We start from the raw sequence: 54,962 nt of genomic DNA on the forward strand, positions 1-54,962 counted from the left end.
AGCGGCAATCCGATCAGCCTTCGACAGCCTCTCCCCAAAGCAATGCCGCAACTGCCTCGCAGCGGCCGGCTACGACGCATACGATCCAGATTGATCGGCAACAGCTCTAGCAACAATCAAGCATTGCGAGCAGGTTGCCCCCACCATCGCCCACCTGACGACGACAGAGATCCTGCAACGAACGATCGCCACCCCGGCAACGGCGCGACACCGTCCAGCCAGGGTGGACAGACACTCTGGCCTTCCTCCTCGTCAGCCCTCGATGCGCGAGAAGTCGGCCACCTCGCGGGTGGCCGCGCGCAGGGCATTGAGCAGGAGCAGACGATTCCTGCGCAGAGCCGGGTCGTCGGCGTTGACGGTGACGGTCTCGAAGAACGCGTCCACCGGCGCCCGCAGGTGCGACAGCGCCCGCATCGCACCCGAAAAGTCCTCGGCCGCGATCGCCGCGGACGCCTCTTGGCGGGCCGCCGCGAGCGCCTCGGCCAGCGCCTGCTCCTCCGGCTGACCGGAGGCAGCCAGCGCCGCATCGGGCGCGGCGTCGTAGGCCTGGCCGTCCTTCTTCTCCTCGATGCGCAGGATGTTGGCCGCACGCTTGTAGCCGGCAAGCAGGTTCTTGCCGTCGTCGGTGCTCAGGAACACGCCCAGTGCCTCGACGCGGCGGACGACGAGCAGAAGGTCATCCTGACCGGGCAGGGCGAAGACGGCATCGATCAGGTCGTGGCGGGCGCCCTGGTCGCGCAGGTAGACTTTCAGGCGGTCGGCAAAAAACGCCAACAAATCTTTCGTCCTTGCAATTTCCCATTCCTGTGGCGGGATTTGCATACCCATCTTAGACTGCATCATCGATGCGGCCTTTTGTGAGACCGTCAACAATTTAGAAATCGTACCGTCGTCCGAAAGATCTCCAGACATTTTTAAAAAGCTCAAGCGAGCATCGATTGGCTTGCCCGCATTCACTAGCATGTTGGCCATTATTCTTCGACCAATCACAACTAGACCAAAAAACAACGCAATACGCAATTCGTTACTTAGAATTATACGAATCACACCTAGCGCTGAGCGCCGAAGCGCGTAAGGATCCTTACTTCCCGTAGGCTTCTCATCGATCGCCCAAAAACCAACCAAGGTATCGAGCTTGTCCGCCAACGCCACGGCCAGGGAGACCGGATCGGTCGGCACGCGGTCGCTCGGACCCACCGGCTTGTAGTGCTCCTCGATGGCGGCGGCGATGCTCGGGTGCTCGCCCTGGAGCGCTGCGTATTTGCGGCCCATCAGGCCCTGCAGTTCCGGGAACTCGCCGACCATCTCGGTGACGAGGTCGGCCTTGGCGAGCCGGGCCGCGCGTTCGGCCAGGGCCGGGTCGGCGCCCACCAGCGGCGCGATCTCCTTGGCCAGCGCGGCGATGCGGGCGACGCGCTCGCCTTGCGTGCCGAGCTTCTCGTGGAAGACGATGGTGTCGAGCTTCGGCAACCGATCTTCCAACTTCGTTGCCTTGTCGGTCTCCCAGAAGAATCTCGCGTCCGAGAGCCGGGCGCGCACCACGCGCTCGTTGCCGGCGGTGATCGCCGCGCCGCCATCGGAGGCGACGAGGTTCGAGACCAGCACGAAGGCCGGCGCCAGCTCCTCGGAGCCGGATTTGCGCAGCACGAAGCACTTCTGATTGGCGCGGATGGTGGCCCGGATCGCCTCGGCCGGGATCTCGAGGAAGCGCTCCTCGAACGAGCCCATCAGCACCACCGGCCGCTCCACCAGTCCGGCCACCTCCTCCAGCAGGCCCTCATCCTCCACGAGGTCGAGGCCGCGGGCGAAGGCGAGATCCTTGGCGTCGTGCAGGATGATGTCCTTGCGCCGGTCGGCATCGAGGATCACGTCGGCGCGCTCCAGCGCCTGGACGTAGTCGTCGAAGCGGCGCACCTCGAAGGGCGAAGGCGCGAGGAAGCGGTGGCCGCTCGTGACCGAGCCGGCGGTGATGCCGTCGACCGAGAACGGCACGACGTCCGGCGTCTCGGTCTCGGGGCCGAAGGTGGCGACGATCGATTGCAGCGGGCGCACCCAGCGCAGGGAGCCGGGCTGGGCCGAGGCGGCGCCCCAGCGCATGGATTTCGGCCAGGGGAAGTTCCGGATGATGCCCGGCAGGATCTCGGCCAGCACGTCCAGCGTCTCGCGGCCGGCCCGCTCGATCACCGCGAGGTAGAACTCGCCCTTCTTCGGATCGGTGACGGTGGTGGCCTGATCGAGGCTCGCCAGCCCCGCGCTCTTCAGGAAGCCCTGAACGGCGGCCTCCGGCGCGCCGACGCGCGGCCCGCGCCGCTCCTCACGCACCGCCTCGCCGCGGGCGGGCAGCCCGGCGATGTGCAGCGCCAGCCGCCGCGGCGTCGCGAAGGCCTTGGCGCCCTCGTAGAGGAAACCGCGCTCGACCAGCGCGTCGGTGACGAGCTTCTTCAGATCCTCGGCCGCACGCCGCTGCATGCGCGCGGGGATCTCTTCGGAGCGGAGTTCGAGCAGAAGGTCAGGCATGCGCGCGGGAATAGCCGCCCGCTCGGGCCGCGTCGAGACGGGAGATGCGCCCGGTCTGTCACCGCCGGCGCTTCGTCATCGCCAGCCTCAATGAAGCGAGCCGGCACTCGGCTTTTCGCGAACGGGCGCGCCCTGGATCGTTTCGGCTTTGTCTCGCGAGGACGGGGGAGATGTCGACCGGTCGGCCTCACCCGATCCGTCCACCCCCCGTCCGCCGCACCGCCACCACGGACGGTCGCGGCGGCATGTCCGGCGAAAAGTCCGGCCAGCGGGTCGAAGGCTTCTCGTAGGAGCCGAGCGCCCCGTCCTCGTCGGGTTCGCCGGGATGTTGGACGGCGACGAAGAAGGTCTCGTCGTCGGGGGTGAAGCAGGGGCCGCACATCTCGGCGCCCACCGGCACCCGCAGGAAGTGGCGCGCGGTGCCCCGACGCGGCCCCTCCGTCTCCACCGCCCAGATGCCGTCGGCCCGGCCGGTGGCACGGCGATTGTTGCCGTCGGTGGCGATCCAGAGGCGGCCCCGCCCGTCGAAGGCACAGTTGTCGGGCATGCCGAACCAGCCGTTCTCGGTGGTCAGTGCGGAGAAGCTCGCCTTCACCTCGGGCTTGGCCGGATCGCCGCAGCGCACCAGCACCTCCCAGCGGAAGGTCTCGGCGCCGTGGTCGGTGCCGTCGGGGGCGATCTCGATGACGTGGCCGAAGGCGTTAGGGCCGCGCGGATTGGCCGGCTCCTCCTGATCGGCGGTGCGCTTCGTGTTGTTGGTCAGCATCACGTAGACGCGGCCGGTGCGTGGGTTGGCCTCGATGTCCTCGGGCCGGTCCATCGGCGTGGCACCGAGCCGTTTGGCGGCGCGCCGCGTCTCGATCAGCACGTCGGCTTGGGATCCGAAGCCGTTGCCCGCGTCGAGCCCGTTTGCCCCGTGGACCAGCGGCAGCCAGCGGCCGGTGCCGTCCGGCTCGAACCGGGCGACGCTGAGCGTGCCGGAATCGAGAAGGTCGACGTTGGCGCCGCGCTCCGCTTGCACCCTGCCATTGCTGACGAAGCGGTAGACGTGCTGGAAGCGCTCGTCGTCACCGAGATAGACGACGTAGCGCCCGTCGATCGCGCGCGCCCCCGCCGCGCCCTCGTGCTTGAACCGGCCGAGCGCCGTGCGCTTCTTCGGGGTCGCGCCCGGATCGAACGGATCGATCTCGACCACCCAGCCGAACCGATTCGGCTCGTTCGGCGTCCGTGCGAGGTCGAAGCGCGGATGGAAGCGGCTCCAGGCATATTGCAGGCTGCCGATGCCCATCGCCTTGGCGTTGCCGGCCTCCGGATGCCCGGCGGGGAGGGCGCCGCCGAAATAGTAGTTGATGTTCTCCTCCCCCGAGAGCCACGTCCCCCAGGGCGTGACGCCGCCCGAGCAGTTGTTGATCATGCCGAGCACGCGCCGGCCGCTCGGATCGGCCTCGGTGACGAGGCGGGGATCGCCGGCCGCCGGACCGGTGAGATCCATCGGCGTCAGCGCCGTGATACGCCGGGTGTAGGGTGAGCCGACGACCGGGCGCCACCCATCCGCCTCACGGACGATCTCGACCACCGAACCGCCATGGGCGGCCATCTCGACCGCGACCTGAGCGGGGTTCAAGGCCGCGATCACGCCCTTGCGGTCGGCCGCATCGAGGCCGGGAAACATCAGCTCGGCATTGGTGTATTCGTGGTTGACCACGAGCAGGCCGCGGCGGCCCTCGGTATCGAGCGGGATGAATCCGACGAAGTCGTTGTTGTAGCCGAACTGGCGCTCTTGGGCCGCGGCACTCTGCTTCTTCGGGTCGAAGGCGGGGGCGTCGGCAAACAGCGGGTCGCCCCAGCGCAGCAGGGGCTTCGCCTCGTAGCCCTCGGCCACGTGCAGGTGCTCATCGACGCCGGCCGCGAGTTCCGGGAAGTCGAAGGAGGGACGGTCCGCGGGGGCGGCGGCGGCCTGCGGCGCGACTCCGGCGGCGAGCGCGGCGGCAAGCGAGCCGCGCATCAGGTCGCGCCGGGAGAAGCGGTGCGCGATCACCGCGTCGAGGGTCGGGGCGTCGGGCAGGTCGGACATCGTTGCGCGTCTCGTCAGCCAGTGAGAGGCGGCGCGACTATCCCCCTCAGATGTCGCTTCGATGACGCCACAGCCGTTGGATGTGTGGGGCTCTAACGAAGCGGCGCCGACAGGAGAGCAATGAGATCCCAGGTCTCACCCTTCAGCGAGCGGACATTGGCGATCTTCCACGCGCCGGCCTCACGCACGAGGCTGTAGCGCAGCTCCTGCGGGCCGCCATTGCGGAAGCTCGCCCGCACCTCGGCCCGGTCACCCTCGTTCGAGAGCGGTGCGAGCGCCAGCGACTTTGCAAAGTCCGGCTCGGTGTCCTGACCGTTGACGTAAAAGGCGAAGCCGAGCCGCCCAACCTCGCCCTTGGCCTCGCGCTGGTCGCGCTCGTAGAGGGTCCGCAGACGCTTGGCGTAGAAGCGCACCGCGTTGATGTCGTCGGCCGCGTAGAAGGCCCGTACCGTCTCCACCGGGTCGGCCGCGGATTGCGCGAGCGCCGGTTCGGCGAGGAGCCCGAAGGCGAGGGTGAGGACGGCCCGGCGGTGCATCTCAGGCCGCGGCGGCTTGGTTGCCGGCAGGGGCGCCGGCAGGGTCACCGGAATGCCCGCCGGCCTCGGTCTGGAGCCACGCGGCGCCGCAGGCCTTGGCCAGCTCGCGCACCCGCAGGATGTAGCTCTGTCGCTCGGTGACCGAGATCACGCCACGGGCATCGAGCAGGTTGAAGACGTGGCTCGCCTTGATGCACTGGTCGTAGGCCGGCTGGACGATGCGGTGACGCGCGCCCTCGCTCTCGGGAGCGCCGGCCTCGAGGTAGAGGCGGCAGGCCTTCTCCGCGTCGGCGAAGTGACGAAACAGCATCGCCGTATCGGCGGCCTCGAAGTTGTGGCGCGAATATTCCTGTTCGGCCTGGAGGAAGACGTCGCCGTAGGTGACCTTGTCCTCGCCCTCGCCGCCGTTGAAGTTGAGATCGTACACGTTCTCGACGCCCTGCACGTACATGGCGAGGCGTTCGAGGCCATACGTCAGCTCGCCGGCCACCGGCGCGCACTCGAAACCGGCGACCTGCTGGAAGTAGGTGAACTGGCTCACCTCCATCCCGTCGCACCAGCATTCCCAGCCGAGCCCCCAGGCGCCGAGCGTCGGGCTCTCCCAATCGTCCTCGACGAAGCGGATGTCGTGGAGCTTGAGATCGACGCCGATCGCCGCCAGCGAGGCGAGGTAGAGTTCCTGAAGGTTCGGCGGGTTCGGCTTCAGGATCACCTGGAACTGGTAGTAGTGCTGCAGGCGGTTCGGGTTCTCGCCGTAGCGCCCGTCCTTGGGGCGCCGCGAGGGCTGCACGTAAGCCGCCTTCCAAGGCTTGGGTCCCAGCGCCCGCAGCGTCGTGGCCGGGTGGAAGGTGCCGGCGCCGACCTCCATGTCGTAGGGCTGGAGGATCACACAGCCCCTGGCTGCCCAGAAGCGCTGCAGGGTCAGGATCAGGCCCTGGAACGAGCGTGTGGGCGAGAGGTCGGCGTCGCTCGACATGGCAGATCCGGCAGGAGGGAAGCTGCCGGACCGTTTAAGAGCGGGGGGCGGGGTGTCAAGCGAACCGACTCCCCAGCCAAGGCGATCGCTTGAAAGCGATCACCCCGATTTTTTTTGCCGACCTCAATCGCCGGCGCCCGCATCCGCGGGCTCAGGCATTCGCTCCGCTCGATGCCTCGGCAAGGGCCGAGGCCCGCTGCGCGCGGCACTCTTCGTGCCGCGAAGCCGCTCAAGCGACTTCGCGCTACGTGCGCGGGGTGGACCGTGTGAAGTTCCGCTTGGCCGTCCGTTCCTTCGGCACGGCCTCGATCGCCGGCTTGGCCGCCAGGAGACGCTTCACGCGCTCGTTGAAGTCGGACGAGGTGACGGGGCGAGCGCCCCCTTTTTCCGGAGCAAGAGCCATCGTGGCCTCCGCATGTACGCCCAAAGCACGGGATTGCGCGGAGGGTAAACAGGATATGGGGCGCCGGCCGGAATTTGCGAGGCGGAGGTCGCGCCGCACGGCGGCCACGCTCCCGTGCGTGCCGGCACATCTTTTTCAGTGTCGGCGGCTCAGAGCGGGAACGGCAAAGGTTGCTGCCAAGTTAATGCGGCAAAGGAACAGCTCCGCTCCCCTACGAGGTCGAGCGGCCACCATTTTCGGATAGATCATGCGCAAGGGATTGACTGTTTTCGCCGCTCTCACCGCGGCCTCACTCGCCACCACCGCGCTGGTGATGGGCGCTTCCAATGCGCTCGCGACCCCCGATCACACGATGGCGGTCGAGGAGATTGTGGCGGTCACGCCCATCGAGGTCGCCCCGGTCGCCGCGATGCCGGCGGCCGAGACCTGCGCTCGCAAGGTTCGGGTGGTTTATTCCGGCTACGCGACCCCGGCCGGCTGCGCGCGCTGACGCGGAGCGCCGTCAGGCGTCGCCGAGACAGCGCGCCGCCAAGCCCGCCAGGATCCGCTCGAACACCTCCGGCCGGTCGAGGGCGCGGGCCAGGACCACCGCTCCCTGGATACCACCCACGGCCTCCTCGGCGAGGACGCCGGCCGCCTCCGGACCATGACCGTCGCGCGCGAGGGCCGCGGCGAGCGCCTCGACCCAGCGGGCGAAATAGTCCCGCAGCCGGCCGGCGAAGCGGTCGCGGGCGTCGCTCAGGCTCAGCGCGCCGACGAGGCAGACCCGGCGGCCGGAGCGGAAATACGCTGCTGTCGTCGCGAACATCGTCGCCACGGCCGCCTTCGGATCATCCGCTTCCCGCAAGGGACGGTAGACGTTGGTCTCGAACCAGCCGTCGATCTCGGCAAGCACAGCGGTCGCCATCTCCTCCTTCCCGCCGGGAAAGAAGTGATAGAGGCTGCCCTTGCCGAGTCCCGTCGCCTTCGAGATCAGCGACAGGCTCGCCCCCTCGTAGCCATGCTCGCGAAACACCTCCGCGAGCAGCGGCAGCACGTCGGACCGCTCGGCGACGGTGCGGGCCACGCCCTAGAGCCCCAGATCGCTCAAGGACGGATGGTCATCCGGCCGGCGGCCGAGGGGCCAGTGATACTTCCGGTCGCTCTCGGCAATCGGCAGGTCATTGATGGAGGCGATGCGGTGGCGCATCAGCCCCGCCTCGTCGAATTCCCAATTCTCGTTGCCGTAGGAACGGAACCACTGCCCGCTATCGTCGCGCCACTCGTAGGCGAAGCGAACGGCGATGCGGTTCCCCTGGTGCGCCCAGACCTCCTTTATCAGCCGGTACTCCAACTCGCGTGACCACTTGCGCCGCAAGAAGGCGGCGATCTCTTCGCGTCCCTTCACGAACTCGGCGCGGTTCCGCCAGACGCTGTCGGGCGTGTAGGCGAGGGCGACCCGTTCCGGGTCGCGGCTGTTCCAGGCATCTTCCGCCATGCGCGCCTTCTGCGCGGCGGTCTCGTCGGTGAAGGGCGGAAGCGGGGGGCGCGACATGGCAGGGTCTTTCTGTACTGATCGGTACGAACAAGACCGATCGGTACAGAAATCGACGTCGCTCCGCAAGCCGGCTTGAAGGCTGCTGACAATGATCGCGGCTCGGGGGTGGACTGCCGCAAAGCCAGCCATCCTCCGCGAAGCCGCGGCGGATCGGAAGCCGCCGGCGCGAGGGTTAGGAATGCACTTCGCCTACAATCCCAACCGCGCCCAGGCGGCGCGCTCCTCAACCGCCGCGATCACCGCATCGGGAATCCCGGCCGCCGCCTGGCCGGGGCCGGCGCGGCGCAGCAGGCGGGCGAGCCAGGAGCCGCGGGTCTCGGCCACGAGCCGCAACTCGACCTTGTCACCGTAGTGGGCGCGCAGCGTGCCGCGCAGGTCGCCGAGCTCGTCGACGAGGCCGAGGTCGAGTGCCTGCCGCCCGGTCCAGACCGCACCGGTGAACAGGTCGCGGCTCGCATCGAGCTTCGGCCGGCGCTCGCGCACGAGACCGGTGAACAGGGTCTGCACGTCGGCCTGGATCTCCTTCAGCCGGGCGACGTCCTGCGGGTTCTCGGGCCGGAACGGATCAAGCATCGCCTTCGCCTCACCCTGGGTGTGGACGCGGCGCTCGACGCCGAGGCGCTCGATCAGCCGGTCGAAGCCGAACCCGGCCGAGACCACCCCGATGGAGCCGACGAGCGAAGCGGGATCGGCGACGATCTCGTCGGCGGCGCAGGCGATCATGTAGCCGCCCGAGGCCGCGGCATCCTCCACGAAGGCGAAGACCTTGATCTCCTTCTCCGCGGCCAGCGCCCGGATGCGCCGGTAGATCAGGTGCGACTGCACCGGCGAGCCGCCGGGCGAGTTGACGACGAGCGCCACCGCCGAGAGGCCCGGCATCGTGAAGGCGCGCTCCAGGCTCGGCGCCACCGTACTGACCGAGAGGCCCGGCCGGAACGGCGAGCCGGTGCCGATCACCCCGCTCAGGCGCACCACCGCGACCCGGGGAGGGGTCTGGCGGAAGCGGCGGGGCAGGAGGAAGCGCATCCAGGTCGGGACGGTCAGCGGCATGGTGGCTTCTTTTCGCGGCTTCTTTTCGCGGTCGCACGGGGCACCGCCCTCCGAGGCGGGCGGATCACACCTCCGTTAGCAGGACGCCGCCGGCCGATCCATCACGGCGGCCTACGGATCGAGAGTCACGAGCGGGCGCCCCGCGTTCACGGGGCCGGCCAGGGATCGCCCCGGTGCAGGGCCTCGGCCTCCGGCGTGAAGCGCCCGGCTTCGTCCTGAAGCACCAGGGGCGGCAGCAGCCGAAACGGCGCGCGGCTGCCCTTCACCGCCGCAATCAGCACGCGGATCGCCGGCCGCCCGGCCCGTCCGTGAACGGGGCGGACGGCGCAGTCGCCGAAACGCCCGCGCATGGCGTCGAGGCAAGCGGGCAGGGCGTCGGCCCGGTGAATCAGGCCGAGCCGTCCGCCGGGGCGGAGCAGGTCGGAGCAGGTTCTGAGCCAGAGGTCGAGCCCGCCGGTGGCGAAGGTATGCGCCGCCGCCTTGAGCGGAACCGGGGAGGCGCGGTGCGTGCCGGCCTCGAAGAAGGGCGGGTTGGTCAGCACGATATCGGCGCTCTCCGGCGCCAGACCGGCGGCCCGGCGCTGCGCCCCCGGCGCGAGGAGATCCGCCTCGATCACCACGACACGCCCGTCGAGCTCATTCGCCGACACATTTTCCCGAGCCAGAGCGGCAAGGCCGGGGTCGCGCTCGACCAGCACCACGCGGGCCTCCTCGGAGAGCCGCGCCGCCGCCAGCCCCACCACACCGGTCGCCGCGCCGAGATCGTAGAGCGTCGCGCCCGGCGCGGGGGTGAGAAGCCGGGCGAGCAACACGGCATCGGTGCCGGCGCGATGGGCGCCGCGGGCCGGCTGGCGCAGCCTCAGGCGGCCGCCGAGGAAGGCATCCGGCTCCGTATCCACCGGGCGTCCGCTCAGCGCTCGTCGCGCAATTCAGCAGACAGGCCGGCATCGGCCAGGATGCGGCGGGCCTGTCGCGCGTGGTCATCGGGCACCAGCAGGCGCCGGCCGAACGCGCCGATCGATCCTTCGAGCGCGCTCATGTGCTCGTCGGCAACGAAAAGCGGGACGCCCGCTTCTTCGAGAAGCGAGCGCGCGAATCCGATCAGGACGATGTCGTTGCTGCGGATCAGTTCCGTCACGGCCTCAAACCCTTCCTGCCGCCGCCCGGCAAGCGGGCCGGCGGTCTGCGGCTGGTAACATTGTCCACGTTCTTGCGCAGCCATGCGGCACGACCGCGTGTTGCCCTGCCGCCGGCCCCGTGCGACAGGGGCAGCCGCGGGGCAGGGGTTCCGGCAGGGTGCCGGTCGAGAGTTTTCCGGAGGCATCGCGCTTGGGCGTCGTCGTTACCCTCGATGAAGGCCGCTCCGATCCGGAGGCCAGCCTCACCGACCTCGTGAGCCTCGTCGCGGCCGGGATGGAGCGGGTGAACGCGACGATCCTGTCGCGCACGGGCTCCGACGTGGCGATGATCCCCGAGGTCGCCAACCACCTGATCGCCTCGGGCGGCAAGCGCCTGCGCCCGATCCTGACGCTCGCCTGCGCCGATCTGTGCGGGTACGGAAGCGGCGACGGTGCGGTGAAGCTCGCCGCCGCGGTCGAGTTCATGCACACCGCGACCCTCCTCCACGACGACGTCGTCGACGAGAGCGACATGCGCCGCGGGCGGGTCGCCGCCCGCATCAAGTGGGGCAACGAGGCGAGCGTGCTCGTCGGCGACTTCCTGCTCGGGCAGGCCTTCCGCATGATGGTCGAGGTCGGCAGCCTTCGTGCCCTCGACATCCTGTCGGCGGCGGCCACCGTCATTGCCGAGGGCGAGGTGATGCAGCTCACCGCCGCCAAGAATACCGAGACGAGTGAGGACGAGTATCTCGCGGTGATCCGCGGCAAGACCGCGGAGCTGTTCGCGGCGGCCTGCGAGGTCGGTCCGGTGCTGAGCCAGCGGCCGGACGCGGAGCAGGCGGCCTGCCGCGCGTACGGCATGAATCTCGGCATCGCCTTCCAGCTCATCGACGACGTGCTCGATTACGGCGGCACCAGCGCGGCGCTCGGAAAGAACGTCGGCGACGATTTCCGCGAGGGCAAGATCACCCTGCCGATCGTGCTGGCGCTGCGCCGCGGCTCGGACGAGGAGCGGGCCTTCTGGCGCCGCACCCTCGAACGGGAGGATCTGGAGGAGGGCGATCTGCAGCAGGCGCTGGCGATCCTGCGCCGCCACCGCGCCCTCGACGACACGATCGAGCGCGCCCGCCATTACGGCGATCAGGCCCGCGCGGCTTTGGACCCGTTCCCGAACGGGCCGATGAAGTCGGCTCTGTTGCAGGTGGTGGATTTCTGCATCGCCCGGGCGCACTGACGCTCGCCCACGGCACCGCCTTCAGGCGAGGCGCGTCGGCTCCACCCACCAGCCCGGCTGAGCGGCGCGGATCGCTCCAGCCGCCGTCTGCGCCGCTCCGTCATCGGAAAAAATCGCGAACACGGTCGCGCCCGAGCCGGACATCCGCGCCAGACGACACCCACCCTGCGCCCGCAGCAGCGCCAGCGCCTCGCCGATCACCGGGGCAACGGTGAGGGCCGGCGCCTCCAGATCGTTGCGGGCGGGCGCGATGGCACCGAGCACCGCATCCGCGCCGAGACCGCTGGCGATGGCCGGATGCGCGGCCCCGTCGAGCACCTGCCCGACGGCGAGGCCGAGGGCCTTGAAGACAGGCGCCGTCGCGACCGGTACGCCGGGATTGACCAGCACCGCCGGCAAAGCCGCAAGGCCGAGCACGGGCCCGATCTCCTCGCCCGCCCCGCGCATCATCCGCGCCCGCGGATCGAGGCAGACCGGCACGTCGGCCCCCGTGGCGCGGGCGGCCGCGACCACGGCCGGGTGATCGACGGGCAATTCGTTCAGTTTAGCCAGCAACCGCAGAGCGGCGGCTGCGTCCGACGAGCCGCCGCCGATTCCGGCCGCCACGGGCAGTTGCTTGTGCAGTCGGAACGCGCCGAACCTCAGGCCGTCGACGCCCGCGGCCAAGTGGCGGGCGGCACGCAGGACGAGGTTGTCGTCGAGAGGTCCCGCTGGACCGGCCGTGGGACCCGCGACATCGAGCGAAAGATCAGGGCCCGGCGCCAGTTCCAGCGTGTCGGCCACCTCGGCGAAGGCGACGAGGCTCTCCAGCGCATGGTAGCCGTCCTTCGGCCGGCGGCCGAGAACGTGCAGGGTCAGGTTGATCTTGGCCGGAGCGCGGGTGGTGAGGACGGACACGAAGGCTCTCGGCCGGAGGGGCAGGGGATAAACCCTGCCTTAGGGGTCACATTCGGAACGGGCAAGGCTAGCGCCATCGACGATGACCCACTCCGAGCCGCGACCTCATCCTGAGGTGATGCAGCGAAGCGGAGGCCTTGAAGGATCTTCCAGAAGCCGCGCGGGAACTGGAGGATCCTTCGAGGCCCGCTGTCGCGGTCACCTCAGGATGAGGGCGTGAGTGGGATATCGCCGGAGCGGGGAAGCCTTACTTCCCCGGCTTCTTGTCCGCCGCGCCCGGCGGCTCGCTCGGCGCGGGTGCGCCCTTCGGCAGTTCCGGGTTCTCCGGGTTGTGCGGCGCCGCCACGGGCGCGGGCGCGGCCTGGGCCGGATCCTGGGTCGGCGGGTTCTCGGCGGTCGCCGTCGGCTTGTCCGGCTCGGGCAGGCCATCCTTGAGCTTGGCGTTGATCTTGACGAGATCGTCGGGCTCGGGGTTCAGGTCCTTGGCGTGCTGCCACTGGAACTTGCCCTCCAGCCGACGGCCGGTGCGCCAGTAAGCGTCGCCGAGGTGGTCATTGATGGTGGGATCGCCCGGCTTTAGCTCGACCGCCTTCTCCAGCTCGCGCACCGCATCGTCCCAGCGACCGAGGCGGAAATAGGCCCAGCCGAGGCTGTCGATGATCATGCCGTCGCGGGGTGAGAGATCGACGGCCTGCTTCAGCATGGTGAAGCTCTCGTCGATGTTCATGTTCCGATCGACCCAGGAATAGGCGAGGTAGTTGAGCACCTGCGCCTTGGCGTTCGGCTGGGTCGGCGGCACGAGGGCGAGCGCCTTCTTGAGGTCGGCCTCCGCCTTCTGCCACTCGCCGGCCCGCTCGTAGGCGGTGCCGCGGAAGTAGAACAGCGTCCAGTTGTTGGCCTCCCGGCCCGGCTGGATCAGATTGATCGCACGGGTATAGGTCTCGGTCGCCTCGGTGAACTTCTTGCGCGAGCGCTGCACGTTGCCGAGCGCCGAGATCACGTCGATGTTGTCGGGATGCGCCTTGAGCACAGTGTCGAGGTGCTGCAGCGCCTCGTCGCCACGGCCCATCTGCTCGAGGTTGAGGCCGATCTGAATGTCGGCATTGAGCTTGAGCGGCGAGGACGCCGGGATCTGCGCGTAGGCCTCGTTCGAGCGCTCGGCCTGCTTCATGCGGTCGAGCGTGTCGGCGAGGGTCAGCCGGGCGACGGCGTGCTCGGGGGCGAGGTAGAGGGCAAGCCGCAGGTAGACCACCGCCGGAAGCTCGTCGCCCTGCGTCGAGCCGGCCGAACCGAGTCCGTAGAGCACCTCGGCCGCGCCTTCCTGGGCCGACGAGATCAGGGGCGTGAGCGGCTTGCCGGCCTTGAGCTTGTCGAGGGCGTCCACCACGAGGGGGTGGCGCGGCATCACCTTCTCGAACTCGCTGTAGGCGTCGATGGCGAGATCGGTGCGGCCGATCCCGGCCTCGAAGCGGGCATAGCCGTCGACGATGCGCAGGGTGTTGTGGTCGGCGTCGTAGGCCGCCTTCAGCTTGCGCTCGGCCTCGGCCCGGTCGCCGATCACCGAGGCGATCAGCCCGGCATGGTAGTCGCGGAAGACGTTGAAGTAGCGCTCGCCGCGCAGGCGGTTCAGCGTCTCGTAGGCGCGCTTGCCATCGCCCGCGCCGGCATAGGCCCAGGCGGTGAGCAGCGTCCCGGTGAGGTCGGCCGCCGCCCCCCTTCCGCTGCGGCCGAAGCTCTGGCGGGCGGGGCCGTACTGGCCGGCCTTGAGCTGGCGCACGCCCAGAGCGAGCTGGGCGAGGCCGTTCGAGCTTTCGCGGGTGGCGAGCCGCTCGGCGGCGCGGAAGGCGTCGGTCATGGCGCCGTCGGCGAGCAGCGACACGAAGGCGCGCTCCAGAAGCTCGGCGTTGCGCGGGTCGCCCTTCACCGCCTCGCGGTAGAAGCTCGCGGCGGCGGCCGTGTCCTTCGAGGCGCCGGCGATGTAGGCCGAGAGGAAGTTGCCTTCGAGCGACTCCGCCGGCTCGTATTCGGAGAGCGGTGAGGATTCCCGCGGCTGCATGGCCGCGGCCGGCAGAGTGCCGAGACCGGTCGAAGCAAGCAGCAGGGCGAGCGCGGTGGCGCTCCGGCGGGCGGCGTATCCGAACATGGGCACCAGTCACGGCTCCTTCGCGGGACCGGCGGACGGGGTTTCCTCCGGCCGGCTCCGGTTTGGCGGGGGACACTGGACTCTTCCCGCCATGACCGCAAGGCGAAAGGATGGCGCGGGGAGGGACCCGTTCAGCCCCCGGTTCAGGGGCCGTCGCCGATCTCCGCGCGGGCATCCTCCACGAGTTGAGCCAGCCCGGCATCGACCTCCGCCCCGAGCATGGCGCGCTCGGCCGCGGTCAGATCCTTGGCCCAGGCGCCGCTGCCGAAGCCTTCCTCGCAGCGCGCCCGCTCGGCTTCGATGTAGGCGCGCGTCTCTTCGGGGCGGTCCCGCATCGCCTGCACGAAGCCGAACCACGCCGCGCGCTCGACCACGGCGAGGCGGGCGCGCAGCCGCACTTCCACGGCGCGGACGGGATCGACGGTCTCATCGTCTGCCACGGCCCACTCCTCCCGTTCCTGTCTAATCGTTCCTCGCCTACCGTTCCTTGCGCTGCTCGCAGCGGGTCTTCACGTAGGTGTTGGCAGCGCCGCCATGGCCGGCGCTGGCGGCCAGGACCGGCCCTTGGATCAGGCATTCCTGAAGCGTGTGAGCCGGCCCGATGATCACGTCGAGGGCGGTCTCGCGGGAGCAATCGGGCATCTGAACGCTGGACGCGCAGACGAGCGCAACGACGAGGATGGAATTCATGGGGCCGGCCTCCCTGCCGTGGATGTTTCTTGACGGTCGGAGCCTGTCGACACTCCGGCGGCCGGTGACGTTTGACGGACGAGCGTAATCCGCCCGCTCCGCCGGTTGGAACCGAAAAACACCTCGAAAGGCTGCCCTGAGCCGATGCGTCACAGCAGCCCGGTCTGCGCTGTGCCGCCGAGCGGGCTCTCCTCAAGCCTGATCCTGATCTCGCCGGCCGCCGCCTCGGGGGCCTCACGCCTGTCCCGACGGGGTCCAGGCCACAGGTCGGGGCCGACGGCGGGTTGCAGGCGTTTACCAAGGGATTGATCTGCCTTGCGATTTTTCCAGCGCGCGGTGGCTGCCCCAAAAAAGTCGCAAGAGGGTCCTGTCTTCGCGCGGATCGGACAAGGTCGTGACCGGCGTCGTAACAGGGAGGCGGCAATGTCTTTCGAGATCGTTCTGACGCAATCCGCGCAGGAAATCGCCGAGAGGAGCGGTGTTCTTCCGGTTCTCCAAGAGCGTGCGCGCGATGAGATCGCGGAACTACCGGGCGAAGGCCTCGAAGAACTCGAGCGTCGTCTGTTCCATGCCTTCGCACTCGACGACGGCACCGAGGTGATCTGCTCGCTCACCGCCGACGGCGTCGTGCGGGTCGATGCCTGCGAGGCGGAAGCGGTCGCCTGATCCTTCTCGCGGAACCGTGAACGGCAGGACTGGATTGCTCCTCCCGCTTGGAGTGCCTCACGAAGCGCCGGGCCATCGGTCATCGCCTCCCGCGGGCGGCGACGGTGGCGTGGTCTCGCGTGAGCGGCACATCCCCAAATCGGTCGAGGAGGAGACATGGCCCAGGACACCGTCGGCGTCGAAGCCGATTTCACGAGCCTTGAGGCGGCCCGCGCCGCCAAGGACCGCCTGGTACGGGCGGGGTTTGCCCGCAACAGCATCGATATCGACCGCGAGGGCGACACCTTCATCGTCCATCTGCCGACCCAGGAGGCGAACCGGCAGAGGGCCGCGCGCATCCTCAGGGGCCGCGCCATGATCGAGAGTGCCAAGAGCACAGGCTGGGCCGCCGCCGACACCGTCGGCAGCAACCGCCTGCTCACCCTCGGCCTCGCGGCGCTGGCCGGCTTCGCCCTCTACGGCCTGACCAGCCGGCGCTGACGCGCCGACGCTCCCTGCGGAACCGCATGCCGGTTCGGCGGGGAGCCTACCGCGTCTCGAAGAAGCGGTTGTCCGGTCGCGCGAGACCGAGATGGTCGCGTAGGGTCGTGCCCTCGTACTCGGTGCGGAACAGGCCGCGTCGCTGCAGTTCCGGCACCACGCCGGCACAGACATCGTCGAGCCCTTCCGGCACGAAGGGAAACATCACGTTGAAGCCGTCGCAGGCTTGCCCTTCGAGCCACTCGCCCATCCGGTCGGCGATCTGCTCGGGCGTGCCGACGAAGGTGAGCCCGCCATAGCCGCCGACGCGGCGAGCAAGCTCCCGCACCGTCGCCCCGGTGCGGCGGGCATAGTCGACGATCTGCGCCTGCCCGCTCTTGCTGGCATTCGTCTCCGGGATCTCGGGCAGCGGCGCATCGAGATCGAAGACGCTGGCATCGGTGCCCAGGCGGACCGAGAGGTTGGCAAGTCCGCTCTCGACCGGCGCCAGCGCATCAAGCCGCGCCTTCTTCGCCTTCGCCTCCTCCTCCGTGCCGCCGACCACGACGAAGGCACCGGGCAGGATCTTCAGGGCGTCGCGAGAACGCCCCGCCGCGTCCATCCGGCCTTTCACGTCGGCGTAGAATTTTTGTCCCGCTTCCAGGGACGAGGCCGAGCCGAACACCATCTCGGCGGTCTCCGCTGCGATCTGGCGCCCGGCCTCGGAGGCGCCCGCCTGCACGATCACGGGCCAGCCCTGAACCGGGCGTGCGACGTTGAGCGGCCCCTTCACCTTCAGGAATTCGCCCCGGTGGTTCAGGGTGTGGAGCTTGTCGGGATCGAAGAAAAGCCCCTGCTCGACGTCGCGGACGAAGGCGTCGTCGGCCCAGGAATCCCACAGACCGGTGACGACCTCGAAGAATTCGCGGGCGCGAGCGTAGCGGGTCGCGTGGTCGAGATGGGCGTCGCGGCCGAAGTTCAGCGCCTCGTCCGGATTGCCGGAGGTGACGAGGTTCCAGCCGGCTCGGCCCCGCGAGATGTGGTCGAGGGAGGCGAACTTGCGGGCCACATGGTAGGGCTCGTTATAGGTGGTCGAGGCGGTGGCGATCAGCCCGATCCGCTCCGTCACCATGGCGAGTGCGGGCAGCAGCGTCAGCGGGTCGAACGAGGTGACGGTGGCCGAGCGCTTCAGCGCCTCCATCGGCATGTTCATCACCGCGAGATGGTCGGCCATGAAGAAGGCGTCGAACTTGGCCGCTTCCAGGGTGCGGGCGAAGCGCACGAGATGGTCGAGGTTGAAGTTCGCGTCCGGAAATCCGCCGGGATAGCGCCACCACGCGGTATGGATGCCGATGGGACGCATGAAGGCGCCGAGATGGAGCTGTTTACGCGGTTCGCTCAACGAAGGCCTCCGGCCGCATCAACCCGTCGATGCTGCCGATCGCGTGCACCGCACACCAAGGGCATCACCGCTCCGGAGGATGCCGGTATCTCACTAGGATTGCACGCGCCACGTCCTTAAGCTTCGGACCGAGCGAAGCTGAGAGGGATGCAGGCATGGCCGGAGCGAGCGTGACGCAGGACGTGCCCTATCGCGCCCTGAACGGCTGGCTGGCGCTCGCCATCGCCATTCCCTGCCTCGCGCTGGCCGCCCTGACCTTCATCGGCGGCGGCGTGCTGGTCTTCGGCCGTGGCAGCGTCGGCCCGGCCTTCCTGCTCGTCTCCGTGGCGGCGCTGGTCGTCGGGATCGTGCTGCTCGCCGGGCTCATCACGCTCAAGCCGCGGCAGGCGGCGGTGCTGACCCTGTTCGGGCGCTATCACGGTACCATCGCCCGCGACGGCTTCTGGTGGCGCAATCCACTGACGGCGGTCGCCAAGGTCTCGCTCGCGACCGAGGCGCAGGAGACCAAGATCATCACGGTCAACGACCTGATGGGCAACCCGATCACCATTGCGGCGGCGGCGATCTGGCGGGTGCAGGACGCGGCGCGCGCGACCTTCGACGTCGGCAGCTACCACGAATTCGTCTCGCTCCAGGCGGAGGCGGCCCTGCGCAACATCGCCTCGACCCGTCCCTACGACCATGACGAGGCGGAGAATGTCGGCGAGGAGGCGGGCAATGCCAAGCGCCGTCTCGCCGAGAAGGCCACCCGCGTCGCCTCGCTCCGGGCCGACCGCGACGCGATCCACGCCGACCTGATCGCGGAACTGGGCCAGCGCGTCGCGCTCGCGGGCGTCGTCGTCGAGGACGTGCGGATCACGCATCTCGCCTACGCGCCGGAGATCGCGGGCGCGATGCTCAAGCGCCAGCAGGCCGGCGCGATCATCGCCGCCCGCCGCCAAATCGTGGAGGGCGCGGTCGCCATCGTGCGCGACACCATCGCGCGGCTGGAGCAGCCGGAGGACGGACATGCCGGCATCGTCTTCGACGACCAGGGCCGCGCCAGTATGGCGCAGAACATGCTCATCATGATCGTAGGGGATCGGGAGGCGACGCCGGTGGTGAGCGTGGGCGCCAAACCGTAGATCGCTGCACGACCGCGCGAACGCGAAGCCGGTCGAGTCAGTGAACCGTGTCTGCCATCGAAATATCGCCGTAGCGAGAATTTGTAGAACCCATTCCGGTGGTGGGTGACCCGTACCGGATCGGCCGTTCACCTCCACCAAACCTGTCATTAGGACCAGTGCCCGGCCACCGCAGCAGGCGGCGACCTCGGCTCGGAGGAATCTGCAGGCATGGGGCAGGACGGCGCAATCCTTCGTCACTTCAGGCATGACGCGATCCGGCTGATGCGGCCGGTCTGGCCGCTGGTCGCCGTAGCAACGGTGCTGGGGTCGGTCGGCGGGCTCGCCACCGCCGCGGCGCTCGCCAAGATCAACGAGGCCTTCTACGGCGAGGGCGGACTGGCCGACGGCGTGTTGCTGGCGTTTGCCGGGTTCGCGGCCCTGAGCGTCATCGGCACCTTCGCGGCCAGCCTCGGCAACGCCTATGCCGGCGGGCGCATCCAGGCGGCGCTCAGCCGCGATCTCACCGACAAGATCCTGACCGCGCCGATCGAGCGGATCGAGCGCCTCGGCAAGCACAAGCTGCTCGCCTCGCTCCAGGGCGACGTGACCACCATCTTCACGGCCATCGCGTTCCTTTCGCCGATCGTGGTTGCGGCCGGGACTCTGATCGGTTGCGGTGTCTACATGATCGTCCTGTCACCCGCCCTGTCGGCGGTGACGGCGGTGGTCCTGACGGTCGAGAGCCTCGGCGCGAACGCTCTTCGCCGAACCATGCTCCGATCCTTCGAAGAGATCCGGAAGAACCGGGAGGCGACCCAGAAGCACTATCTGACTTTGACGGAGGCAGCGAAGGAGTTGCGCATCGGCCGCGAACGCCGGCTTCACCTGCGTGATGTCGCCCTCCACGCCTGCATCGAGCAGGCGCGTCGTCTGATGACGCGGATCGCCGTCATTCAGCAATCGCTGTCGATGCTGAGCCAGTCGACCAACTTCCTGCTGTTCGCCGGCCTCATCGCCTACAAGGTCCTGGCCGGGATCAGCGGCGCCGAACTCTCCGGCTTCGTGCTCGTGCTGCTCTACATCCAGGCGCCGATCGCGCAGCTCATCCACTTCGTGCCGATGATCGGGCAGGCCCAGGTCGCCTACCGGCGCATCGCCGAATTCGAGGAAGACGGAGCGGAGGCGGAAGCCGGCCTGCTCGCCGCCACGCCGTCGGAGGCGGGCCGCCGCATCGGCGAGATCACCCTGCGCGGCGTGAGCCACGGCTTCCCGGCGGCCGGGGACAAGGCACCCTTCACGCTCGGCCCGATCGACCTGACGATCCGCGCCGGCGAGATCCTGTTCGTCGTCGGCGAGAACGGCTCGGGCAAGACGACGCTGATCAAGCTGCTGCTCGGGCTCTACCCGCCGCAAGCCGGAGACATCCTGCTCGACGGCGTGCCGGTGACGGCGGGGACGCGCGACGCGTATCGCCAGCATTTCTCGGCGATCTTCTTCGACTACCATCTGTTCGATGAACTGATACCGGTCGAAGGCGCTGGCCCCGAGTCCGCCCGGTCGCTGCTGGAGCGGCTCGATCTCGCCGAGAAGGTCGATGTCAGCGAGGGGCGGTGCTCCACCACCGATCTCTCGACAGGCCAACGCAAGCGCCTCGCTTTGGTGCAGGTCGCCCTTGAAGGACGTCCGGTCCTCGTTCTGGACGAGTGGGCGGCGGAGCAGGATCCGACCTTCCGCCGCCGCTTCTACGAAGAGCTTCTGCCGGACCTGCGCCGTGGAGGACGAACGCTCGTCGTCATCAGCCACGACGACCGCTACTTCGGCGCGGCCGACCGGGTGCTGCACTTGGCGGACGGGCGGATCGTGGAGATCACCGCTAAGGAAATGGTCGAGCCGGCCTGACGGACCGCTGCCAAAAGAGAAGCACCGATTCGACCCGGCACATCGACGAACCGCCCCAGACGGCTTTCGTGGCGGAAGGGCGAAGCGTCTCAGATATCCAGTTCCGTCCCGTCCGCGAACGCCGCCCGTTCGGTAATGAAGGCAAACCGCGCCTCCGGCTTGTTGCCCATCAGGCGCTCCACCGTGTCGCCGGTGGATTCCCGCGCCTCGTCGAGGACCGCGACCCGCAGCAGTGTGCGTTTCCTCGGGTCCATCGTGGTCTCCTTGAGCTGCGCCGGCATCATCTCGCCCAGCCCCTTGAAGCGTCCGATCTCGACCTTGCCGTTCTTGAACACGGTCTTGATGATCCGCTCCTTGTCCGCGTCGTCGCGGGCATAGGCCGACTTCGCGCCCTGGCTGATCCGGTAGAGTGGCGGGATCGCCAGGTAGAGATGGCCCTTGTCGATGAGCTTCGGCATCTGCCGGTAGAAGAAGGTGATCAGCAGCGAGGCGATGTGGGCGCCGTCCACGTCCGCGTCGGTCATGATGATGACCTTGTCGTAGCGAAGGTCCCCCTCGCGGAAATTGGCGCCGGTGCCGCAGCCGAGCGCCAGCGTCAGGTCCGAGATGAGCTGGTTGGCGCCGAGCTTGTCCCGGCTGGCCGAGGCCACGTTCAGGATTTTTCCACGCAGCGGCAGGACCGCTTGGGTGGCGCGGTCGCGGGCCTGCTTGGCTGAGCCGCCGGCCGAGTCGCCCTCGACGATGAAGATCTCCGAGCCCGCGGTGCCGGCAGCCGAGCAATCGGCGAGCTTGCCGGGAAGGCGCAGCTTGCGCGTCGCGCTCTTGCGGGCGACCTCCTTCTCCTGGCGGCGGCGCAGACGCTCCTCGGCCCGGTCGATCACCCAGTCGAGCAGCTTGTTGGCCTGAGCCGGCGAGGCGGCGAGCCAGTGGTCGAAGGCGTCGCGCACCGCCGTCTCGACGATGCGGGAGGCTTCGACCGTGGCGAGCTTGTCCTTGGTCTGACCCTGGAACTCGGGCTCGCGGATGAAGACCGAGAGCATCGAGGCGCAGGTCGCCATCACGTCGTCGGTCGTCACCGCCGTCATGCGCTTGGCCTGATTCACCCGCTCCGCGTGCTCGCGCAAGGCGCGCAGCAGCGCGACGCGCAGTCCAGATTCGTGGGTGCCGCCCTCCGGCGTCGGAATCGTGTTGCAGTAGGAATGCGAGACGCCGTCGTCAGCGACCGTCCAGGCCACCGCCCATTCGAGCGACCCGTGCGAGCCGGGTTTCGTGATCTTCCCCGAGAAGATGGAGTCGAGGACGAGCTCCTTCCCCTCGATGTCGCGGGCGAGGTAGTCCGAGAGGCCACCGGGGAAACGGTGCACGGCCTCGGCCGGCACGTCGTCGAGCCCTTCGAGCAGGGCCGGAGCACAGCGCCAGCGGATCTCGACGCCGCCGAACAGGTAGGCCTTGGAGCGGGCCATCTTGAACAGGCGGCGCGGGTCGAACTTCAGCGAACCGAAGATCTGCGCGTCGGGATGGAAGCGCACCCGCGTGCCGCGCCGGTTCTGCACCCGGCCGACCGTCTCCAGGCTTCCCTGCGCATGGCCGCGGGAAAAGGTCTGGCGGTAGAGGGTCTGGTTGCGGGCGACCTCGACCTCCAGCACGTCCGAGAGCGCGTTGACGACCGAGATGCCGACGCCGTGCAGGCCGCCGGACGTCTCGTAGACCTTCGAGTCGAACTTACCGCCCGCGTGCAGCGTGGTCATGATGACTTCGAGCGCGGACTTGCCCGGAAATTTCGGATGGGGATCGACGGGAATGCCGCGGCCGTTGTCGGTGACGACCAGCGCGCCACTCTCCTCCAGCTCCACCTCGATGAAGCTCGCATGGCCCGCGACCGCCTCGTCCATGGAGTTGTCGATCACCTCGGCGAAGAGGTGGTGCAGCGCCCGCTCGTCGGTGCCGCCGATATACATGCCCGGCCGGCGCCGCACCGGCTCCAGCCCCTCCAGCACCTCGATGGTCGAGGCGTCGTAACCGGCTTCCGCCGTCTCCGGCGCGGGGGCCGGAGGCGGTGCCACGGGGGTGAGACGACGGCGGCGCTCGGCCTCCGCGGCGGGCGGCTTGCTTCCCGGCCCGAACAAGTCGCGTGCCGGATCGCTCACGCGACGGCTCCTCGAATCGGGTCGGAGACGGGCTGCATGGCTCTTCATACCCTCGTTGTATAGGAACAAACAGGAAACAAAAAGCCTCCCGTCCGCTTCCGCAGGTCGCAGTATCACAGGGGCCGGCCGTGTTCGAAGTCCGACCGTTCCGGTTCGGTCCGCGCGCTGTCATCTCAGTGATGCGTGCGGATGGTTAAGACGCTCTCACGAAGCCTGCGGCGGCCAGCGATCCTGCAGCGAGACGTTGAGGAGCGCGGCCCAGGATGCCTGCGGGAACAGAGAATGGTTTCCGGACGTTAACTCAGCAAGGTCAGCTTGACCGTAAGGGAGCCACGCCGATGACCCCCGCCACCGCCCAAGCGCGTCACCTCTCCCTCATGCGCCTGGAACAGGCGGCAGGCCAAGCGTTCGGCTATTCCGATGAGCCCGAGCCGGCGACTGCCCGCTCGACGCTTCTGCTCTCATCATCGGGCTTTGCCATCGCCACCGTGGCGACGGCTCTGGCGGCCACCATCACTTATCTCGTCTGATCGACCTCTCCCGCGAAGCCGCGATCACGCCGCCGCGGGCATCGCGCAGAGACGGATGTCGCGCGCCAGCGCGTCCACCCGCGCTGGGTCCGAATCCCAGGCGAACATGAAGCGGGACGCCCCGCCGATGAAGCCGTAGAACTGCCAGCCGCGGGCACGCAGCCCCTCCTGAACCGGGACGGGCAAATTCAGGAACACGCCGTTGGCCTCCACCGGGGCCGCGAGCGTGATGCTCGGCACCTCGGCAATCCCCCGCACGAGGCGCTGGGCGCAGTCGTTGGCGTGGCGGGCATTGTCGAGCCACGCGCCGCTCTCCAGCATGCCGACCCAGGGCGCCGAAAGGTAGCGCATCTTCGAGGCGAGCTGGCCCGCCTGCTTGCAGCGATAATCGAAATCCTCCGCGAGCCCGCGATCGAAGAAGATCACGGCTTCGCCCACCGCCATGCCGTTCTTGGTCCCGCCGAAGCAGAGCACGTCGACGCCGGCCTTCCAGGTCAGCGCGGCCGGACTCGTATCGAGAGAGGCGCAGGCATTGGCGAAGCGGGCACCGTCCATGTGCAGGCGCAGGCCCGAGGCGCGGCAGAGTTCGGCGATCGCCGCGATCTCGTCCCCGGTGTAGACCCGCCCGGTCTCGGTCGCCTGGGTCAGCGTTACCGCCCTCGGCTTCGGGAAATGGATGTCGCTGCGCTTGCCCGCGATCGTCCGCACGAGTTCTGGCGTCAGCTTGCCGTCCTCGGTAGCAGTGGTGAGCAGCTTCGAGCCGTTGGAGAAGAATTCCGGCGCGCCGCACTCGTCGGTCTCGACATGCGCCGAGTCGGCGCAGATCACGCTGTGATAGGATTGGCAGAGCGAGGCCAGGGCGAGCGAGTTCGCCGCCGTGCCGTTGAAGACGAAGAAGACCTCGCAATCGGTCTCGAACAACTGGCGAAACCCGTCGGCTGCCGCCTGCGTCCAGGAATCGGCGCCGTAGGCCGGTGCGTGGCCGGCATTGGCCGCCTGCATCGCATCCCATGCCTCGGGGCAGATCCCGGCATAGTTGTCGCTGGCGAATTGCTGCTCGGCCACGGGGGGGCTCCGGCTCTGTTGCGTGAAAAGCGAAAGGCCGGACAGTGAACGCACCGCCCGGCCTCACGATAGGATTGTGTACTCGCCGATCGATGTTGGCACCCCGTCCCGCCGATCCGGCGAACGGGATGCCCGGTGCGTCAGGCCGCGGCTAGCGCCATCGACATCGATTCCTTCTTCATCAGCTCGCGATAGAAGCCGTCGAGGTGGGTGAGTTTCTCCGGCGAGCCGTCCTGGATGATCTTGCCGCCTTCCAGCACGACGATCCGGTCGAAATCCTTCAGCGTCGACAGGCGGTGGGCGATGGCGATGACCGTGCGGCCCTTCATCAGGTTGGCGAGAGCGGCACGGATCGCCTCCTCGGACTCGGCGTCGAGCGCCGAGGTGGCCTCGTCGAGGAGCAGGATCGGCGAATCCTTCAGGATCGCGCGGGCAATAGCGATACGCTGGCGCTGGCCGCCCGAGAGCTTCACGCCGCGATCGCCGACGATGGTGTCGAAGCCCTCCGGCAGGGCCTGGATGAAGTCGGTGCAGTGGGCTGCCTCGGCCGCCTGCCACACCTCCTCGTCGGTCGCATCCGGCCGGCCGTAGCGGATGTTCTCACGCAGGGAGCGGTGGAACATCGACACGTCCTGCGGCACCACCGTGATCGCCTCGCGCAAGCTCTCCTGCGTGACGCGGTTGATGTCTTGTCCGTTGATGAGGATGCGCCCGCCCTGCACCTCGTAGAAGCGCTGGATCAGCGAGAACAGGGTCGACTTGCCGCCGCCCGACTTGCCGACGAGCCCAACGGTCTGACCCGGCGGGATCAGCAGGTCGAAGTCGGAGAACACGGTGCGCCCATCGGGATAGCTGAAGGCGACGTGGTCGAAATGCATCTCGGCGCCGGTCTGGCCGACGAGCGTCTCGGCCTCCGGGTGATCGACCAGTTCGTGCGGCTGGAGCAGGGTGTGCAGCGCCTCCGAAAGGCGGGCGGTGTGCTGGGTCGCGTCCACCAGCGCCACGGCGAGGTCGCGGGTCGCGGCGAGGATACGGATGCCCAGCGTGCAGACCAGAACCACTTGACCGGTCGTAGCCTGCCCGGCCTCCCACATCTTGATCGACCAGTAGAGCAGGCCGAGGATCGAGAGCACGGTGAGGATGGCGTGGGTGATGCGCAGCTTCTCGAGGTAGAGCAGCGAGGAGCGGCGCGCCCGCATCTCCGAGCCGATCGTGCCGTCGAAGCGGACGATCTCGCGGTTGAAGGCCGAGAAGGCGCGCACGAGCGGCATGTTGCCGACGAGATCGACCATCTCGCCGTCGACGCTGGCAGCTTTTGCCGCGAAGTCGTGATGCAGCGGCTTGCCGGCCGAGGCCATCTTGAACATCAGGAGCACGACCGCGGCGAAGATGCCGGCGAGCACGAGCGCCATCGTCATGTTCACGGTGCCGATGTAGATGATCGACAGCGTGGCCGCCACGCAGGGCGGCATCACGTTGAACGTGAACATGTTCTCGACGGTGAAGATCGCGTTCGAGGTCGCGGTGATACGCGAGGCGAGCGTGCCCGGCTGCCGGTCGGCGAAGAACGAGGGCGCGTGGCCCGTCATGTGGCGGAAGAGGTCGCGGCGGATGTCGCCCGTGACGCCGACGAAGGTGAAGGCGCCGACCAGCGCCGCCACGCGCCAGAGCATGTTATCGGCGGCGATGAAGGCGATCAGCAGCGCGAGCGCCGACCAGACCTGACCGGTGCTCGGCCCCTTGCCGAGGGCATCGACCACCCCCTTCAGCGCGTAATCGGTCGAGACCGAGAAGGTCACGGCACCGAGCACGGAGAACAGGATCACGAGGTGTGGGATGATCCGGCGCTTGAGGTAGCGCCCGACAAAGGCCCCCGGTCTGTTGGCGTATTGGCAGAGATCTTCCATCGCGATCGTCAGTCCCGATTCGATCAGACCCGCTGGGCGCCGAGTGTGGCTGGAGGGCGCACGCACCGCCCTTTAACCGCAACGCGAAGCGTCGCCTTATGTTTCAAGCGCGCGCAGCTTTCCGCCGCATAGCGGAACGAAGCTGAACCGAACTTGATCGGATGTGCGACGCGCAAACGATTCCAACCGCGTCGGCCGCCGCAGGTCAAGACGGCTCGCCCACATCCTCCCCATCCCGGCGCCGCGTCTCTGGCATGATCAACAGCACCAGCACCAGTCCGACCGCGCCGACGACGGCGAGTCCCATGAAGGCCGTCTGGCTGCCGAGTTCGTCGGCCATGAAGCCGGCGAGCGCCGTCGAGAGCGCCGCGCCGATGCCCATGCCGGTGCCGACCGCGCCGAGCGCGGTGTTGAAGCGGCCGGTGCCGCGGGTGACGTCGGAAACGATCAGCGGAACCATGACGCCGAGAACGGAGGCCGAGATGCCGTCGAAAACCTGGATCGCGACCATCCAATAGGGATCGTTCACGAAGGCGAAGAGGAGGCCGCGCACGGGCAAGGCCGCGAAGCCAATCACGAGGAGCGGTTTGCGCCCCCAGCTCTGGGCGAGGCGTCCGACGAAGGGAGCGGTGAGGGCGAGCACCGCCTGCGGGACCATGATGCAGGCGGCGACCAGGGCCGTGGCGGTCTCGCTAGCGCGCAGCGTCATGACGCTGCCGACAAGCGGAAGCATCGCGGCGTTGGCGAGGAAGAACAGCACCATGCAGGCGGCAAAGCACAGGAGCGCCCGGTTCTTCAGAAGTACCGCGACCCCGCCGGCCTCGCGCACCTCCGGTTCGCGGACCGTTGGCCGGGGCTTACCCGCGTCTGCGGCGCGCCCGGACGGGATGAATGAGAGCGACACCAGGGCCGGAATCACGAGGAGGCCGGCGAGATAGAACACCGCGTTGTTCGAGAGGTAGTAGCCGATCGCGCCCATCCCGGCGGCGCCGAGCGCGTTGCCGATGGCCGAGAAGCTCGCATTGCGCCCCAGCCGCTCCCCCGCCCGCGCATGGCCGACGAGGCCGATGGAGATGGCGGCGATGGCCGGCGTCAGCACGCAGCTCGCCGCCGAGTGGATCGCCATGGCGAGCATCACGACGAGATAGGTGGGAAGGGCGGCCAGCATCACCGCGCTCGCCCCGACCCAGAAGGCCGAGAAGCCGGCGGCGAAGCGCTTCGAGCGGGAGGCATCGACGAAGGCGCCGCCGGGCATCTGCCCAAGCAGGCTCACGAGGCTGCCGACGGTGAGCGCGAGGCCGATATCCGACTGCGTCCACTTCTGTTGGGTGAAGTAGACGGCGAGGAACGGCCCGAACCCGGTCTGCAGGTTGGCGATGAAGAACGTGAAGGCGTCGAGGCCGTAGGTGGCGCGGCGCGACGGCTCGGTGGGAGCGGCCGCCGGCTCGCTCGCGCGGCCCGCGCGGCGGCCCGGGCGGGAACCGCCCCGCTCACGCAGGTCGCTGCGATGCGTGTCGCGCTCGCGCGCCGGATACGCGCGCCGTTCCGTCACCGGGTATGCCGTCATCGGTCCGGCGTCTTCTCCTGCGGCCGGTCAGGGGCTTTTTCGGACGGGACGGCAGCCTTCTCGGCAGCGGCGGTGGCATCGCCCTCCGCCGGCTGGACGGCGGCACCGGGACTCGTGGCCCCGAGCACCACAATGGGTTCGCCGGCCTTGTACTCGGGCGAGACCCGGACCTGATTGCGGTTGAGCTGGAGCGTCAGGCGTCCGACCTTGCCCTCGGTGGTGAACTTCAGGACCCGCCAGTCCACCGCGATCTTGCGCGAGCCGACGCCGAGGAAGCCGCCGAAATCGATCACCGCGGCGCGGGGGCGGCCGTCGCGATCGATGATGACGTCGATGATCCGGCCGAGGTCGTCGCCGTTCATGGCGCGCACGCTCTTGCCGAGCAGGCTCTCGTAATCTTGGGTGTCGAGCACCACCGCCGGGGTGCCGCCGCCCTGCGACGGCGCGGCGCCTCCGTTGGCGGGCGCGGCCGGCGTCGTGGCCGGCGCGACCACCGGCGGCGCGGCGGATGCGGGCGGCGGCGATGCCTCGCCCGAGGCGCCCGTCGAACCGTCCGCGGCCATGGCCGCCGTGGCGAGGAGGACGATCGCCGGTGTCACGATCGGCCGGATCAGTCTGAGCACTCCTATACCCCTCGACAGTCTGGAAAGATCCGCATGGCGGCTGCGACGAGCCGGCCGCTCACCGGACGGTATGGGGCGGGCGGACGCATCGTCCATGCCCGCCAACCACGGCGAAGTTGTGGATGAGCCGACGAGGGCGCCGACGAATGGGCCGGTCGAATCGCCTCCATCACTCAGGGTCCCGTTCCACGAGGCCCGGACCAGGCCGGTTGGCTCGATTCGCAGGCTCGATGCCAGTCCACCGTAACCGGTCAGGCATCCGCAACCTCCGTCTGGTTTTCGCCCGAACCCTGCCTTAGACGGATGCAGGAAATCTCAAGGTTGCCGGCCCCTGGCCACGGTCTCAGTTGGGCTTCGTCCGAGTCTGAGCCCGCCGAGTCTGCGGTCCGGGGCGGCCGATACGAGGACGAGACACCCATGTTACATCCGTCGAGACTGTGCGCCGCGGCGCTTCTTGCGGCGAGCCTCGGCGGCTGCCAGGCCCTGGGCGGCGGCGGCGGCGTCATGCCGGATACCGATCTCGGTCCCCCGCCCTCCGCTCGCGGCACGTTGCCCGGCCGCCCCCTGCGCAGCGCCCAGGTCGACGACGAGGGCCGCCCCCTCGCCGCCGCGCCGACCCGCCCCCTGGAGCTGCCGAAGACCATCCGCGGCCAGACCCGCACCGCCGAGGAAGGCCCACGCCGGATCCGACGCGAGGAGATCGACGGCGAGCCGACGACGCGGACCAGTTCCGGCGGCCTCGCCCCGCAGATGGGCTCCAGCGGAAGCGTGGGCCTCGGCGGCAAGTTCTGAGACCCTGCCCGACCTGATCGCATCGGGGGGGGCGCCGCAATCCAGCTCGGCTCCGACGGCTCAGGCCGTCGGAGCCTTCCGGCCGCCCCAGTGGTCGTTGAGGCGCCCGCCGAAGCGCGGATCGGAGAACGGATCCTCGCCGGGCCCCTGCGTCGGTGCGCCTTCGAGATCGGCCGGGTCGATGTCGACCACGTATCCGCCAAGTTCGACCGAGTAGGTCAGCGCGTTCCACGGCAGCGGGTGGTAGGCCTCGCCGAAGCCGAGAAATCCGCCGAAGGACAGAACGGCGTAGGCGACTTGTCCCGAGACCTTGTCGACCATGAAGTTGTGGACACTGCCGAGGTGGCGGCCGGTCCCATCGTAGACCGGCGTGCCCTCGACCTTGTCCGAGGCGATCAGCCGAGGGGTCTCGTCGGTCGCCACGCCCTCGCCTGAGGCCGGGTCCAGTTCGAGCGTCCCGGGCTTTCGATAGGCCCGCTCTTCGGGCAGATCCGTCGGCATCCAAGTCTCCGAATTGTCCAGACCGCCCCCGACAGGCGCCTGACGCGGCCGTGATCCGGGGTGTTGCTTGAATGCGGCGCGGCGGGCACGGTTCCCCCCACGGTTCGGGCAGAGGCGGCGCGGGCCCGGCTTTCGCCCACGGGATCGGCCCGATCGGTGTGAACGACGGTGCGAAAAATCGCTCGGTCGGCGGATTGCGTTGCGGAAAGGTCCGCTGATCTGTGGATGGACGGCATAGCGGTGCCGTTCTCCACTTGGAACGGGCGCGGCACCGCTTAGTTGTTGCTCCTCAGTGCCCCCATGCCTCTCGGGGACCCCCTTGGGCTCGTGGCACGAATCTGCCGGTCCGCAGGACGGAGGGAAACCATGGCTACCAAGACGACGGAGAAGAAGGCGGCTGCGCCCAAGAGTGCCCCGAAAAAGGAGACCGCCACCAAGGCCGCCTCCGGCACCAAGCCCAACGCACTTCAGCAGCCCCTGAAGCCGTCTCCCGAACTCGCCGCCATTGTCGGCGACAAGCCCCTGCCGCGCGGCGAAGTCGTCAGCAAGGTGTGGGAGCACATCAAGAAGCACAACCTCCAGAACCCGGAGAACAAGCGCGAGATCGTCGCCGACGACAAGCTCAAGAAGATCTTCGGCAAGGACAAGTGCTCGATGTTCGAGATGAACAAGCATCTCGCCGCACACCTGAAGTCCTGATCGAACAGAGCCGTTCGCGGACCGTCCCTCGGAGTACGGAACCGGTCAGGCCGGTCCGTACGTCCGATGGGTTCGGGTGCGGCGGATCTCAGGCGATTCCGCGCAGCACGCCGCCATCGACCCTAAGGGCCGCCCCCGTGGTGGCGCTCGCGGCGGGGGTGCAGAGATAGGCCACCATGTTGGCCACTTCCTCCGGCTGCGCGAGGCGCTTCAGGAGCGAGGTCGGTCGGTTCTCGGCGATGAAGGCGCGGCCCCTGGCCTCCAAGTCGCCTTCGCCCGCGCCCATCGATTCCAGGAAATCGACCACGCCCTCGGTCATGGTCGGGCCGGGCAGGACGCTGTTGACGGTGACGCCGCTGCCGCCGACGGTCTCGGCCAGACCGCGGGAGACCGCGAGCTGCGCCGTCTTCGTCATGCCGTAATGGACCATCTCCGGCGGGATGTTGACGCCCGACTCGCTGGCGATGAAGACGATCCGGCCACAGCCGCGCTCGACCATGCCGGGTCCGTAGGCGCGCGCGAGGCGGATGCCGCTCATCACGTTCACCTCGAAGAACCGGCGCCACTCGGCATCGGCGATCTCGAAGAACGGCTTCGGCTCGAAGATGCCGGCATTGTTGACGAGGATGTCGACCCGCGGCAGCGCCGATAGGAGTTCGGCGGCGCCCTCCTCGGTGCCGACATCGCCGATGCCGGCGATGAACTCCCCGCCGGGCACCTCGCCGCGCAGACGCACGATCGCCGCGTCCACCCGCTCAGCGGTGCGGCCGTTGACGGCGACATAGGCGCCGAGCCGGCCGAGTTCGCGCGCGACGGCGTAGCCGATGCCGCCGGTCGAGCCGGTGACGAGGGCGCTGCGTCCCTTCAGGTCGATGTCCATCAGCCGCCTCCGCTCGCCGCAATCATCCGTACCGGTGACAACGCATGAGTCAGGGGCTGGTGCTCGCACATCCGCCGATCAGCGGTCGCGGGTCACGGCCCCGTCCGTCGCAGGCCGCTGGCGACGGCGCCGGTGAGCGCCAGGGCGACGGCGCACCAGAGGGTGACGGCGAAGGCCCCCACCGGTCCGCCAGGGATCACGCCAAACAGCACGGCGACCAGCGCCGCCCCGACCGATTGGCCGACGAGCCGGGCGCTCGCCTGCATGCCGCTGGCGCCGCCGCTGCGTTCACGCGGGGCGCTGGTGATGATGACCTTGTTGTTGGGCGACTGGAACAGCCCGAAGCCGATGCCCGAGAGGGTCAGGCGCCAGACCACGTCGAGGGTCGAGGGCGTCTCCGGCAGGAGCGCGAGGGAGGCCATGCCGGCCGCCAGCAGGACGAGGCCGAGGCTGCCGAGCAGTCCCGGCGGGAAGTGGTCGGCGAGCCGGCCGGCGAAGGGTGACATCGCCGCGATGGCGAGCGGCCAGGGTGTCATCAGGAAACCGGTACGTGTCTCCGAGAACCCCAGCCCGTCGTGGAAGTAGAAGGGCAGGGCGACGTAGGCGATCATCTGCGCTGCAAACGAGCAAACCGAGGCCACCATCGAGAGGGCGAAGGCCGGGATCCGCAGCAGGTCGAGGGGCAGTAGCGGCGCCGCGAGCCGGATCTGGCTGCGCACGAAGACGACGCCGACCGCGACCGACGCCCCTATCGCCGCCACGGCGAGCCCGCGCGTGCCCGGATCGGCGAGGCCGTCGAGGCCGACGATCAGCAGACCGATGGTGAGGGCGTTGAGACCGGCGCTCCGGAGATCGAAGCGGCGGGCGGAGCGGGGCGTGTACGGCAGGGTGCGGGCCCCGACGACGAGCGCGACGAGCCCGACCGGCAGGTTGACGAGGAACAGCCAGGGCCAGGTCGCGACCGAGAGGATCGCGGCAGCGACCGTCGGCCCGGCGGCGGCGGCCACTGCAACGATGAGCGCCACGTTGCCGACCCCGCGCCCGATCAGCCGATGCGGGTAGATGAAGCGCACCAGCGCGATGTTGACGCTCATGATCCCGGCCGCGCCGAGCCCTTGCGCGACCCGCGCGGCGGTGAGGCTGGCGAGGCCGGGCGCGAGGGCGCAGGCGAGCGAGGCGGCGGTGAAGACGGCCAGACCGCTCAGGTAGACCCGGCGATAGCCCCAGATCTCGCCGAGCGTCGCCAGGGGCAGCAGGGCGGCGGTGACGGCGATCTGGTACGCGCTGACGATGAAGATCGCGTCGGAGGCCGGCACGTCGAGGTCGCGGGCGATTACCGGCAGGGCGACGTTGACGATCGCGCCATCGAGCACCGCCATCGCGATGGCGAGCGCCATGGCGGAGAGCGCCAGCATCCGGTCCCGCAGCGGCAGCCCGTCGCCGCCGGCCTCTCCCGTCTTCCGTCCTGTCACCGTTCACCATCCGGAGCTTGCAGGCGGCCGATCCGCCCTATCTGTCCCTCACCGGACGATGCGCCGCGCTTCGGAACGTGCGTGCCGCCGGGGCAGAGCCCGAGCCGAGCGCGCGCCGTCCTCGGGCGATCCGAGCCCTGGACGCGGCGCTCAGGTTCTGTGTCTGTATCGTCTTTTCCTGACAGCCGGCCACCGGAGACCAAGCGTCCATGCGTGCCTATCCGCTCCTTGCCTCCTGCCTCGCGCTCTGCCTCGCTCCTCTGCCGGCCCTGTCACCGGCGGTCGCCCTGGCCCAGGAGCAGACGCCGCTCGGCATCGGCCTCGAAGGCTTCACCTATCCCTTCCCGGTACGCTTCCTGCCGCTGACGCGCGACGGCGAGGCGCAGCGCCTCGCCTACATGGATGTGCCGGCGGCCGAGAACGCCAATGGCCGCACGGTGCTGCTGCTGCACGGGCGCAACTTCCCTTCGAGCTACTGGGACCCGGTGATCCGCGCTCTCTCGAATGCGGGCTACCGCGTGGTGGTCCCCGACCAGCTCGGCTTCGGCAAATCCTCGAAGCCGGTCGGCGCCTTCACCTTCGATCGGATGGCCGCCGACACGATCGCGCTCGCCGACAGCCTAAAAATTCCGCGCTTCGATGTGGTGGCCCATTCCATGGGTGGCATGCTCGCGGTGCGGCTCGCGCGCAGCTACCCGCAGCGGGTCAACAGCCTCGTGCTGGAAGCCCCGATCGGGCTGGAGGATTACCGCTACGCCGTCCCGCCGGTCTCCGACGAGACGCTCATCGCCCGCGAGGGCGATCTCAGCGCCGACGCCTACCGCAAGCAGTTGATGACGAGCTACGCGCTCTCGATCCCCGCCTCGGCGATCGAGCCGTTCGTGTCGATCCGCGAGCGGGTGAAGGGCTCGGGCGAGTATCCGCGCTGGCTCCGCTCCTTCGTGAACTCCTACCAGATGATCTGGGGCCAGCCCGTCGTCCACGAGATCCCGCTCGTGAAGGCGCCGACCCTGTTCATCATGGGCGCCAACGACCACAACGCCCCCGGCAAGGGCTTCGCCCCGGCGGAGATGCGCTCCGGCATGGGCGACAACACCGGCCACGCCCGCGCGCTCGCCGGCCGGATGCCGAACGGCAAGGCGGAGGTGATCAACAATGTCGGCCACCTCGTCCACATGGAGGCGACCGAGATGTTCAACACGCTGACGCTGGAATTCCTCAACACGCACTGAGTCCCAGAGCACACCCCTTCAGGGGCCGGGGCAGCAATCCGGAGTTGATCCATGGATGTCGGTTTCATCGGGCTCGGCCGCATGGGCCGGGCGATGGCGGCGCGGCTCGTCGCGGCGGGACACCGGGTGCGGGTGTGGAACCGCTCGCCCGAGGCGGCGAAGGCAGTCGAGGGCGCCGAGCCCGTCGCCAGCGCCGCGGAGGCTTTCTCCGGGGACGCGGCGATCACCATGCTCGCCGACGATGCCGCCCTGCGCTCGGTGATCGTCGAGGGCGGGTTGCTCGATTCCGGCCGGCGTCCGGGCGTCCATGTCGGCATGTCCACGATCTCGGTGGCGCTCGCCAAGGAACTGGCGGCAGTCCACGGCCGCGCGGGCGTGGCTTACGTCTCCGCCCCGGTCTTCGGCCGGCCGGATGCGGCCTCGAACGGTGCGCTCAACATTATCGCCGCCGGCGATGACGCGGTGATCGCACGGGTGCAGCCGCTGTTCGATGCCATGGGCAGCAAGACCTGGCGCTTCGGCGCGGAGCCGGAGCGGGCCAACGCCGTCAAGCTCGCGGGCAATTTCATGCTGGTCTCGGCCATCGAGGCGATGGGGGAGGCGGCCGCCTTCGCGGAGGGACACGGCATCGCCGGGGCCGACGTGCTGGAGATGCTCACCAGCACCCTGTTCGCCTCGCCGGTCTACAAGAATTACGGCGCGATGATCATGGCGGGCCGCTACGAGCCGCCGGGCTTCACGATCCGGCTCGGCCTCAAAGATGTCCGCCTCGCGCTGGCCGCGGGCGAGGCGGTCAACGTGCCGATGCCGTTCGCCAGCGTGCTGCGCGACAACCTCCTCGATGCCATCGCCCACGGCGACGGCGACAAGGACTTCGCCGGCCTCGCCACGGTGGCCGCCCGACGCAGCGGGCGGTAGCCGCGCCCTATTTCTTGGTGTTCACGGCGGTCTGGCCGAACATCACCCGCTTGGCGTCCTCGCTCATCGGCTGGCCGTAGTTCGGATTGACCTCGGCCGCGCGCGCATAGGCGGCCTTGGTAGCGGGCCGCTCGGCGATCGTCTCGAACCAGCGCTTCAGGTTGGGATGGTCGTCGAGGCGCTGACCCTGCTTCTCCCACGGCACGATCCAGGGATAGGCGGCCATGTCGGCGATGGTGTAGTCGGCGCCGGCAACGAAGGCCCGGTCGGCGAGCCGGCGGTCGAGCACGCCGTAGAGCCGGTTCGTCTCCTTCACGTAGCGGTCGATGGCGTAGGGGATCTTCTCCGGCGCATATTGCGAGAAATGGTGGTTCTGGCCGAGCATCGGCCCGAGCCCGCCCATCTGCCAGAACAACCATTGCAGGGTCTCGGCCCGCCCGCGCAGGTCGGCGGGAACGAAGCGTCCGGTCTTCTCCGCGAGGTAGAGCAGGATCGCCCCCGACTCGAACAGCGAGACCGGCTCACCGCCATCGGCCGGCGCCTGATCGATGATGGCCGGCATGCGGTTGTTCGGCGCAATCTTCAGGAAGGACGGCTCGAACTGCGCGCCCTTGCCGATATCCACCGGATGGATCGTGTAGGGGAGGCCGGCCTCCTCCAGGAACATCGTCACCTTGTGACCGTTCGGGGTCGGCCAGTAGTACAGATCGATCATCGCTGCGCCTTGTCTCCGAGCCTGCGAGGGTGAGGCCTCCGGCCTGCGGCGAAGTGGGATCGCTCGGCGATCCGATCAAGTCGCGGCCGGCGCGCGGGCTTTGCACCGAATCCCTGAGCACGTCCTTTACCTTTCCGTGCTGTGCTGGGCGGGACGAAAGGCGGACGGTTCATGGTCTCGGCAGTCTCGACGAGTTCGGCGGGCGTGAGCGCCGCCCTGCAGCGCTTCGACGGGGCGGCCGCCCGCGTCGCCTCGCCCCGATCCGCCGCCGAACCCGTCACGGCCGTGACCGAGCTGGCCTCGGCCTCGTTCGGCGTCTCCGTGAACACTGCGGTGCTGAAATCCACGATCGAGGCCGAGAAACGCGTCCTCGACATCCTCGTGTGACGAGCGGCGCCTTGCCGGCCGAGAGCCGAGGCGGTATCTCCCTGACAGCGTCGGGGTGTAGCGCAGTCTGGTAGCGCATCTGCTTTGGGAGCAGAGGGTCGTAGGTTCGAATCCTATCGCCCCGACCATACCTTCCCCGGAGACGACAGCCGTCCGATGCCGAGCGCCCGCATCTACCGTCCCGCCAAGGATCCCACGCAGTCCGGGCTCGCCCGCACCAAACAATGGGTGCTGGAGTTCGACCAGACCGAACCGCGCGAGACCGATCCGCTGATGGGCTGGACCGGCTCCTCCGACATGCTGCAGCAGGTCCGGCTCGAATTCGACACGGCGGAGGAGGCGGTGGCCTATGCCCAGTCGACGGGCATCGCCTACCGGGTCGAGGAGACGCCGCCGCCGATCGCGCGCAAGGGCCTGTCCTACTCCGACAATTTCAAGTTCAACCGCACGGCGCCCTGGACGCACTGAGTCAGGTCCTCAGCGCCCCTTCCGCTCCGCCCAGGCGCGGTAGGGGCTGGGCTCGCCCGGCACCGGGTGGTGGCGCACCTGCATCGGCTGCTCTTCTAGCGGCCGACACAGCTCGGCATAGATCCCTGCGCTGATGAGCCCCTCGGCCTCCGCCTCCTCGGCGGTGAAGGCGAAGTAGCCTCGGCTGATCCCGGCGAGCCGCATCGCCGCGTGGCACATTGGGCAGGGCCGCCCGCTGGCATAGACGATGCAGTCGTCGAGCTTGGGCCGACCGAGCCGCTGGCTCGCCTCCCGCAACGCCACCATCTCGGCGTGATCGCTCGGGTCGTTGGTGCGGTGGATGCGGTTGGCCGCCCGCGCCACGACCGCGCCCTCCCGCACGATCACCGCCCCGTAGGGGCTGCCGCCCTCGGCGACGTTGGCCAGCGCCAGTTCGGTCGCTTCGCGCAGATAGGTCTCGTGATCCGGCATTCGTTTTCTCCTCAGAACGCGTAGCGCACCCGGCAATAGGGCATCCGCTCGGCGAGCAGCGTCTTGAACCGGGCGAGCCATTTTCCCTTCCAGCCAGTGCGGTAGCGCAGGTTCTCGCCGCCGCCCTCGGAGCGCTTGGTCTCCTGAATGTCCGGCCGCCAGAGCAGGTCCTCGGCCTTCGGGTGCCAGCCGAGATTGACCGCGTGCAGCCCGGCATTGTGGGTCAGCATGATGATTTCGCAGGCGAGCTGGTCCTTGGCCGCGCCCGAGATCGTCCTGTCGATCGCGTCGAACAGCGCCGCCCAATCCGCCTCCCAGCCCTCGTAGAGGATGACGGGCGAGAAATTGACGTGGACCTCGTAGCCGGCCCTCACGAAATCGTCGATCGCGGCGATCCGCTCGGGGATCGGCGTTGTGCGGACATCAACGATGCGGGCGATCCGCGCCGGCATCAACGAGAAGCGGATGCGGGTGCGCCCCTGCGGGTCGTAGGCGAGGAGGTCTCGGTTCACCGCCTTGGTGGCGAAGGACCCCTTGGCGTTGGGCAGCCCGCGAAACAGCGCGACGAGATCGCGGACGTTGTCGCAGATCATCGCATCCACCGAGAGATCGCCGTTCTCGCCGAGATCGTAGACCCAGGCCTGCCCGTCGATCTGGTCGGGCTCAGGCAGCGGACCCTGCTGGCCCGCATGGCGCGCGATCGCGGCGCAGACCGCCTCGGCATTCACGAACAGCGAGATCGGGTTGGAAAAACCCTTGCGGCGCGGCACGTAGCAATAGGCGCATGACATCGCGCAGCCGTTCGAGGTGGAGGGCGCGATGAAATGGGCGGAGCGGCCGTTGGGCCGCATCGTGAGCCCCTTCTTCACGCCGAGCACCAGCGTCGAACGCTTGATCCGAACCCAATCCTCGACGGAGCCGGCATTGCCGTGCAGGTCCGGGATGTTCCAGTGCGAGGGGACCTCGATCCGCTCGGCGTTGGGATAACGGGCCAGGATCTCGCGACCGCGCGGGTAATCGGCAACCGCGGGCTCGTGGAAGATGCGGTCGATATCGATGAGGTCGCGCGGGGCCATGGGCCGGATCTAGGGCGCGCGCGGCGATCCACTGGCCCCTGCGGCGACAGGCCATCGCCTGAACGGCCGGCAGCCGGGCCGGAGCCCATCATCGCGAGCGGATGCGAAGCGATGCAGCAGCGTGCGTTGTCCGGATCGGACGGAGCCCTGGACGACTTCGGCTTTGCGTCGGCAAGACGGAGAGAGCGTCAGAGCCGTGCCAGCAGCTCCGCCTTTTTCCCCGAAAACTCCGCGTCGGTCAGAACGCCCTTCTTGTGCAGCTCCGCCAGCCGTTCGAGGATCGAGAGCACATCGGCGGAGTCTGCGCCCGCAGCAGCCGAACCCTGCCGATGCAAGGCGGGTGCGGCCGGACGAGCCGTGGACGCCGAAGATGATCCCGTCGAGAACGTGGAGGCCGTCGCAGCCGTGGGGGCCGACGCTTTGTCCGACGCGTCCCGCTCGACCGCCGACAGATCCTCCAGCGAAAAACTTCCCTGCGGGCCGCTGAAGCGCAGCGACGAGGTTCCGCCCTGCTGCTGGCTCGCACCGGTGACGATGCGCTCACCCGTGTCGTAGAGGGCGAGCCGGCCGTCGGTCTCGACGGCAAGCCGCCGCCTCTCGGGGAAGAACGCGTAGCGCGTGCCGTTCTGCGCCCCCGCGCTCGACGGGAGACCAAGTTCCTCCGGCCACCAATTGCCCGAGGCTGCCTCCTCGCGGAAACCGGAGAGCGGCAGGGCCGCGGCGAGTTCGGTGCAGAGAGCATCGACCCGCGCCTTCAGGGCGTGGTCGTTCATCGAACCGACCATCACCATGCCGCCGCGCGACCACTGGCCGAAGCCGCCGAGATCGGGATGGTCGAACTGGGCCATGTTACCCTGGCCCGATTGAAGCGCCCGCAGCAGGTGGCGCACCGCCTCCAGGCTCACGCCGTGCCGCTCGGCCAGGGTCTGGAGGCCGTTGGGCCGGTGTTCCGGGTCTTCGATCATCGGCGCGTGTTCTCCACGGACGTCTCCGTTCCGATCGATGGAGAGCGGTGCAACGCGAGCCTCCACCGCGAGTTTCGTCCAAGGCTAACACATCGCTCCCCCACATCCGCGCCGGCGTGCGGCGGATCGGGAAAAATTTGCTGCGCCGCATCAGCCGAGACGGAGCTTCGCGGTTCCGTGAACGTTCAGAGTCCGGCCGGACCCGAGGGGGCCGCCACCAACGAGAATGGGACGACGATGGCCGATACCGAGAGGAATGGGATGCCGAAGCCGCGCACCTCGCGCACGCGAATTCGCGAAGGCTCGCCGCATCCCCGCGGTGCGACCTGGGACGGGCGCGGCGTCAACTTCGCCTTGTTCTCCGCCCACGCGACAAAGGTCGAGCTGTGCCTGTTCGACGATGCGGGCGTGAAGGAAGTCGAGCGCATCGAGCTGCCCGAGTACACCGACGAGGTCTGGCACGGCTACCTGCCGGATGCACGGCCCGGCACGATCTACGGCTACCGCGTCCATGGCCCCTACGAGCCGGAGGCCGGCCATCGCTTCAACCCGAACAAGCTCCTGATCGACCCCTACGCCAAGGGGCTGGTGGGCACCATCGAGTGGAACCCGGCCCTGTTCGGCTACCAGATGGAGACCGGCGACGACCTCACCTTCGATGAGCGCGACTCCGCCCCCTACACCCGCCGCTCCCGCGTGATCGACCCGGCCTTCACCTGGGGCCGCGATGCCAAGCCGCGCGTGCCGTGGGAACGCACCATCGTCTACGAGACCCACGTCAAGGGCTTCACCAAGCTTCACCCGGCCGTGCCGGAGAAGCTGCGCGGCACCTATGCCGGCATGGGCCACCCGGCGGTGCTCGACTACATCAAGAGCCTCGGCATCACGTCGGTCGAACTCTTGCCGGTGCATTCCTTCGTGCAGGACGATTACCTGCAGCAGAAGGGCCTGATCAATTACTGGGGCTACAACACCATCTCGTTCTTCACGCCGGCCCGGCGCTACGCCGCGGTGCCGGACTTCGCCTTCTCCGAGTTCAAGGAGATGGTGGCGCGCATGCACGGCGCCGGCCTCGAGGTGATCCTCGACGTCGTCTACAACCACACGGCGGAGGGCAACGAGAAAGGTCCGACCCTTTCCTTCAAGGGCGTCGACAACGCCTCCTACTATCGGCTGCTGCCGAACCAGCCGCGCTACTACATCAACGACACCGGCACGGGGAACACCTTCAACCTCTCGCATCCGCGGGTGCTGCAACTCGTCACCGACTCGCTTCGCTACTGGGCGACGGAGATGCGGGTCGACGGCTTCCGCTTCGATCTGGCCACCATCCTCGGCCGCGAGCCCTACGGCTTCGACGAGGGCGGCGGCTTCCTCGACACCTGCCGCCAGGATCCGGTGCTCAACGACGTGAAGCTCATCGCCGAGCCGTGGGATTGCGGCCCCGGCGGCTATCAGGTCGGCGGCTTCCCGCCGGGCTGGGCCGAGTGGAACGACCGCTTCCGCGACGACGTGCGCGGCTACTGGAAGGGCGATGCCGGTCTGCTGCCGGGGCTGGCCTCGCGCATCACCGCGTCCGCCGACAAGTTCAACAAGCGCGGACGTCGCCCCTGGGCCTCGGTGAACTTCATCACCGCGCACGATGGCTTCACGCTCAACGACACGGTTTCCTACAACGAGAAGCACAACGAGGCGAACGGCGAGGGCAACCGCGACGGCCACGGCCACAACCTGTCCTACAATTACGGCGTCGAGGGCCCGACGGACGATCCGGAGATCCGCACGGTACGCCTGCGCCAGATGCGCAACATGCTCGCCACGCTGTTCCTGTCGAAGGGCACGCCGATGCTGCTGGCCGGTGACGAGTTCGCCCGGACCCAGCAGGGCAACAACAACGCCTATTGCCAGGATAACGAGGTCTCCTGGGTCGACTGGGGCGCCATCGGCGAGGAGGAGAGGGATCTCGCCGAATTCACGCAGCGCCTGATCCTGCTGCGCAATTCGCTGCCGATGCTCTCGCGCGGCCGCTTCGTGACGGGCGCCTACGACGAGGAATTCGGTGTCAAGGACGTGACCTGGCTCACGGCCGCCGGCACCGAGATGAGCCCGGAGAACTGGAACGACGGCAATTCGCGAACCCTAGCCGTGCTGCTCGACGGGCGCGCCCAGGCGAGCGGCATCCACAAGCGCGGCGGCGATGCCACCCTGCTGCTGTTCTACAACGCCTATCACGACGTGGTGGACTTCACCTTCCCCGAGGCCGCTGGCGGCACCGCGTGGACGCGGCTGCTCGACACCAACCTGCCCGACAGCCAGGAGGTGGAGAGCTTCGCCGTGGGCGAGAGCTACTCGGTCACCGGCCGCTCGATGCTGATGTTCGTACTCAAGCCGATCGAGAGCGAGGGCGAGGAGCACAGCGACATGGAACGCTCCTACCAGTACGTGATGCAGGCCTTCGAGCGGGCGAATGTCGAGAACGTCAGCTTCGGCATCGACGAGGAGGTCTGACGCTCTGGGGAAGGGCCGCCCTGCCGGGGTGGTCCTTCCCGCCGGGGCGGTCGCGCGGACGCGACCGTTCCCGTGCGCTCCATTGCGCATCGTCTTTCTGCCCAGCGTTTTTCTACAAAGTTCGTGCCCCACCTTTCGAGACGACGCTCTACACTCCAACAGTGAGGAAGCGGCGGCAACGCCGGTGGCCTCACCATCACGCCACGCCGCGGGTCCGCATGACCGACATCCCTGAGAAGAGACCCCACGGCGTCCACACGAGCGTCGAAGCCGGCGCGGCCGGCCATGAGTTCGAAGCGGGCAACGACATCTTCTTCGCCGCCGTCTCGATGACCCGCATGCCGATGGTGGTGGTCGACCCGAACCGGGACGACCATCCGATTGTCTTCGTGAACCAAGCCTTCCTGGAAATGACGGGCTACGCCCGCGACGAGGTCATCGGCCGCAACTGCCGCTTCCTCCAGGGCCCAGAGACCGATCCGGAGACGCGGGCGCAGGTGCGCGACGCCGTCGCCGCCCGGCGCGATGTCGCCACCGAGATCCTGAACTATCGCAAGGACGGCTCGTCCTTCTGGAACGCGCTGTTCGTCAGCCCGGTCTACAACGCGGCCGGCGACCTCGTGTATTTCTTCGGCTCGCAGCTCGACATCACCCGCCGCCGCCTCGCCGAGGATTCGCTGCATCAGGCGCAGAAGATGGAGGCGATCGGCCAGCTCACCGGCGGGATCGCCCATGACTTCAACAATCTGCTCCAGGTCATCCTCGGCTACGCCGACTCGCTCGCGACCAATCTCGAACGGCCGGACGCCGATCCCGGCCGCATGGGCCGTGCCGTCGGCAACATCCGCGAGGCGGCCGAACGCGCCTCGACGCTGACGCAGCAACTGCTGGCCTTCGCCCGCAAGCAGCGCCTCGTTGGCCGCACCCTCAATCTCAACGACCTCGTCACCGAGACCAAGGAGCTGGCGGCGCGCACGCTGGGCGATGCAGTGACGATCGAGACCGATCTCGCCCCCGATCTGCGCGCCTGCCGGATCGACCGGACCCAGGCCGAGGTCGCCCTGCTCAACGTTCTCATCAATGCCCGCGACGCAATGCCGGAGGGGGGGCACGTCACCATCACGACCCGCAACGAGGAAGCCAGCCGCCCCGACGGCACCGGCGGCCTCGTCAGCGTCGCGGTGACGGATACAGGCTCCGGCATCCCCTCGGACGTGCTGGCGCGGGTGATGGACCCGTTCTTCACGACGAAGGAGGAGGGCAAGGGCACCGGACTCGGCCTGTCGATGGTCTACGGCTTTGCCAAGCAGTCGGGGGGCTTCGCGCAGATCGAGTCGGTGATGGGGGAGGGGACGACCGTGCGTCTGTCCTTCCCGGCCACCGAGGAGGAGGGCGAACTGAGCGAGCCGCCGCCGTCGGTCGAGGAGCGGCCGGGCACGGAGACGATCCTGATCGTCGACGACCGCGCCGACGTTGCCGAGCTCGCCCGGGCGATCCTGCGCGATTACGGCTACGGCACCCTGATGGCCCGCCACGGCCGCGAGGCCCTGGAGATCCTGGGCGACCATCCGGAGATCGACTTGCTCTTCTCCGACCTGATCATGCCCGGTGGGATGGACGGCTTGTCCCTCGCCCGCGAGGCGCGTCGCCGCAACCCCGCTCTCAAGATTCTGCTCACCACCGGCTACGCCGAAGCCAGCCTCGAGCGAACCGGCATCGAGCGTCCGGAGTTCGATATCCTGAACAAGCCGTATCGCCGCGCCGAGTTGATCCGGCGGGTGCGCGCGGCCCTCGACGCGCCGGTCCGAAACTGACCGCCGCGGCCAATCGGGAGAGCATCATGGCTCAGGGTGACAAGTCGAAATACACGGACAAGCAGATCCGCAAGGCGGAGCATATCGCCGAATCCTACGAGTCCCGCGGCGTCCCCGAGAAGGAAGCGGAATCCCGCGCCTGGGCGACCGTCAACAAGGATGACGGCGGCGGCAAGAAGCCCGGCGGCTCGGGCCGCGGCAAGGCGACGGGCCATCCCGCCGCGCACAAAGGCGGGCGCAGCGGCGGCACGGCCTCGGCCTCGCGCACCAAGGAAGAGCGCTCGGCCTCGGCCAAGAAGGCGGCCGAGACGCGTAAGCGGAACGCGGCGAAGAAGGCGGGGTGACTCCCCAACTCTCCCCCTCTGCGGGGGAGGGCGGCCCTCGCGTGAGCGAGGGTCGGGAGAGGGGAGCGCCGCGTCCGAAAAGACCTGAGCCGGCCCCTCACCCGCCCGCTTCGCGGTCCCCCTCTCTCGCGAAGGGGAGAGGGTTCCGCACAGCACTCCGATTTCAGACAGCCATCGCCGCCTTCAGGTTCTCATCGACCTTGTCGAGGAAGCCGTTAGTGGTGAGCCACTTCTGGTCCGGACCGACAAGGAGGGCGAGATCCTTCGTCATGTGACCGGCCTCGACGGTGTCGACGCAGACCTTCTCCAGGGTCGCGGCGAACTTGGCGAGGTCGGCATTACCGTCGAGCTTGGCCCGGTGGGCGAGGCCGCGGGTCCAGGCGAAGATCGAGGCGATCGAGTTGGTCGAGGTCGCCTTGCCCTTCTGGTGCTCGCGATAGTGGCGTGTCACCGTGCCGTGGGCGGCCTCGGCCTCCACCGTCTGGCCGTCCGGCGTCATCAGCACCGAGGTCATCAGCCCGAGCGAGCCGAAGCCCTGCGCTGCCGTATCCGACTGCACGTCGCCGTCGTAGTTCTTGCAGGCCCAGACATAGCCGCCCGACCACTTGAGGCAGGAGGCGACCATGTCGTCGATCAGGCGGTGCTCGTAAGTCAGGCCGAGCGACTGGAACTTCGACTTGAACTCCTCGTCGAACACCTTCTGGAACAGATCCTTGAAGCGCCCGTCATAGGTCTTCAGGATGGTGTTCTTGGTCGACAGATAGACCGGGTACTTACGGGCGAGGCCGTAGTTGAACGAGGCGCGGGCGAAATCGATGATCGACTGGTCGAGGTTGTACATCGACATCGCGACGCCGGCATCGGGGAACTTGAAGACTTCCTTCTCGATGACGGTGCCGTCGTCGCCTTCGAACTTGATGGTGAGGCGGCCCTTGCCCGGCACCTTGAAGTCGGTGGCGCGATACTGGTCGCCGTAGGCGTGGCGGCCGATCACGAAGGGCTGGGTCCAGCCCGGCACGAGGCGCGGCACGTTCGAGCAGATGATCGGCTCGCGAAAGATGACGCCGCCGAGGATGTTGCGGATCGTACCGTTGGGCGAGCGCCACATCTCCTTAAGCTTGAACTCCTCGACGCGCGCCTCGTCCGGCGTGATCGTAGCGCATTTCACGCCGACGCCGTGGCGCTTGATTGCCTCGGCCGCATCGATCGTCACCTGATCGTTGGTCGCATCGCGATGCTCGACGCCGAGGTCGTAATAGTCGAGGTCGAGATCGAGGTAGGGGTGGATGAGCTTGTTCTTGATCTCAGCCCAGATGATCCGGGTCATCTCGTCGCCGTCGAGCTCGACGACCGGATTGGCCACCTTGATCTTCGCCATGTCGGTCCCTCGATTACCCGGTGCCGCGCATTCGGCCGATTGCCCTTTGCGCGTCGTCCCGGAACCCCGTTGCCGCCCCTATAACGCAGCGCAGCAAGCCGACAAAGCCGGGCTCCGGGCACCGGTTTCGGATATGCGGATCTGTTACCGACGCAAGAGCAGCCGGCCGCCGCCATTCGCTGCGACATCCGTTATCGGTCGAGATAGGTCCCGAGGCTCGCGCTTCCGACAGAGAAGCGCCGGCTCGGGCATCTCGGGTGCATGCTCCACGGCCAAAGCAAGTGTCGCTCCGGCACAAGAGCGCACACCACGGCCGCGCTAAGCGGCCTGGACAAACCCGGCCGCCGCTGCGACGACCCCGACCGTCCATCGCATGGCCGATCACGAGGAAGGACACACCATGAGCGACCGCATCATCCTGCGCGCCGGCGAGGCCCTCGTCGCGGGCGGCCCGCCCAACACCGCGTCCGAGCCCGAAGTCATCATCGGCGAGCTTGACGGCCCCGTCGGCACCGCGCTCGCCACGCTGACCGGCGATCAGGTCGTCGGCCATAGCCGCGTCTTCGCGCTCCTGAACACCGACATCATGGTCCGGCCGGTGACGCTGTGCGTCTCCAAGGTGAGCGTGACCGAGAACAAGTACACCTCGATCCTGATGGGCACGGTGCAGTACGCCATCGCCAACGGCGTGCTCGACGCCGTGCGGGCCGGCTACATCCCCAAGGAGAAGGCCAACGATCTCGGCATCATCTGCTCGGTCTGGCTCAGCCCCGGCGTGATCCAGGACGAGAACATCGACCACAAGGCGCTGTTCGAGATCCAGCGCAAGGGCATGACCGAGGCGATCCGCAAGGCCATGACCAACGAGCCGTCGATCGACTGGCTGCTCGAGAACCAGGACAAGATCGTCCACAAGTACTACCAGATGGGCCTCGACGGTAAGATCTGACTCTTTTTGCATTTGGCGCCGCCGGCTTCGCTGGCGGCGCAGGACCGTTCGCGCACCGTCCGTAATTTGCGGATTGAGGCCGTGCCCGCAGCATGCGAGAGGGCGGCCATGAGCGCCCCCGTCGTCATCCTGGTCGAGCCGCAATTGGCCGAGAATATCGGCATGGCCGCCCGCGCCATGGCGAATTTCGGGCTGTCGGAGCTGCGCCTCGTGGCGCCGAAGAACGGCTGGCCGAAGAAGGGCGTGCGGGAGGCGGCCTCCGGCGCGACGCACGTGCTCGACGGCGCGAAGATCTACGCCACCCTGGCCGAGGCCATCGCCGACCTGCACCACGTTCTCGCCACCACCGCCCGCGAGCGCGGGCAGATGAAGCGGGTCTTCGCGCCCGACGAGGCGATGACGGCGGTCGCCGAGCGGGTCGGGCGCGGCGAGCGGATCGGGCTGATGTTCGGGCGCGAGCGGGTGGGCCTCAGCAACGACGAGGTGTCGCTGGCCGACGCCATCGTTACCTTCCCGGTGACGGCGGAATTCCCCTCGCTCAACCTCGCCCAGGCCGTGCTGCTAATGGGCTACGAATGGCGACGTGCCGCAGGCCTCGCGACCCTACGCTTTTCCGGCGAATTGCTCTCGCCACCCGCCACCCGCGAGGCGCTGCTGTCGCTGTTTGCCAGCCTGGAGGAGACGCTGGCGGGCGCCGGGTTCTACCCACCGGAGAAGCGCGAGATCATCGCCCGCAACATGCGCGACATGCTCCACCGCATGGCGATGACCGAGCAGGACGTGCGCACCTTCCGCGGCGCACTGCGGACGCTGAGCCGCCGCGGCTCGGGGAGCGAGGAGTCGTAGCCCTACCGTCGCGCGAGGCCGAACCGCGTCAGGCAGACATGCTTGGCGAGCGAGGCGGACGCGATCGGCACCGCCGGCGTCGTCCCGTAGGGCTCGCCGGTCGCCGTATCCTCGGGTGCTCGGAAGGCACCGGGGACATAAGTCGTCTCGCACTTGTTGAACTTGTTGCAGACGGCGAGCTTGGTGCAGATCGTCCGGCCCGACCGTTCGTAGACATAGTAGGTCGCGCCGGAATAGGGCGGCCGAGGAAAGGACTCGGTCCGCACCGTCGTCACATCCGCAGCGCTCGCCGCCATCGGCAGCAACAGCGCTGAGAGCAGCGCCGAGAAAACGCTCCACCACGCCACGCGCATCGATCGTAACTCCCCCCGAAAAGTGGCCATCAACCGATCCGGATCACGATCTTGCCGACATGCGAGGCTTCAGCCAGGGCCGCCAGCGCGGCGGGGGCCTCCTCGAAACCGTAGACCCGGTCGATCACCGGCTTGATGGCGTGCACGGCGATCGAGCGGTTCATGTCCTCGAACATCTCCCGCGAGCCGACGGCGACGCCGCGCACGATGCAGCTCGCGCCCAGGATCGCCAGTGGGTCGATCGCCTCGCCCTGCGCCAACAGCCCGATCAGGCCGACATGCCCACCGGGTCGGGTCGAGGCGATGGAGCGCGGCAGCGTTCCGGTGCCGCCGACCTCGACCACGTGATCGACGCCGACGCCGCCGGTCAGCCGGTGCACCTCCCGCTCCCAATCGGGATGGGTGCGATAATTGATGGTCTCGTTCGCGCCGAGCGCGCGCGCCTTCTCCAGCTTGGCATCGCTCGACGAGGTGGCGATGACCCGCGCTCCGGCTGCGTGCGCGAGCTGGATCGCGAAAATCGAGACGCCGCCGGTGCCGAGCGTCACCACCGTCTCGCCGGCTCTCAGGGGCTTGAGCCCGTAGAGCGCATTCCAGGCGGTCACGGCGGCACAGGGCAGGGTCGCACCCTCCTCGAAGCTCAGATGATCGGGAAGCGTGACGAGCCCGTCCTCGTCGAACACCCGGTACTCGGTGAGCACCCCATCGATGGCGCCGCCGAGCGCCGTCAGCCACATATCGGCCACCTGCGCGCCGCCGAGCCAGCTCTGCGAGAAGATGCCGGCAACGCGCTCGCCGCCGGTGAAGCGACGCACGCCCTCGCCGAGCGCCACGATCTCCCCCGCACCATCCGAGACCGGGATCAGCCGATCGAGATTGATCGCGAAGGGATAACGGCCCTCGCAGATGAGCAGGTCGCGGTAGTTCAGCGAGGCCGCGCGCATGCGCACCAGCACCTGCCCGCGACCGGGTTCCGGGGTCGGGCGCTCGACGCGCTTCCAGCTATCGAGACCTGCAGCGGCGGACATTTCGTAGGCGCGCATGGCCGTCTCCCGTGGCGGTTTCGATTCTTGGATCGACGCAAGGCCCATATGGGAAGAGGCCGCCCGAAGGCGACCTCTTCCTCATCATTCCGGAGGCTGGCCCGAAGGCGGCTCCAGGCTCACCCGCTCCGGGCTACGCCTTATCGCCAGGATGGACGCCGTACTCGCGGTTTTCCCTACCGTGCCCTATCGAGCGATGGCGCCGCACCGCAGGCGCGGATCTTTCGCCGTTACCGGCTCACGCCGCGCGCACCGTCGTGAGGAAGCGGCTCACTTCCGCCGAGAGACGCTCGGACTGGCGCGAGAGCTCGGAGGCCGCGCCGAGTACCTGACTTGCCGCCGCACCCGTCTCCTCGGAGGCGCGGGCGACGCCGGCGATGTTGGTCGTCACCTCGCCCGTTCCGGTCGCGGCCTGGGCAACGTTGCGCACGATCTCCTGGGTTGCCGCCCCCTGCTCCTCGACCGCCGCCGCGATGCCGGTGGCGACACCGCTGATCTCGCGGATGCGGCCGGAAATGCCTTCTATGGCCAGGACGGCGTGATCCGTCGCGCCTTGGATCGTGCCGATCTGCTGCGCGATCTCGCTGGTTGCCCGCGCGGTCTGGTTGGCGAGTTCCTTGACCTCGGCGGCGACCACGGCGAAGCCGCGGCCGGCCTCGCCCGCACGGGCCGCCTCGATCGTGGCGTTCAAGGCGAGCAGGTTGGTCTGCCCGGCAATTGTCGAGATCATGGCCACCACGTCACCGATCTTGGACGCCGCGCTCGACAGGTTCTGGACCAGTCCCGCGGTCTGGTCGGCCTCGCCAACCGCGATCTGCGCCAGTTCGGACGAGTTGGCGACCTGCCGCCCGATCTCGTGGACGGAGGTGCCGAGTTCCTCCGCGGCCGCCGCGACGGTCTCGACATTCGTCGCCGCCTCCTCGGCCGCCGAGGCAACCGTGACCGATTGCGACGCGGTCTCGGTAGCGGTCCCCGACATGCTCTCGGCCGTGGCCTGCAGCTGCGTCGCCGCCGAGGTCACGGTGCCGATGATCCCGCCGATCGCCGCCTCGAAACTGTCGGCCATCGCCCGCATCGCAGCCTTTCTCTGCTCCTCGGCCGACGCGCGGGCGAGGGCCGTCTCGGCTTCCAGCGCACGGGTCCGGATCAGATTGTCCTTGAACACCTGGACCGCGCCCGCCATGGCGCCGATCTCGTCCCGGCGCTGCCGATAGGGCACCGGCGTCTCGACATCGCCGGCAGCGAGCGCTCCCATCGTTCCGGTCATGCCGGTGATCGGCCGCGAGATCCGAAACAGCCCGAACAGCATGGCGCCGAGAGCCAGGAAGACCGCCAGCGCGACCGACACGACGGCCGTCACGGAGGCGCTGTCGGCCGCGCCGACCGCCGCGTCCGCATCCCGCTGGGCCGCCCCCCGGTTCAGGGCGACGACCTGCATCAGGACGTCGCTGGCAGCGGTGTAGAGCTTGAACAGATCGTTGCCGGCCAGCTCCGTGACGGCTTCCTGCTGTCGGCCCGCATCGATCAACCGGATCAGGCGGGAGCTCGCCTGCTCGTAGCGATCCCAGTTTGAGGAGAACTGATCGTAGAGGGCGCGCTCCTGCTGCGATGAAATCAGCCCCTCGTAGCGTCGCCGGGCATCCGCCATCTCCGCTCCGGCCTGGTCGTAGAGGTTCCGATAGGCGGTCAACGCATTCGGGTCGTCGACCGTCGTGGCCATCCGGAACTGCCGCAGACGCACACGGCTGGCGGCGGCATTCATCTCGTTGGCCGTGACGACCGACGGAAGCCAATTCGACGCGACTTCGTTGACGCGTTTTCGAATGGAAGACAGCTCACCGAGCGAAATCGCACCTTGTATGGCCGTAATGAGCGCGACCCCCCCGAAGAGAGCAGCGAGAGTGGCCTTGAGACTGAGACGCATGGGCGAAGGAGGCGCGTAAAGTGCCAAGTCGCCCGCCGCGCACGGACCGACCGGGTCTTCTGACGAACATTTGATATCATTGAAATATTAACAAATGAACTAAACCCATTTCCGAGACAGCGTATCGGGGCCACCGATCGCTTAGATTTATTTTCGAACGAAGCAGTCCATCTCAAGATGAGCCCGAATCAGAAAATAATAGTGTCCCACGAGAGTGTTGTTTTTCCAAATACAATCACAATGAACGCCGAATACATGGGAGTTTAGAAGTCTTGATGATGCAAATGGCGGTCACACGCGCGAATCGCGTGGCGACGCGATCGTCAACACCGAGGGAAACGGCCCGACACCGCTACGGCCTGATCTCGATGGGCGTGCCGACATCGACGCGGGCGTAGATCGCGCGCATCTCGGCATTGGTGACGCCGACGCAGCCCTGGGTCCAGTCCCTCATCCGGTGCAGGCGGCCGAGCCAGGAGAAGCCGTTCATCAGCCCGTGGATCATGATGTCGCCGCCGGGAGAGTCACCGGTGGCCCGAGCCGCCGCCTCGTCGGCAGGGGAGGGGTAGGACACCTTGAGCGAGAGGTGGGCGACGCTGCGCGGGTTGCGGAACGCGATCGTATAGACACCCTCGGGCGTGCGCCCGTCGCCCTCGCGGGTTTTGTGGCCTTCCGGCGCGAAGCCGAGGGAGACGGGATAGGTCGCGAGCACCCGGCCTTCACGCAGCAGCGTCAGGCGGCGCGCCGCCTTCTCCACGAGGACGCGGTCGGCGCGCTCGGGCTCGGCGGCGAGCGTCGGTTCGGTGCGGCCGAGCTGGAGAAAGTCAGAGAGGACGACAGCGCCCGCACCGAGGACGGCGAGGCCGCCGATCACCGCCGCGATGTGCCGCCGCCCTGCCATGGCCGCCTCAGCCGATTTTTCAGCCGATTTTGGCCAGGGCCTGCTCGAGATCGCCGATCAGATCCTCCGGATCCTCCAGGCCGATCGAGAGGCGTACCGTCTCGGGGCCGACGCAGGCCGCCGCACGCTCCTCGGGGCGAAGCTGGCGGTGGGTCGTGGTCGCCGGGTGGATCGCCAGCGACTTGATCTCGCCGATGTTCACGAGGTGCGAGATCAGCTCCAGACCTGCGATGAGCTTCAGCGCGGCCGGCTCGCCGCCCTTGAGCGCGAAGGTGAAGATCGAGCCCGGCCCTTGCGGCACGTAGCGGTTGGCCAACGCCTCGCCCTTCTGCCCCGGCAGCGCCGGGTAGCTGACCCATTCCACGGCCGGATGGTCCTTGAGGTAAGCGGCGACCGCCTTGGCGTTGGCGCAGTGGCGCTCCATCCGCAGCGGCAGCGTCTCGATGCCGGTGAGCGTCAGGAAGGCGTTCATCGGCGACAGGCCGGGGCCGAGGTCACGCAGGCCGAACAGCCGGCAAGCGACGGCGAAGCTGATCTCGGGGAAGCGCTCGCTGACGATCAGGCCGTCATAGTCCGGCCAGGGATCATTGATAAGGTTGTAACGCGATCCTTGCGCCTTCCAGTCGAAGGTGCCGGCATCGCAGATCATGCCGCCGATCACCTGCCCCGAGCCGCCGAGAAACTTCGAGGTGGAGTGGACGACGATGTCGGCGCCGTACTCGATCGGACGGATCAGGGCGGGGGAGGCGAGGGTGTTGTCGATCACGAGCGGCAGGCCGTGGCGCTTGGCCACCGCCGCGATGCCCTCGATGTCCATTACGGTGGCGCAAGGGTTGACGATCGACTCGCAGATGATCGCCTTGGTCTGCGGCGTGATCGCGGCCTCGAAGGCTTCCGGCGTCAGGTCGGCGGCGAAGTGCGGCGTCAGGTCGTAGCGTCCCTCGAGCCGGCGCATCAGGCCGAGCGAGCCGCCGAACAGGCGCGGCGAGGCGACGTAGGCGTCGCCCGTCTGCATCAGCGTCATCATCACCAGCAGCACTGCCGACTGCCCGGAGGAGACGGCCACAGCCGCCTTGGCGCCTTCGAGCGCGGCGATCCGGCGCTCCAGCGCGGCGACCGTCGGGTTCGAGCCGCGCGAGTAGGAGAAGCCGGTCTTGCGCATCGCGAAGATGTCGGCGGCCTGCTCGGTGGAATCGAACACGAAGCCGTTGGTGAAGTAGATCGGCTGCGCCCGCGCGCCCGTGGCAGGGTCGGGCGCGGCGCCCGCATGGACCGCCTGTGTGGCGAGGCGGAGGGTCTTTGGCTCGGCGGTCATGGCGGGACCTGGACTGATCGGTCTGTCGGCGCGCAAGGCGGCGCGCCACTCTCACCCGCCTTCTGCCGTGAAACGGCCCGCGGCGAAACCCGCGATCGGCCCCCGCGCGCATCCGCCATGCGCGAAACGTCTGGGCGGATGCGTCAGGCCGCGCGCTTGAGACAGGCCTTGAGGGTGCGCACCAGCATGGTCGGTGCGTAGGGCTTCGGGATGAAGCGGGCGCCCTCCGGCATGTCGCCGGGGCCGGGCGTGCCCATGCCGGAGACGATCAGCACCGGGATGTCCGGCCATCGGTGGGCGACGACACGGGCGAGCGCGAAGCCGTCCATCGAGCCCATCGGCATGTCGACGTCGGTCATCAGGATCTCGACGTCGGGCCGGTCCTGAAGCACGTCGAGGGCCTTGTCGGCATGATGCGCTTCGAGGACGTTGAACCCGGCCTCCGCCAGCGTATCGGAGGCTTCCATCAGCAGCAGGCCGTCGTCTTCAACGAGGAGGACGACGGGCAACTCTGTCGGGTTTTCTGTCATGAGGCTGCAAACGATCTCGGGCCGACACTGGTTGCGGGCCTAATTCGCACCTGCAGCGAGGTCAAGGAAGGGGCGCCACGCAATTGTGCACGGCGCAAAACTTAATCTTGACCTTACGCGTGTGCCCGGACAGGCGCCGGGCGCGCGGGAAGATTCGCCAGAGCTTCCGGCCGCGGGCCGCCGGTCGCCCAATCGAGCAGCTCGACCGTGTGCAGGATCGGGATGTCGGTGCCTTTCCCGATCTGGGTGGCGCAGCCGATATTGCCGGTGGCGATCAGGTCCGGCTTCACGCGCTCGATATTGGCCACCTTGCGGTCGCGCAGGCGCGCGGCGATTTCCGGCTGGAGGATGTTGTAGGTGCCGGCCGAGCCGCAGCAGATGTGCCCCTCCGGCACGTCCTTCACCGTGAAGCCCGCCTTCTTGAGAAGGGTTTTGGGCTCGGTCCGGATCGCCTGACCGTGCTGCATCGAGCAGGCGGAATGGTAGGCGACCACGAGGTCGGTGTCCTCCACGGGGGGCAGCAGGCCGATCTCGGCCATGTACTCGGTCACATCCCTCGCGATCGCCGACACCCGCGCCGCCTTCTCGGCATAGGCCGGGTCGTCGCGGAACATGAAGCCGTAATCCTTGATCGTCGTGCCGCAACCGGACGCCGTGACCACGATGGCATCGAGGCCGGGCCCGTCCATCTCGGCGATCCAGGCGTCGATGGTGCCCTTGGCATGAGCGTGGGCGGAGTCTTCCCGGCCCATATGGTGGGTCAGTGCGCCGCAGCAGCCCTCGCCCTTGGGGTGGACCACCTCGACGCCGTGACGGTTGAGCAGACGGATCGCCGCCTCGTTGAAGTCCGGCCGCAGCACGCTCTGGGCACAGCCGCGCAGGAGCGCGACCCGGCCGCGGCGCTCGGCCGGGCCTTTGTCCTCGCCGGTCTGGAACAGCGCGCTGATCTCCTGCGCCGAGGGATCGGCGGGGAAGGTGCCGGGCCGGTCGGTCCGGTTGCGGTTGGGCAGTTGCGCGGGCGCCAGGTCCAGCATCGCCGCGAGCCGGTTGCCGACCCGCGGCAGCCGGGCGACGAGGGGCCGCAACGGCGCCCCGACCTTGGCCGCGAGCAGTGCCATCCGGAAGCGGTTCGGATAGGGCAGAACCAGCGCCAGCACCGTGCGCAGCAGCCGGTCGGAGAGCGGGCGCCGGTAGGTCTTCTCGATATGCGTGCGGGCATGATCGACGAGGTGCATGTAATGCACCCCCGACGGGCAGGTCGTCATGCAGGAGAGGCAGGAGAGGCAGCGATCGACGTGCTTCACCACCTCGCGGCTCGCCGGTTTGCCACCCTCCAGCATATCCTTGATCAGGTAGATGCGGCCGCGCGGTGAATCGAGTTCGTCGCCGAGCAGGAGGTAGGTCGGGCAAGTCGCGGTGCAGAACCCGCAATGAACGCAGGTGCGCAGGATCTTCTCCGAGGCCGCCATGGCGGGGTCGGCGAGCTGCTCGGGAGCGAAATTGGTCTGCACGACGCGCCTCGATGCGGTTTCTTGCTTCTCTTTACGTCTCTTAGAACCGTTCGCGCAGGCGAGGCAATCGGAACGGTTCTAAGCTGTTGCTGTGTCGCAGTGGCGCGGGACCGGGCGGTCGAAACCCGCGGCGAAAGCCTCAGCGATCGCGCGAGACGGTGAGCAGGCGGGCGATGAACCAGATCGGCACCACCACCACCGCACCCGCCAGGATCCAGCGTCCGAAATCGTGGAAGGTCTCGAGCCCGAGATCGATCAGCGACCGGGAGAGATCGTAGAGCTGCCAGAACAGCAGGCCCGGCGTCAGGCCGAACATCGCCATCACCGCGCCGACAAGCACGGACAGGAACAGCAGCTTCACGAACACGGCCACCGGGGAGCCACCGAGGAAGCGGTTGAGCCCGGAGCGGCGGCGCGGCTCACC

At 68.4% G+C, this 54,962-nt stretch carries 54 protein-coding genes and 1 tRNA gene (1 of these 55 running past the window's edge); 19 read left to right on the top strand and 36 right to left on the bottom strand.

All coding sequences use genetic code 11. The features are described from left to right. Positions 1 to 252: 252 nt before the first annotated feature. From glyS to MFF24_RS11470, 5 genes are all read right to left on the bottom strand, one after another. Positions 253 to 2,517, bottom strand: coding sequence for a glycine--tRNA ligase subunit beta (gene glyS / locus MFF24_RS11450; protein ID WP_238224561.1), 2,265 nt, complete (start codon positions 2,515 to 2,517; stop codon positions 253 to 255). 187 nt (positions 2,518 to 2,704) lie between these two features. After that, on the bottom strand, positions 2,705 to 4,591 hold the full coding sequence (locus MFF24_RS11455) for a PhoX family protein (RefSeq protein ID WP_238224562.1): 1,887 nt from the start codon (positions 4,589 to 4,591) through the stop codon (positions 2,705 to 2,707). A 92-nt stretch (positions 4,592 to 4,683) separates the two neighbouring features. Then, the gene (locus MFF24_RS11460; RefSeq protein WP_238224563.1) at positions 4,684 to 5,127 is read right to left on the bottom strand and encodes a DUF3828 domain-containing protein; all 444 of its coding nucleotides are present in this window, start codon (positions 5,125 to 5,127) and stop codon (positions 4,684 to 4,686) included. A 1-nt stretch (position 5,128) separates the two neighbouring features. Beyond that, complete coding sequence (locus MFF24_RS11465; RefSeq protein WP_238224564.1) at positions 5,129 to 6,103, bottom strand: glycine--tRNA ligase subunit alpha; 975 nt, start codon at positions 6,101 to 6,103, stop codon at positions 5,129 to 5,131. A gap of 244 nt (positions 6,104 to 6,347) precedes the next feature. Beyond that, positions 6,348 to 6,506, bottom strand: coding sequence for a hypothetical protein (locus MFF24_RS11470; RefSeq protein ID WP_166059882.1), 159 nt, complete (start codon positions 6,504 to 6,506; stop codon positions 6,348 to 6,350). A 247-nt stretch (positions 6,507 to 6,753) separates the two neighbouring features. Between MFF24_RS11470 and MFF24_RS11475 the strand changes: the two genes are divergently transcribed. Beyond that, positions 6,754 to 6,996, top strand: a complete 243-nt coding sequence (locus MFF24_RS11475) for a hypothetical protein (protein WP_238224566.1) — start codon at positions 6,754 to 6,756, stop codon at positions 6,994 to 6,996. 12 nt (positions 6,997 to 7,008) lie between these two features. On the opposite strand, the gene MFF24_RS11480 is transcribed toward MFF24_RS11475, so the two are convergent. From MFF24_RS11480 to MFF24_RS11500, 5 genes are all read right to left on the bottom strand, one after another. Continuing rightward, positions 7,009 to 7,572, bottom strand: a complete 564-nt coding sequence (locus MFF24_RS11480; RefSeq protein WP_238224568.1) for a TetR/AcrR family transcriptional regulator — start codon at positions 7,570 to 7,572, stop codon at positions 7,009 to 7,011. A 3-nt stretch (positions 7,573 to 7,575) separates the two neighbouring features. After that, positions 7,576 to 8,040 (bottom strand): nuclear transport factor 2 family protein, encoded by a 465-nt coding sequence (locus tag MFF24_RS11485; RefSeq protein ID WP_238224570.1) that lies wholly within the window; start codon positions 8,038 to 8,040, stop codon positions 7,576 to 7,578. A gap of 192 nt (positions 8,041 to 8,232) precedes the next feature. Beyond that, positions 8,233 to 9,093 (bottom strand): S49 family peptidase, encoded by an 861-nt coding sequence (locus tag MFF24_RS11490; RefSeq protein WP_133090398.1) that lies wholly within the window; start codon positions 9,091 to 9,093, stop codon positions 8,233 to 8,235. Between the two features lie 146 nt (positions 9,094 to 9,239). Further along, positions 9,240 to 9,992, bottom strand: coding sequence for a tRNA1(Val) (adenine(37)-N6)-methyltransferase (locus MFF24_RS11495; protein ID WP_238224572.1), 753 nt, complete (start codon positions 9,990 to 9,992; stop codon positions 9,240 to 9,242). 11 nt (positions 9,993 to 10,003) lie between these two features. After that, positions 10,004 to 10,231, bottom strand: a complete 228-nt coding sequence (locus tag MFF24_RS11500) for a putative signal transducing protein (protein WP_166061451.1) — start codon at positions 10,229 to 10,231, stop codon at positions 10,004 to 10,006. Between the two features lie 191 nt (positions 10,232 to 10,422). On the opposite strand from MFF24_RS11500, the gene MFF24_RS11505 reads away from it, so the two are divergent. Continuing rightward, positions 10,423 to 11,445 (top strand): polyprenyl synthetase family protein, encoded by a 1,023-nt coding sequence (locus MFF24_RS11505; protein WP_238224575.1) that lies wholly within the window; start codon positions 10,423 to 10,425, stop codon positions 11,443 to 11,445. A 21-nt stretch (positions 11,446 to 11,466) separates the two neighbouring features. Here MFF24_RS11505 and MFF24_RS11510 read toward each other — a convergent pair whose 3' ends face one another. From MFF24_RS11510 to MFF24_RS11525, 4 genes are all read right to left on the bottom strand, one after another. Next, entirely contained in the window at positions 11,467 to 12,342 is an 876-nt protein-coding gene (locus MFF24_RS11510; RefSeq protein WP_238224576.1) for a 4-(cytidine 5'-diphospho)-2-C-methyl-D-erythritol kinase, read from the bottom strand. A gap of 247 nt (positions 12,343 to 12,589) precedes the next feature. After that, the gene (locus MFF24_RS11515; RefSeq protein WP_133090481.1) at positions 12,590 to 14,485 is read right to left on the bottom strand and encodes a tetratricopeptide repeat protein; all 1,896 of its coding nucleotides are present in this window, start codon (positions 14,483 to 14,485) and stop codon (positions 12,590 to 12,592) included. A 143-nt stretch (positions 14,486 to 14,628) separates the two neighbouring features. Further along, positions 14,629 to 14,925 (bottom strand): hypothetical protein, encoded by a 297-nt coding sequence (locus tag MFF24_RS11520; RefSeq protein ID WP_166059891.1) that lies wholly within the window; start codon positions 14,923 to 14,925, stop codon positions 14,629 to 14,631. Positions 14,926 to 14,962: 37 nt separating this feature from the next. Then, complete coding sequence (locus MFF24_RS11525; RefSeq protein ID WP_108940961.1) at positions 14,963 to 15,175, bottom strand: hypothetical protein; 213 nt, start codon at positions 15,173 to 15,175, stop codon at positions 14,963 to 14,965. Positions 15,176 to 15,598: 423 nt separating this feature from the next. On the opposite strand from MFF24_RS11525, the gene MFF24_RS11530 reads away from it, so the two are divergent. After that, complete coding sequence (locus MFF24_RS11530; RefSeq protein ID WP_238224577.1) at positions 15,599 to 15,841, top strand: hypothetical protein; 243 nt, start codon at positions 15,599 to 15,601, stop codon at positions 15,839 to 15,841. A 156-nt stretch (positions 15,842 to 15,997) separates the two neighbouring features. Continuing rightward, the gene (locus MFF24_RS11535; protein ID WP_108940963.1) at positions 15,998 to 16,321 is read left to right on the top strand and encodes a hypothetical protein; all 324 of its coding nucleotides are present in this window, start codon (positions 15,998 to 16,000) and stop codon (positions 16,319 to 16,321) included. 46 nt (positions 16,322 to 16,367) lie between these two features. Here the strand turns inward: MFF24_RS11535 and MFF24_RS11540 are convergent, their stop codons facing one another. Then, positions 16,368 to 17,702, bottom strand: coding sequence for an LLM class flavin-dependent oxidoreductase (locus tag MFF24_RS11540; RefSeq protein WP_238224578.1), 1,335 nt, complete (start codon positions 17,700 to 17,702; stop codon positions 16,368 to 16,370). 155 nt (positions 17,703 to 17,857) lie between these two features. Between MFF24_RS11540 and MFF24_RS11545 the strand changes: the two genes are divergently transcribed. Both MFF24_RS11545 and MFF24_RS11550 read left to right on the top strand, forming a co-directional pair. Next, entirely contained in the window at positions 17,858 to 18,826 is a 969-nt protein-coding gene (locus tag MFF24_RS11545; protein WP_133090391.1) for an SPFH domain-containing protein, read from the top strand. 210 nt (positions 18,827 to 19,036) lie between these two features. Beyond that, entirely contained in the window at positions 19,037 to 20,707 is a 1,671-nt protein-coding gene (locus MFF24_RS11550; RefSeq protein WP_238224579.1) for a cyclic peptide export ABC transporter, read from the top strand. An 89-nt stretch (positions 20,708 to 20,796) separates the two neighbouring features. Here the strand turns inward: MFF24_RS11550 and parE are convergent, their stop codons facing one another. Continuing rightward, a complete protein-coding gene (gene parE / locus MFF24_RS11555) occupies positions 20,797 to 22,854 on the bottom strand; it encodes a DNA topoisomerase IV subunit B (protein ID WP_238224580.1) in 2,058 nt (685 codons plus the stop codon). 338 nt (positions 22,855 to 23,192) lie between these two features. On the opposite strand from parE, the gene MFF24_RS11560 reads away from it, so the two are divergent. Beyond that, on the top strand, positions 23,193 to 23,384 hold the full coding sequence (locus MFF24_RS11560) for a hypothetical protein (protein WP_108940968.1): 192 nt from the start codon (positions 23,193 to 23,195) through the stop codon (positions 23,382 to 23,384). A 24-nt stretch (positions 23,385 to 23,408) separates the two neighbouring features. On the opposite strand, the gene MFF24_RS11565 is transcribed toward MFF24_RS11560, so the two are convergent. The 4 genes from MFF24_RS11565 to MFF24_RS11580 all read right to left on the bottom strand — a co-directional run bounded on the left by MFF24_RS11565 (position 23,409) and on the right by MFF24_RS11580 (position 28,546). After that, positions 23,409 to 24,449, bottom strand: a complete 1,041-nt coding sequence (locus tag MFF24_RS11565; RefSeq protein WP_238224581.1) for a threonine aldolase family protein — start codon at positions 24,447 to 24,449, stop codon at positions 23,409 to 23,411. Positions 24,450 to 24,589: 140 nt separating this feature from the next. After that, positions 24,590 to 26,356 (bottom strand): ABC transporter ATP-binding protein, encoded by a 1,767-nt coding sequence (locus MFF24_RS11570; protein ID WP_133090386.1) that lies wholly within the window; start codon positions 26,354 to 26,356, stop codon positions 24,590 to 24,592. Between the two features lie 205 nt (positions 26,357 to 26,561). After that, positions 26,562 to 27,923: an MFS transporter gene (locus MFF24_RS11575; protein ID WP_238224582.1), complete on the bottom strand. Its 1,362-nt coding sequence runs from the start codon at positions 27,921 to 27,923 to the stop codon at positions 26,562 to 26,564. After that, complete coding sequence (locus MFF24_RS11580) at positions 27,920 to 28,546, bottom strand: PRC-barrel domain-containing protein (protein WP_238224584.1); 627 nt, start codon at positions 28,544 to 28,546, stop codon at positions 27,920 to 27,922. The genes MFF24_RS11575 and MFF24_RS11580 overlap by 4 nt, the downstream gene beginning before the upstream one ends. A 417-nt stretch (positions 28,547 to 28,963) precedes the next feature. Between MFF24_RS11580 and MFF24_RS11585 the strand changes: the two genes are divergently transcribed. Continuing rightward, positions 28,964 to 29,338, top strand: a complete 375-nt coding sequence (locus MFF24_RS11585; RefSeq protein ID WP_108940973.1) for a hypothetical protein — start codon at positions 28,964 to 28,966, stop codon at positions 29,336 to 29,338. Between the two features lie 60 nt (positions 29,339 to 29,398). On the opposite strand, the gene MFF24_RS11590 is transcribed toward MFF24_RS11585, so the two are convergent. Next, complete coding sequence (locus MFF24_RS11590) at positions 29,399 to 29,839, bottom strand: PRC-barrel domain-containing protein (RefSeq protein ID WP_238224586.1); 441 nt, start codon at positions 29,837 to 29,839, stop codon at positions 29,399 to 29,401. A gap of 366 nt (positions 29,840 to 30,205) precedes the next feature. Between MFF24_RS11590 and MFF24_RS11595 the strand changes: the two genes are divergently transcribed. Continuing rightward, on the top strand, positions 30,206 to 30,538 hold the full coding sequence (locus MFF24_RS11595; RefSeq protein WP_017486375.1) for an SWIB/MDM2 domain-containing protein: 333 nt from the start codon (positions 30,206 to 30,208) through the stop codon (positions 30,536 to 30,538). Between the two features lie 88 nt (positions 30,539 to 30,626). On the opposite strand, the gene MFF24_RS11600 is transcribed toward MFF24_RS11595, so the two are convergent. Both MFF24_RS11600 and MFF24_RS11605 read right to left on the bottom strand, forming a co-directional pair. Then, the gene (locus MFF24_RS11600; RefSeq protein WP_238224588.1) at positions 30,627 to 31,418 is read right to left on the bottom strand and encodes an SDR family NAD(P)-dependent oxidoreductase; all 792 of its coding nucleotides are present in this window, start codon (positions 31,416 to 31,418) and stop codon (positions 30,627 to 30,629) included. 92 nt (positions 31,419 to 31,510) lie between these two features. Beyond that, entirely contained in the window at positions 31,511 to 32,833 is a 1,323-nt protein-coding gene (locus MFF24_RS11605; protein WP_373322688.1) for an MFS transporter, read from the bottom strand. 266 nt (positions 32,834 to 33,099) lie between these two features. On the opposite strand from MFF24_RS11605, the gene MFF24_RS11610 reads away from it, so the two are divergent. Both MFF24_RS11610 and MFF24_RS11615 read left to right on the top strand, forming a co-directional pair. Then, the gene (locus MFF24_RS11610; RefSeq protein WP_283214493.1) at positions 33,100 to 34,122 is read left to right on the top strand and encodes an alpha/beta fold hydrolase; all 1,023 of its coding nucleotides are present in this window, start codon (positions 33,100 to 33,102) and stop codon (positions 34,120 to 34,122) included. A 51-nt stretch (positions 34,123 to 34,173) separates the two neighbouring features. Further along, a complete protein-coding gene (locus tag MFF24_RS11615) occupies positions 34,174 to 35,040 on the top strand; it encodes an NAD(P)-dependent oxidoreductase (protein WP_238224591.1) in 867 nt (288 codons plus the stop codon). Positions 35,041 to 35,047: 7 nt separating this feature from the next. Here the strand turns inward: MFF24_RS11615 and MFF24_RS11620 are convergent, their stop codons facing one another. Further along, on the bottom strand, positions 35,048 to 35,755 hold the full coding sequence (locus MFF24_RS11620; protein ID WP_166059904.1) for a glutathione binding-like protein: 708 nt from the start codon (positions 35,753 to 35,755) through the stop codon (positions 35,048 to 35,050). 171 nt (positions 35,756 to 35,926) lie between these two features. On the opposite strand from MFF24_RS11620, the gene MFF24_RS11625 reads away from it, so the two are divergent. The 3 genes from MFF24_RS11625 (at position 35,927) to MFF24_RS11635 (ending at position 36,610) form a co-directional block, all read left to right on the top strand. After that, the gene (locus MFF24_RS11625; protein WP_238224593.1) at positions 35,927 to 36,142 is read left to right on the top strand and encodes a hypothetical protein; all 216 of its coding nucleotides are present in this window, start codon (positions 35,927 to 35,929) and stop codon (positions 36,140 to 36,142) included. A gap of 51 nt (positions 36,143 to 36,193) precedes the next feature. Beyond that, positions 36,194 to 36,270 (top strand) — tRNA-Pro (locus MFF24_RS11630). A gap of 28 nt (positions 36,271 to 36,298) precedes the next feature. Then, entirely contained in the window at positions 36,299 to 36,610 is a 312-nt protein-coding gene (locus MFF24_RS11635) for an ETC complex I subunit (protein WP_238224595.1), read from the top strand. Between the two features lie 9 nt (positions 36,611 to 36,619). Here the strand turns inward: MFF24_RS11635 and MFF24_RS11640 are convergent, their stop codons facing one another. The 3 genes from MFF24_RS11640 to MFF24_RS11650 all read right to left on the bottom strand — a co-directional run bounded on the left by MFF24_RS11640 (position 36,620) and on the right by MFF24_RS11650 (position 39,122). Further along, positions 36,620 to 37,081: a nucleoside deaminase gene (locus MFF24_RS11640; RefSeq protein ID WP_238224597.1), complete on the bottom strand. Its 462-nt coding sequence runs from the start codon at positions 37,079 to 37,081 to the stop codon at positions 36,620 to 36,622. An 11-nt stretch (positions 37,082 to 37,092) separates the two neighbouring features. Continuing rightward, a complete protein-coding gene (locus tag MFF24_RS11645; protein WP_238224599.1) occupies positions 37,093 to 38,157 on the bottom strand; it encodes a spore photoproduct lyase family protein in 1,065 nt (354 codons plus the stop codon). A gap of 188 nt (positions 38,158 to 38,345) precedes the next feature. Further along, complete coding sequence (locus tag MFF24_RS11650) at positions 38,346 to 39,122, bottom strand: SHOCT domain-containing protein (RefSeq protein ID WP_238224600.1); 777 nt, start codon at positions 39,120 to 39,122, stop codon at positions 38,346 to 38,348. A gap of 237 nt (positions 39,123 to 39,359) precedes the next feature. On the opposite strand from MFF24_RS11650, the gene glgX reads away from it, so the two are divergent. From glgX to MFF24_RS11665, 3 genes are all read left to right on the top strand, one after another. Continuing rightward, complete coding sequence (gene glgX, locus MFF24_RS11655; RefSeq protein ID WP_108940985.1) at positions 39,360 to 41,630, top strand: glycogen debranching protein GlgX; 2,271 nt, start codon at positions 39,360 to 39,362, stop codon at positions 41,628 to 41,630. Between the two features lie 218 nt (positions 41,631 to 41,848). Beyond that, a complete protein-coding gene (locus MFF24_RS11660) occupies positions 41,849 to 43,444 on the top strand; it encodes a hybrid sensor histidine kinase/response regulator (protein WP_238224601.1) in 1,596 nt (531 codons plus the stop codon). A 26-nt stretch (positions 43,445 to 43,470) separates the two neighbouring features. Beyond that, on the top strand, positions 43,471 to 43,788 hold the full coding sequence (locus MFF24_RS11665) for a plasmid stabilization protein (protein ID WP_238224602.1): 318 nt from the start codon (positions 43,471 to 43,473) through the stop codon (positions 43,786 to 43,788). 163 nt (positions 43,789 to 43,951) lie between these two features. On the opposite strand, the gene MFF24_RS11670 is transcribed toward MFF24_RS11665, so the two are convergent. Further along, positions 43,952 to 45,166, bottom strand: coding sequence for an NADP-dependent isocitrate dehydrogenase (locus MFF24_RS11670; RefSeq protein ID WP_108940988.1), 1,215 nt, complete (start codon positions 45,164 to 45,166; stop codon positions 43,952 to 43,954). A gap of 400 nt (positions 45,167 to 45,566) precedes the next feature. Between MFF24_RS11670 and MFF24_RS11675 the strand changes: the two genes are divergently transcribed. Both MFF24_RS11675 and MFF24_RS11680 read left to right on the top strand, forming a co-directional pair. After that, the gene (locus tag MFF24_RS11675; protein ID WP_133090371.1) at positions 45,567 to 46,115 is read left to right on the top strand and encodes a formaldehyde-activating enzyme; all 549 of its coding nucleotides are present in this window, start codon (positions 45,567 to 45,569) and stop codon (positions 46,113 to 46,115) included. Between the two features lie 108 nt (positions 46,116 to 46,223). Further along, positions 46,224 to 46,961, top strand: coding sequence for an RNA methyltransferase (locus tag MFF24_RS11680; RefSeq protein ID WP_238224603.1), 738 nt, complete (start codon positions 46,224 to 46,226; stop codon positions 46,959 to 46,961). Positions 46,962 to 46,963: 2 nt separating this feature from the next. Here MFF24_RS11680 and MFF24_RS11685 read toward each other — a convergent pair whose 3' ends face one another. The 8 genes from MFF24_RS11685 to MFF24_RS11720 all read right to left on the bottom strand — a co-directional run. After that, complete coding sequence (locus MFF24_RS11685) at positions 46,964 to 47,314, bottom strand: hypothetical protein (protein ID WP_238224604.1); 351 nt, start codon at positions 47,312 to 47,314, stop codon at positions 46,964 to 46,966. A 29-nt stretch (positions 47,315 to 47,343) separates the two neighbouring features. Next, a complete protein-coding gene (locus MFF24_RS11690) occupies positions 47,344 to 48,357 on the bottom strand; it encodes a zinc-dependent alcohol dehydrogenase family protein (protein WP_238224605.1) in 1,014 nt (337 codons plus the stop codon). A gap of 238 nt (positions 48,358 to 48,595) precedes the next feature. Further along, complete coding sequence (locus MFF24_RS11695; protein ID WP_238224606.1) at positions 48,596 to 50,281, bottom strand: methyl-accepting chemotaxis protein; 1,686 nt, start codon at positions 50,279 to 50,281, stop codon at positions 48,596 to 48,598. Positions 50,282 to 50,633: 352 nt separating this feature from the next. Next, entirely contained in the window at positions 50,634 to 51,182 is a 549-nt protein-coding gene (locus MFF24_RS11700) for a L,D-transpeptidase family protein (RefSeq protein WP_238224608.1), read from the bottom strand. Positions 51,183 to 51,201: 19 nt separating this feature from the next. Further along, a complete protein-coding gene (locus MFF24_RS11705) occupies positions 51,202 to 52,497 on the bottom strand; it encodes an O-acetylhomoserine aminocarboxypropyltransferase/cysteine synthase family protein (RefSeq protein ID WP_238224610.1) in 1,296 nt (431 codons plus the stop codon). A gap of 143 nt (positions 52,498 to 52,640) precedes the next feature. Beyond that, entirely contained in the window at positions 52,641 to 53,027 is a 387-nt protein-coding gene (locus MFF24_RS11710) for a response regulator (RefSeq protein WP_108940995.1), read from the bottom strand. Between the two features lie 113 nt (positions 53,028 to 53,140). Further along, positions 53,141 to 54,538 (bottom strand): heterodisulfide reductase-related iron-sulfur binding cluster, encoded by a 1,398-nt coding sequence (locus MFF24_RS11715; protein ID WP_108940996.1) that lies wholly within the window; start codon positions 54,536 to 54,538, stop codon positions 53,141 to 53,143. Positions 54,539 to 54,677: 139 nt separating this feature from the next. Beyond that, on the bottom strand, positions 54,678 to 54,962 hold the 3' portion of the coding sequence (locus tag MFF24_RS11720) for a DUF6460 domain-containing protein (protein WP_108940997.1). The gene runs 72 nt beyond the window's last position; only the last 285 of its 357 coding nucleotides appear in the window; the start codon falls outside the window, past its right edge — the gene reads right to left on this strand; its stop codon occupies positions 54,678 to 54,680.

The sequence above is a fragment of the Methylorubrum aminovorans genome, from assembly GCF_022179725.1.
GTDB classification, from domain to species: domain Bacteria; phylum Pseudomonadota; class Alphaproteobacteria; order Rhizobiales; family Beijerinckiaceae; genus Methylobacterium; species Methylobacterium aminovorans.

What these genes read in the sequence shown, in the direction of transcription:
- glyS (WP_238224561.1), bottom strand. Translation starts at nt 2,517, where the DNA reads ATGCCTGACCTTCTGCTCGAACTCCGCTCCGAAGAGATCCCCGCGCGC.
- MFF24_RS11455 (WP_238224562.1), bottom strand. Translation starts at nt 4,591, where the DNA reads ATGTCCGACCTGCCCGACGCCCCGACCCTCGACGCGGTGATCGCGCAC.
- MFF24_RS11460 (WP_238224563.1), bottom strand. Translation starts at nt 5,127, where the DNA reads ATGCACCGCCGGGCCGTCCTCACCCTCGCCTTCGGGCTCCTCGCCGAA.
- MFF24_RS11465 (WP_238224564.1), bottom strand. Translation starts at nt 6,103, where the DNA reads ATGTCGAGCGACGCCGACCTCTCGCCCACACGCTCGTTCCAGGGCCTG.
- MFF24_RS11470 (WP_166059882.1), bottom strand. Translation starts at nt 6,506, where the DNA reads ATGGCTCTTGCTCCGGAAAAAGGGGGCGCTCGCCCCGTCACCTCGTCC.
- MFF24_RS11475 (WP_238224566.1), top strand. Translation starts at nt 6,754, where the DNA reads ATGCGCAAGGGATTGACTGTTTTCGCCGCTCTCACCGCGGCCTCACTC.
- MFF24_RS11485 (WP_238224570.1), bottom strand. Translation starts at nt 8,040, where the DNA reads ATGTCGCGCCCCCCGCTTCCGCCCTTCACCGACGAGACCGCCGCGCAG.
- MFF24_RS11490 (WP_133090398.1), bottom strand. Translation starts at nt 9,093, where the DNA reads ATGCCGCTGACCGTCCCGACCTGGATGCGCTTCCTCCTGCCCCGCCGC.
- MFF24_RS11515 (WP_133090481.1), bottom strand. Translation starts at nt 14,485, where the DNA reads ATGTTCGGATACGCCGCCCGCCGGAGCGCCACCGCGCTCGCCCTGCTG.
- MFF24_RS11525 (WP_108940961.1), bottom strand. Translation starts at nt 15,175, where the DNA reads ATGAATTCCATCCTCGTCGTTGCGCTCGTCTGCGCGTCCAGCGTTCAG.
- MFF24_RS11530 (WP_238224577.1), top strand. Translation starts at nt 15,599, where the DNA reads ATGTCTTTCGAGATCGTTCTGACGCAATCCGCGCAGGAAATCGCCGAG.
- MFF24_RS11535 (WP_108940963.1), top strand. Translation starts at nt 15,998, where the DNA reads ATGGCCCAGGACACCGTCGGCGTCGAAGCCGATTTCACGAGCCTTGAG.
- MFF24_RS11545 (WP_133090391.1), top strand. Translation starts at nt 17,858, where the DNA reads ATGGCCGGAGCGAGCGTGACGCAGGACGTGCCCTATCGCGCCCTGAAC.
- MFF24_RS11550 (WP_238224579.1), top strand. Translation starts at nt 19,037, where the DNA reads ATGGGGCAGGACGGCGCAATCCTTCGTCACTTCAGGCATGACGCGATC.
- MFF24_RS11560 (WP_108940968.1), top strand. Translation starts at nt 23,193, where the DNA reads ATGACCCCCGCCACCGCCCAAGCGCGTCACCTCTCCCTCATGCGCCTG.
- MFF24_RS11570 (WP_133090386.1), bottom strand. Translation starts at nt 26,356, where the DNA reads ATGGAAGATCTCTGCCAATACGCCAACAGACCGGGGGCCTTTGTCGGG.
- MFF24_RS11575 (WP_238224582.1), bottom strand. Translation starts at nt 27,923, where the DNA reads ATGACGGCATACCCGGTGACGGAACGGCGCGCGTATCCGGCGCGCGAG.
- MFF24_RS11585 (WP_108940973.1), top strand. Translation starts at nt 28,964, where the DNA reads ATGTTACATCCGTCGAGACTGTGCGCCGCGGCGCTTCTTGCGGCGAGC.
- MFF24_RS11590 (WP_238224586.1), bottom strand. Translation starts at nt 29,839, where the DNA reads ATGCCGACGGATCTGCCCGAAGAGCGGGCCTATCGAAAGCCCGGGACG.
- MFF24_RS11595 (WP_017486375.1), top strand. Translation starts at nt 30,206, where the DNA reads ATGGCTACCAAGACGACGGAGAAGAAGGCGGCTGCGCCCAAGAGTGCC.
- MFF24_RS11600 (WP_238224588.1), bottom strand. Translation starts at nt 31,418, where the DNA reads ATGGACATCGACCTGAAGGGACGCAGCGCCCTCGTCACCGGCTCGACC.
- MFF24_RS11605 (WP_373322688.1), bottom strand. Translation starts at nt 32,833, where the DNA reads ATGCTGGCGCTCTCCGCCATGGCGCTCGCCATCGCGATGGCGGTGCTC.
- MFF24_RS11610 (WP_283214493.1), top strand. Translation starts at nt 33,100, where the DNA reads ATGCGTGCCTATCCGCTCCTTGCCTCCTGCCTCGCGCTCTGCCTCGCT.
- MFF24_RS11615 (WP_238224591.1), top strand. Translation starts at nt 34,174, where the DNA reads ATGGATGTCGGTTTCATCGGGCTCGGCCGCATGGGCCGGGCGATGGCG.
- MFF24_RS11620 (WP_166059904.1), bottom strand. Translation starts at nt 35,755, where the DNA reads ATGATCGATCTGTACTACTGGCCGACCCCGAACGGTCACAAGGTGACG.
- MFF24_RS11625 (WP_238224593.1), top strand. Translation starts at nt 35,927, where the DNA reads ATGGTCTCGGCAGTCTCGACGAGTTCGGCGGGCGTGAGCGCCGCCCTG.
- MFF24_RS11635 (WP_238224595.1), top strand. Translation starts at nt 36,299, where the DNA reads ATGCCGAGCGCCCGCATCTACCGTCCCGCCAAGGATCCCACGCAGTCC.
- MFF24_RS11640 (WP_238224597.1), bottom strand. Translation starts at nt 37,081, where the DNA reads ATGCCGGATCACGAGACCTATCTGCGCGAAGCGACCGAACTGGCGCTG.
- MFF24_RS11645 (WP_238224599.1), bottom strand. Translation starts at nt 38,157, where the DNA reads ATGGCCCCGCGCGACCTCATCGATATCGACCGCATCTTCCACGAGCCC.
- MFF24_RS11650 (WP_238224600.1), bottom strand. Translation starts at nt 39,122, where the DNA reads ATGATCGAAGACCCGGAACACCGGCCCAACGGCCTCCAGACCCTGGCC.
- glgX (WP_108940985.1), top strand. Translation starts at nt 39,360, where the DNA reads ATGGCCGATACCGAGAGGAATGGGATGCCGAAGCCGCGCACCTCGCGC.
- MFF24_RS11660 (WP_238224601.1), top strand. Translation starts at nt 41,849, where the DNA reads ATGACCGACATCCCTGAGAAGAGACCCCACGGCGTCCACACGAGCGTC.
- MFF24_RS11665 (WP_238224602.1), top strand. Translation starts at nt 43,471, where the DNA reads ATGGCTCAGGGTGACAAGTCGAAATACACGGACAAGCAGATCCGCAAG.
- MFF24_RS11670 (WP_108940988.1), bottom strand. Translation starts at nt 45,166, where the DNA reads ATGGCGAAGATCAAGGTGGCCAATCCGGTCGTCGAGCTCGACGGCGAC.
- MFF24_RS11675 (WP_133090371.1), top strand. Translation starts at nt 45,567, where the DNA reads ATGAGCGACCGCATCATCCTGCGCGCCGGCGAGGCCCTCGTCGCGGGC.
- MFF24_RS11680 (WP_238224603.1), top strand. Translation starts at nt 46,224, where the DNA reads ATGAGCGCCCCCGTCGTCATCCTGGTCGAGCCGCAATTGGCCGAGAAT.
- MFF24_RS11685 (WP_238224604.1), bottom strand. Translation starts at nt 47,314, where the DNA reads ATGCGCGTGGCGTGGTGGAGCGTTTTCTCGGCGCTGCTCTCAGCGCTG.
- MFF24_RS11690 (WP_238224605.1), bottom strand. Translation starts at nt 48,357, where the DNA reads ATGCGCGCCTACGAAATGTCCGCCGCTGCAGGTCTCGATAGCTGGAAG.
- MFF24_RS11695 (WP_238224606.1), bottom strand. Translation starts at nt 50,281, where the DNA reads ATGCGTCTCAGTCTCAAGGCCACTCTCGCTGCTCTCTTCGGGGGGGTC.
- MFF24_RS11700 (WP_238224608.1), bottom strand. Translation starts at nt 51,182, where the DNA reads ATGGCAGGGCGGCGGCACATCGCGGCGGTGATCGGCGGCCTCGCCGTC.
- MFF24_RS11705 (WP_238224610.1), bottom strand. Translation starts at nt 52,497, where the DNA reads ATGACCGCCGAGCCAAAGACCCTCCGCCTCGCCACACAGGCGGTCCAT.
- MFF24_RS11710 (WP_108940995.1), bottom strand. Translation starts at nt 53,027, where the DNA reads ATGACAGAAAACCCGACAGAGTTGCCCGTCGTCCTCCTCGTTGAAGAC.